Source organism: Azospirillum endophyticum, assembly GCF_016595245.1.
Taxonomy (GTDB): Bacteria; Pseudomonadota; Alphaproteobacteria; order Azospirillales; family Azospirillaceae; genus Azospirillum; species Azospirillum endophyticum.
Genome location: NZ_JAENHM010000057.1, coordinates 57,459 through 114,522, shown reverse-complemented (window position 1 = coordinate 114,522; position 57,064 = coordinate 57,459). Strand labels below are relative to the sequence as shown.

Annotated in this window: 50 protein-coding genes and 1 tRNA gene (2 of these 51 only partly in view); 33 read left to right on the top strand and 18 right to left on the bottom strand. The window is 67.3% G+C overall.

Features of this window, described 5'->3' with window-relative positions; genetic code table 11:
* Together gltB and JHL17_RS18420 are read right to left on the bottom strand one after the other, a co-directional pair.
* Window positions 1-3,954: the 5' portion of a glutamate synthase large subunit gene (gene gltB / locus JHL17_RS18425; RefSeq protein WP_200195227.1), read on the bottom strand. Its footprint begins 609 nt before the window's first position; only the first 3,954 of its 4,563 coding nucleotides appear in the window; the start codon lies at window positions 3,952-3,954; its stop codon lies beyond the left edge, outside the window.
* A gap of 223 nt (window positions 3,955-4,177) precedes the next feature.
* Window positions 4,178-5,626: an NAD(P)-dependent oxidoreductase gene (locus tag JHL17_RS18420; RefSeq protein ID WP_200195225.1), complete on the bottom strand. Its 1,449-nt coding sequence runs from the start codon at window positions 5,624-5,626 to the stop codon at window positions 4,178-4,180.
* A 385-nt stretch (window positions 5,627-6,011) separates the two neighbouring features.
* Here JHL17_RS18420 and JHL17_RS18415 point away from each other — a divergent pair, with 385 nt between their 5' ends.
* Complete coding sequence (locus JHL17_RS18415; RefSeq protein ID WP_200195223.1) at window positions 6,012-6,812, top strand: undecaprenyl-diphosphate phosphatase; 801 nt, start codon at window positions 6,012-6,014, stop codon at window positions 6,810-6,812.
* 97 nt (window positions 6,813-6,909) lie between these two features.
* Here the strand turns inward: JHL17_RS18415 and JHL17_RS18410 are convergent, their stop codons facing one another.
* Together JHL17_RS18410 and JHL17_RS18405 are read right to left on the bottom strand one after the other, a co-directional pair.
* Window positions 6,910-8,097, bottom strand: a complete 1,188-nt coding sequence (locus JHL17_RS18410; protein WP_200195221.1) for an MFS transporter — start codon at window positions 8,095-8,097, stop codon at window positions 6,910-6,912.
* Window positions 8,098-8,302: 205 nt separating this feature from the next.
* Window positions 8,303-9,274 carry a complex I NDUFA9 subunit family protein gene (locus JHL17_RS18405; RefSeq protein ID WP_200195219.1) on the bottom strand — a complete coding sequence of 324 codons (972 nt, stop codon included), beginning with the start codon at window positions 9,272-9,274 and terminating at the stop codon, window positions 8,303-8,305.
* A gap of 290 nt (window positions 9,275-9,564) precedes the next feature.
* Here JHL17_RS18405 and JHL17_RS18400 point away from each other — a divergent pair.
* The 12 genes from JHL17_RS18400 (at window position 9,565) to JHL17_RS18345 (ending at window position 18,358) form a co-directional block, all read left to right on the top strand.
* Window positions 9,565-9,651: transfer RNA gene (locus JHL17_RS18400), tRNA-Leu, on the top strand.
* A gap of 121 nt (window positions 9,652-9,772) precedes the next feature.
* Window positions 9,773-10,399 carry a ribonuclease D gene (locus tag JHL17_RS18395; protein ID WP_200195217.1) on the top strand — a complete coding sequence of 209 codons (627 nt, stop codon included), beginning with the start codon at window positions 9,773-9,775 and terminating at the stop codon, window positions 10,397-10,399.
* Between the two features lie 164 nt (window positions 10,400-10,563).
* Window positions 10,564-11,616: a KpsF/GutQ family sugar-phosphate isomerase gene (locus JHL17_RS18390; RefSeq protein WP_211113463.1), complete on the top strand. Its 1,053-nt coding sequence runs from the start codon at window positions 10,564-10,566 to the stop codon at window positions 11,614-11,616.
* 52 nt (window positions 11,617-11,668) lie between these two features.
* Window positions 11,669-12,454, top strand: a complete 786-nt coding sequence (lptC, locus tag JHL17_RS18385) for an LPS export ABC transporter periplasmic protein LptC (RefSeq protein WP_247893641.1) — start codon at window positions 11,669-11,671, stop codon at window positions 12,452-12,454.
* On the top strand, window positions 12,451-13,338 hold the full coding sequence (locus JHL17_RS18380) for an LptA/OstA family protein (protein ID WP_200195215.1): 888 nt from the start codon (window positions 12,451-12,453) through the stop codon (window positions 13,336-13,338). The genes lptC and JHL17_RS18380 overlap by 4 nt, the downstream gene beginning before the upstream one ends.
* Window positions 13,335-14,126 carry an LPS export ABC transporter ATP-binding protein gene (gene lptB / locus JHL17_RS18375; protein WP_200195213.1) on the top strand — a complete coding sequence of 264 codons (792 nt, stop codon included), beginning with the start codon at window positions 13,335-13,337 and terminating at the stop codon, window positions 14,124-14,126. The genes JHL17_RS18380 and lptB overlap by 4 nt, the downstream gene beginning before the upstream one ends.
* Window positions 14,127-14,159: 33 nt before the next feature.
* Window positions 14,160-15,776 (top strand): RNA polymerase factor sigma-54, encoded by a 1,617-nt coding sequence (gene rpoN, locus JHL17_RS18370; protein WP_200195211.1) that lies wholly within the window; start codon window positions 14,160-14,162, stop codon window positions 15,774-15,776.
* Window positions 15,777-15,928: 152 nt separating this feature from the next.
* Entirely contained in the window at window positions 15,929-16,519 is a 591-nt protein-coding gene (gene hpf / locus JHL17_RS18365; RefSeq protein ID WP_200195209.1) for a ribosome hibernation-promoting factor, HPF/YfiA family, read from the top strand.
* A gap of 35 nt (window positions 16,520-16,554) precedes the next feature.
* Entirely contained in the window at window positions 16,555-17,013 is a 459-nt protein-coding gene (ptsN, locus tag JHL17_RS18360; protein ID WP_200195207.1) for a PTS IIA-like nitrogen regulatory protein PtsN, read from the top strand.
* 144 nt (window positions 17,014-17,157) lie between these two features.
* Complete coding sequence (locus JHL17_RS18355) at window positions 17,158-17,676, top strand: Uma2 family endonuclease (RefSeq protein WP_247893640.1); 519 nt, start codon at window positions 17,158-17,160, stop codon at window positions 17,674-17,676.
* A 12-nt stretch (window positions 17,677-17,688) separates the two neighbouring features.
* A complete protein-coding gene (locus JHL17_RS18350) occupies window positions 17,689-17,943 on the top strand; it encodes a hypothetical protein (RefSeq protein ID WP_200195205.1) in 255 nt (84 codons plus the stop codon).
* Entirely contained in the window at window positions 17,924-18,358 is a 435-nt protein-coding gene (locus JHL17_RS18345; RefSeq protein WP_200195203.1) for a putative toxin-antitoxin system toxin component, PIN family, read from the top strand. The genes JHL17_RS18350 and JHL17_RS18345 overlap by 20 nt, the downstream gene beginning before the upstream one ends.
* A gap of 45 nt (window positions 18,359-18,403) precedes the next feature.
* On the opposite strand, the gene ubiG is transcribed toward JHL17_RS18345, so the two are convergent.
* Window positions 18,404-19,222, bottom strand: coding sequence for a bifunctional 2-polyprenyl-6-hydroxyphenol methylase/3-demethylubiquinol 3-O-methyltransferase UbiG (ubiG, locus tag JHL17_RS18340; protein WP_211113462.1), 819 nt, complete (start codon window positions 19,220-19,222; stop codon window positions 18,404-18,406).
* Between the two features lie 170 nt (window positions 19,223-19,392).
* Between ubiG and JHL17_RS18335 the strand changes: the two genes are divergently transcribed.
* The 3 genes from JHL17_RS18335 to ptsP are packed head-to-tail and all read left to right on the top strand — an operon-like array spanning window position 19,393 to window position 24,101.
* Window positions 19,393-20,628: an aspartate kinase gene (locus JHL17_RS18335; protein WP_200195268.1), complete on the top strand. Its 1,236-nt coding sequence runs from the start codon at window positions 19,393-19,395 to the stop codon at window positions 20,626-20,628.
* Window positions 20,629-20,680: 52 nt separating this feature from the next.
* On the top strand, window positions 20,681-21,778 hold the full coding sequence (locus JHL17_RS18330; RefSeq protein WP_200195201.1) for an NAD(P)H-dependent flavin oxidoreductase: 1,098 nt from the start codon (window positions 20,681-20,683) through the stop codon (window positions 21,776-21,778).
* Between the two features lie 4 nt (window positions 21,779-21,782).
* Window positions 21,783-24,101 carry a phosphoenolpyruvate--protein phosphotransferase gene (ptsP, locus tag JHL17_RS18325; protein ID WP_425599632.1) on the top strand — a complete coding sequence of 773 codons (2,319 nt, stop codon included), beginning with the start codon at window positions 21,783-21,785 and terminating at the stop codon, window positions 24,099-24,101.
* A 118-nt stretch (window positions 24,102-24,219) separates the two neighbouring features.
* Here the strand turns inward: ptsP and JHL17_RS18320 are convergent, their stop codons facing one another.
* From JHL17_RS18320 to JHL17_RS18310, 3 genes are all read right to left on the bottom strand, one after another.
* Window positions 24,220-25,065, bottom strand: coding sequence for an amino acid kinase family protein (locus tag JHL17_RS18320; protein WP_200195199.1), 846 nt, complete (start codon window positions 25,063-25,065; stop codon window positions 24,220-24,222).
* A 12-nt stretch (window positions 25,066-25,077) separates the two neighbouring features.
* Window positions 25,078-25,890 carry an amino acid kinase family protein gene (locus JHL17_RS18315; RefSeq protein ID WP_200195197.1) on the bottom strand — a complete coding sequence of 271 codons (813 nt, stop codon included), beginning with the start codon at window positions 25,888-25,890 and terminating at the stop codon, window positions 25,078-25,080.
* Window positions 25,891-26,117: 227 nt separating this feature from the next.
* Window positions 26,118-26,909, bottom strand: coding sequence for a TOBE domain-containing protein (locus tag JHL17_RS18310; RefSeq protein WP_200195195.1), 792 nt, complete (start codon window positions 26,907-26,909; stop codon window positions 26,118-26,120).
* 216 nt (window positions 26,910-27,125) lie between these two features.
* Between JHL17_RS18310 and JHL17_RS37125 the strand changes: the two genes are divergently transcribed.
* From JHL17_RS37125 to JHL17_RS18280, 7 genes are all read left to right on the top strand, one after another.
* The gene (locus tag JHL17_RS37125) at window positions 27,126-28,391 is read left to right on the top strand and encodes a DUF2325 domain-containing protein (RefSeq protein WP_247893639.1); all 1,266 of its coding nucleotides are present in this window, start codon (window positions 27,126-27,128) and stop codon (window positions 28,389-28,391) included.
* Entirely contained in the window at window positions 28,388-29,227 is an 840-nt protein-coding gene (locus tag JHL17_RS18300; RefSeq protein WP_200195193.1) for a substrate-binding domain-containing protein, read from the top strand. Before JHL17_RS37125 ends, JHL17_RS18300 begins: the two co-directional genes overlap by 4 nt.
* Before the next feature lie 2 nt (window positions 29,228-29,229).
* Complete coding sequence (locus JHL17_RS18295) at window positions 29,230-29,823, top strand: DUF2478 domain-containing protein (protein ID WP_247893638.1); 594 nt, start codon at window positions 29,230-29,232, stop codon at window positions 29,821-29,823.
* An 89-nt stretch (window positions 29,824-29,912) separates the two neighbouring features.
* Window positions 29,913-30,236, top strand: coding sequence for a LysR family transcriptional regulator (locus JHL17_RS37120; RefSeq protein ID WP_247893637.1), 324 nt, complete (start codon window positions 29,913-29,915; stop codon window positions 30,234-30,236).
* Window positions 30,215-30,538: a LysR substrate-binding domain-containing protein gene (locus JHL17_RS37115; protein ID WP_247893636.1), complete on the top strand. Its 324-nt coding sequence runs from the start codon at window positions 30,215-30,217 to the stop codon at window positions 30,536-30,538. Before JHL17_RS37120 ends, JHL17_RS37115 begins: the two co-directional genes overlap by 22 nt.
* Before the next feature lie 213 nt (window positions 30,539-30,751).
* Entirely contained in the window at window positions 30,752-31,423 is a 672-nt protein-coding gene (locus tag JHL17_RS18285; protein WP_345773834.1) for a nitrogen fixation protein NifQ, read from the top strand.
* A 311-nt stretch (window positions 31,424-31,734) separates the two neighbouring features.
* Window positions 31,735-33,750, top strand: coding sequence for a TonB-dependent receptor plug domain-containing protein (locus tag JHL17_RS18280; RefSeq protein WP_200195191.1), 2,016 nt, complete (start codon window positions 31,735-31,737; stop codon window positions 33,748-33,750).
* A 51-nt stretch (window positions 33,751-33,801) separates the two neighbouring features.
* Here JHL17_RS18280 and JHL17_RS18275 read toward each other — a convergent pair whose 3' ends face one another.
* From JHL17_RS18275 to JHL17_RS18260, 4 genes are all read right to left on the bottom strand, one after another.
* Window positions 33,802-35,160 carry an ATP-binding cassette domain-containing protein gene (locus JHL17_RS18275; protein WP_247893635.1) on the bottom strand — a complete coding sequence of 453 codons (1,359 nt, stop codon included), beginning with the start codon at window positions 35,158-35,160 and terminating at the stop codon, window positions 33,802-33,804.
* A 107-nt stretch (window positions 35,161-35,267) separates the two neighbouring features.
* On the bottom strand, window positions 35,268-36,632 hold the full coding sequence (locus JHL17_RS18270) for a di-heme oxidoreductase family protein (RefSeq protein ID WP_200195189.1): 1,365 nt from the start codon (window positions 36,630-36,632) through the stop codon (window positions 35,268-35,270).
* Window positions 36,629-37,948, bottom strand: coding sequence for an ABC transporter substrate-binding protein (locus JHL17_RS18265; RefSeq protein WP_200195187.1), 1,320 nt, complete (start codon window positions 37,946-37,948; stop codon window positions 36,629-36,631). The genes JHL17_RS18270 and JHL17_RS18265 overlap by 4 nt, the downstream gene beginning before the upstream one ends.
* A gap of 199 nt (window positions 37,949-38,147) precedes the next feature.
* Window positions 38,148-38,591, bottom strand: a complete 444-nt coding sequence (locus JHL17_RS18260) for a winged helix-turn-helix transcriptional regulator (protein ID WP_200195185.1) — start codon at window positions 38,589-38,591, stop codon at window positions 38,148-38,150.
* Window positions 38,592-38,693: 102 nt separating this feature from the next.
* On the opposite strand from JHL17_RS18260, the gene JHL17_RS18255 reads away from it, so the two are divergent.
* Window positions 38,694-39,464: an SDR family oxidoreductase gene (locus tag JHL17_RS18255; RefSeq protein ID WP_200195183.1), complete on the top strand. Its 771-nt coding sequence runs from the start codon at window positions 38,694-38,696 to the stop codon at window positions 39,462-39,464.
* Between the two features lie 90 nt (window positions 39,465-39,554).
* Here JHL17_RS18255 and JHL17_RS18250 read toward each other — a convergent pair whose 3' ends face one another.
* Together JHL17_RS18250 and JHL17_RS37890 are read right to left on the bottom strand one after the other, a co-directional pair.
* Window positions 39,555-41,237: a methyl-accepting chemotaxis protein gene (locus tag JHL17_RS18250; protein ID WP_247893634.1), complete on the bottom strand. Its 1,683-nt coding sequence runs from the start codon at window positions 41,235-41,237 to the stop codon at window positions 39,555-39,557.
* 458 nt (window positions 41,238-41,695) lie between these two features.
* The gene (locus tag JHL17_RS37890) at window positions 41,696-42,631 is read right to left on the bottom strand and encodes a helix-turn-helix domain-containing protein (RefSeq protein ID WP_200195181.1); all 936 of its coding nucleotides are present in this window, start codon (window positions 42,629-42,631) and stop codon (window positions 41,696-41,698) included.
* 520 nt (window positions 42,632-43,151) lie between these two features.
* Here JHL17_RS37890 and JHL17_RS18240 point away from each other — a divergent pair.
* From JHL17_RS18240 to JHL17_RS18200, 9 genes are all read left to right on the top strand, one after another.
* Window positions 43,152-44,033: an NmrA family NAD(P)-binding protein gene (locus JHL17_RS18240; RefSeq protein WP_200195178.1), complete on the top strand. Its 882-nt coding sequence runs from the start codon at window positions 43,152-43,154 to the stop codon at window positions 44,031-44,033.
* Window positions 44,034-44,233: 200 nt separating this feature from the next.
* Window positions 44,234-44,950 carry an SDR family oxidoreductase gene (locus JHL17_RS18235; protein WP_200195176.1) on the top strand — a complete coding sequence of 239 codons (717 nt, stop codon included), beginning with the start codon at window positions 44,234-44,236 and terminating at the stop codon, window positions 44,948-44,950.
* 74 nt (window positions 44,951-45,024) lie between these two features.
* Complete coding sequence (locus tag JHL17_RS18230) at window positions 45,025-45,486, top strand: MarR family winged helix-turn-helix transcriptional regulator (protein WP_200195174.1); 462 nt, start codon at window positions 45,025-45,027, stop codon at window positions 45,484-45,486.
* A gap of 434 nt (window positions 45,487-45,920) precedes the next feature.
* Window positions 45,921-46,544, top strand: coding sequence for an HD domain-containing protein (locus tag JHL17_RS18225; protein WP_200195171.1), 624 nt, complete (start codon window positions 45,921-45,923; stop codon window positions 46,542-46,544).
* Between the two features lie 399 nt (window positions 46,545-46,943).
* Entirely contained in the window at window positions 46,944-47,540 is a 597-nt protein-coding gene (locus tag JHL17_RS18220) for a carbonic anhydrase (RefSeq protein WP_200195169.1), read from the top strand.
* A 209-nt stretch (window positions 47,541-47,749) separates the two neighbouring features.
* Complete coding sequence (locus tag JHL17_RS18215; protein ID WP_200195167.1) at window positions 47,750-48,412, top strand: DUF1326 domain-containing protein; 663 nt, start codon at window positions 47,750-47,752, stop codon at window positions 48,410-48,412.
* Complete coding sequence (locus JHL17_RS18210; RefSeq protein WP_200195165.1) at window positions 48,409-49,248, top strand: DUF2182 domain-containing protein; 840 nt, start codon at window positions 48,409-48,411, stop codon at window positions 49,246-49,248. Before JHL17_RS18215 ends, JHL17_RS18210 begins: the two co-directional genes overlap by 4 nt.
* 40 nt (window positions 49,249-49,288) lie before the next feature.
* On the top strand, window positions 49,289-50,332 hold the full coding sequence (locus JHL17_RS18205) for a GlxA family transcriptional regulator (protein WP_345773833.1): 1,044 nt from the start codon (window positions 49,289-49,291) through the stop codon (window positions 50,330-50,332).
* A gap of 243 nt (window positions 50,333-50,575) precedes the next feature.
* Window positions 50,576-51,217 carry an HD domain-containing protein gene (locus tag JHL17_RS18200; protein ID WP_200195163.1) on the top strand — a complete coding sequence of 214 codons (642 nt, stop codon included), beginning with the start codon at window positions 50,576-50,578 and terminating at the stop codon, window positions 51,215-51,217.
* A 241-nt stretch (window positions 51,218-51,458) separates the two neighbouring features.
* On the opposite strand, the gene gyrB is transcribed toward JHL17_RS18200, so the two are convergent.
* The 4 genes from gyrB to JHL17_RS18180 form a co-directional block, all read right to left on the bottom strand.
* Window positions 51,459-53,942: a DNA topoisomerase (ATP-hydrolyzing) subunit B gene (gene gyrB, locus JHL17_RS18195; protein ID WP_200195161.1), complete on the bottom strand. Its 2,484-nt coding sequence runs from the start codon at window positions 53,940-53,942 to the stop codon at window positions 51,459-51,461.
* Window positions 53,943-54,032: 90 nt separating this feature from the next.
* Window positions 54,033-55,217, bottom strand: a complete 1,185-nt coding sequence (gene recF, locus JHL17_RS18190; protein WP_200195256.1) for a DNA replication/repair protein RecF — start codon at window positions 55,215-55,217, stop codon at window positions 54,033-54,035.
* Window positions 55,218-55,281: 64 nt separating this feature from the next.
* A complete protein-coding gene (dnaN, locus tag JHL17_RS18185) occupies window positions 55,282-56,412 on the bottom strand; it encodes a DNA polymerase III subunit beta (RefSeq protein WP_200195159.1) in 1,131 nt (376 codons plus the stop codon).
* A gap of 318 nt (window positions 56,413-56,730) precedes the next feature.
* Window positions 56,731-57,064 carry the final stretch of a hypothetical protein gene (locus tag JHL17_RS18180; RefSeq protein WP_200195158.1) on the bottom strand. The gene runs 1,439 nt beyond the window's last position, so only the last 334 of its 1,773 coding nucleotides appear in the window; the start codon falls outside the window, past its right edge; it ends in the stop codon at window positions 56,731-56,733.

The following is a 57,064-nucleotide window of genomic DNA, read 5'->3' as shown; positions in this document are numbered from 1 at the left end:
GCCCAGCGACTGGCCGGCGGTGCCGCGCAGGCGCACCGTGATGTGGCCGGGCTGCAGCCCGAACATCCCGAACTTCCGCGTCACCATCGACGACAGCCGCGTGCCGATGGCGCGCTGCGTGTTGCGGGCATTGTAGGCGAGCTGCATCTTCTCGCCTTCCTCGAACAGCGGGCGGGCATCGGCGACGATGCGGGCGTCCAGCGTGTCCGGCACCTCGTTGCGGCCCTGCAGCGTGCAGTAGCGCGCGTTCTCGCCGGGATCGACCTGGGCCAGCAGCGGGTTGAGGTCGAGGTCGTCGAGATGGGCGCCGCCGCGGCTGACCTGGTGCAGCAGGTCGGTGCGGCCGATCACCTCGGTCAGCGAGCGGACGCCCAGGCGGGCCAGGATCTCGCGGACCTCCTCCGCCAGGAAGGTGAAGAGGTTGACCACCTTCTCCGGCGTGCCGACGAACTTCTCGCGCAAGGTCTCGTCCTGGACGCAGACGCCGACCGGGCAGGTGTTGGAATGGCACTGCCGAACCATGATGCAGCCCATGGCGATCAGGCTGGCGGTGCCGATGCCGTACTCTTCCGCGCCCAGCATGGCGGCGATGACGATGTCGCGGCCGGTCTTCAGGCCGCCGTCGGTGCGCAGCCGCACGCGGTGGCGCAGCTTGTTCAGCGTCAGGACCTGATGCACCTCCGACAGGCCCATCTCCCAGGGCAGGCCGGCGAACTTGATCGAGGTCTGCGGCGAGGCGCCGGTGCCGCCGGAGTTGCCGGAGATCAGGATGATGTCGGCGTTGGCCTTCGCCACGCCGGCGGCGATGGTGCCGATGCCCGACCGGCTGACCAGCTTCACCGTGACCTTGGCGTCCGGGTTGATCTGCTTCAGGTCATAGATGAGCTGGGCCAGATCCTCGATCGAGTAGATGTCGTGGTGCGGCGGCGGGCTGATCAGGGTCACGCCCGGCGTGGCGTGGCGCAGCCGCGCGATCATCTCCGTCACCTTGAAGCCGGGCAGCTGGCCGCCTTCGCCGGGCTTGGCGCCCTGGGCGACCTTGATCTCCAGCTCGCGGCACTGGTTCAGGTACTCGGCGGTGACGCCGAAGCGGCCCGACGCCACCTGCTTGATGGCGGAGTTCCAGTTGTCGCCGTTCTTGTCGGGACGGAAGCGCGCCGGATCCTCGCCGCCCTCGCCCGAGTCGGACTTGGCGCCGATGCGGTTCATCGCGACGTTCAGCGTGCCGTGCGCCTCGGGCGACAATGCCCCCATCGACATGCCCGGCGTGATGAAGCGCTTGCGGATCGAGGTGATGCTCTCGACCTCGTCGACCGGAACGGCGGCCTTGGTGGTGCGGAACTCCAGCAGGTCGCGCAGCTGCATCGGCGGCCGCTTGTTCACCTGCTCGGAATACTTCTTGAAGGTGGTGTAGCTGTCGTTGGTGACGGCCTGCTGCAGGGTGTGGATGATCCCACCCTCCCAGCCATGGCGGTCGCCCGACTTGCGGAAGCGGTAGAAGCCGCCGACCGGCAGCGGCAGCGCCTCGCCGGCATAGGCGAGCGCATGCTGCTCCAGGACCTTCTTCTGGATGCCGTTCAGGCCGATGCCGGAGATGCGGCTGACCATCGCCGGGAAATGCTCGGCGACCAGGGCGCGGCTGAGGCCGATGGCCTCGAAGTTGCCGCCGCCGCGGTAGCTGCTGATGACCGAGATGCCCATCTTGGACATGATCTTCAGCAGGCCGTCGTCGATGGCCTTCTTGTAGTTCGTCATCGCCTTTTCCAGCGACAGCGAGCCGAGCAGTCCGCGGCGCTGGCGCTCGGCCACCGCCTCCTGCGCCAGATAGGCGTTGACGGTGGTGGCGCCGACGCCGATCAGCACCGCGAAGTAATGGGTGTCCAGGCATTCCGCCGTGCGCAGGTTCAGCGAGGTGAAGGTGCGCAGGTTGGAGCGGATCAGGTGGGTGTGGACCGCGCCGGTCGCCAGGATGGCCGGGATGGCGGCGCGGGCCGGGCCCATCGCCTCGTCGGTCAGGGTGACGTGGTTGGCGCCGCCGCGCACGGCGTCCTCCGCCTCCTGGCGGATGCGGCGCAGCGCGTCGCGCAGCGCGTCGGGGCCGCCGTCGACCGGGAAGGTGGCGTCGATCACCGCCGCGGTGTCGGCCATGTAGTCCCGCATGGCGTGGAATTCGGCGGTGGTCAGCACCGGGCTGTCGAGTTGCAGCAACCGGGTCTGGCTCTCATCCTCGTCGAGGATGTTGCCGAGGTTGCCCAGCCGCGTCTTCAGGCTCATCACCCGGCGCTCGCGAAGCGAGTCGATGGGCGGATTGGTGACCTGGGAGAAGTTCTGGCGGAAGAAGTGGTGCAGGCCGCGGTACTTGTCCGACAGCACGGCGATCGGGCTGTCGTCGCCCATCGAGCCGACGGCTTCCTTGCCGTCCTCCGCCATCGGGTGGAGGATCAGCTCCATGTCTTCCATGGCGAGGCCGAAGGCCATCTGGCGACGGCGCAGCTCCTCCTTCTCCATCTCCGACGGCTCGCCCTTCAGCGCGGCGGTCTTCACCAGCTCGTCCAGATGCGTGGTGTTCTTGACCCACTGGCCCCAGGGCTTCTGGGCGGCCAGATGGTCCTTCAGCTCACGGTCGTTGAACAGCTTGCCGGCCTGGAGATCGACGGCGATCATCTCGCCCGGGCCGAGGCGGCCCTTCTCGACCACCTGGTTCTCCTCGATCTTGACCATGCCGGTCTCGGACCCGCCGATGATCAGACCGTCGGTGGTGATGGTGTAGCGCATCGGGCGCAGGCCGTTGCGGTCCATGCCGCCGACGACCCAGCGGCCGTCGGTCATGGCCAGCGCGGCCGGGCCGTCCCACGGCTCCATGACGGAGTTGCAGTAGGCGATCAGCGCCTTGTGGTTGTCCGGCGTGGTCTGCGAGCTGGTCAGCGCCTGCGGCACCAGCATCATCTTGACCATCGGGGCGGTGCGGCCGGCGCGGACCATCACCTCGAACACGCTGTCGAGCGCGCCCGAGTCGGACAGGCCGACGCCGATCACCGGCTTGAGGTCGCCCATGTTGGCGCCGAACACCGGATGCTCCATCCGGGTCTCATGCGCCTTCATCCAGTTGACGTTGCCCTTCAGCGTGTTGATCTCGCCGTTGTGGGCGAGCATGCGGAAGGGCTGGGCCAGCGGCCAGGTCGGGAAGGTGTTGGTCGAATAGCGCTGGTGGTAGATGGCGAAGGACGACTCGAAACGGTCGTCGGTCAGGTCCGGGTAGAAGGTCGAGAGCTGTTCGGCCAGGAACATGCCCTTGTAGATGATCGAGCGCGCCGACAGCGAGCAGATGTAGAAGTCGTTGATCTGCTCGCCATGCACCGCCTTCTCGATCCGGCGGCGGATGATGTAGAGGTCGAGCTCGAACTGCTCGTCCGACACGCCCTTGCTGTTGCCGATGATGATCTGCTCGATCTCGGGCCGGGTCGCGTTGGCCTTCTCGCCGATGATGTCGACGTTGATCGGCACTTGGCGCCAGCCGTAGATGTAGTAGCCGAAGGCCAGGATCTCGGTCTCGACGATGCAGCGGCAGGCTTCCTGGGCGTCCAGGCTGATGCGCGGCAGGAAGACTTGGCCGACCGCCAGATTGTTCTCCGGCGGCAGGTGGCCGATGATCTTGACGTGGTCCTTGAAGAACTTCTGCGGCACCTGGACATGGATGCCGGCGCCGTCGCCGGTCTTGCCGTCGGCGTCCACCGCACCGCGGTGCCAGACCGCCTTCAGGGCTTCGATGCCTTTTTCGACCACCGAACGGCGGGGCTTGCCGTCGATCGCGGCGATGAAGCCGACGCCGCAGGCGTCGTGCTCGTCGGCCGGATTGTAGGCGTGGGCAGTGGTCAGCGCCGCGGCGTTGGCGCGGAAATCGGCGACGAACTGCTCACCCTGGTTCAACTCGCCCTGGTTAAACTCGGCGGTCATGGAACGACCCTTTCACAGTCTGGACGTTGACCTGGAGGGCCGAAGGGAAGGCCCCCTGGGGTAGACAAGGTCGTGGAGGCGGTGCCCCCACCCTAACCCTCCCCCGCACTCGGCCGGCCGAAGGCCGGTCCGATCGCGGGGGAGGGGACTCCGCCGCCCTTGCACTTGCTCCCTCCCCCGCCCAGCGGGGGAGGGTCGGGGTGGGGGCACGGGTAAAGCGGTCTTACTCGGCCGCGACCGCCAGCTTGGGCGCGCCGACGGTCTGGGCGTAGGCGTCCATCGCCTCGGCGGCGTCGCGGCCGTCGCGGATGGCCCACACCACCAGCGAGGCGCCGCGGACGATGTCGCCGGCGGCGAAGACGCCGTCCAGGCTGGTCATCTTGGTGCGGTGGTCGACCAGCAGCGTGCCCCAGCGGGTGACGGTGAGGTCGGGCGAGCCGAACATGCCCGGCAGATCCTCCGGCTCGAAGCCCAGCGCCTTGATGACGAGATCGGCCGGCTCGGTGAAGTCGGAGCCCTCGATCACCTGCGGGGTCTGGCGGCCGGTGGCGTCGGCCACACCCAGATGGATGCGGACGGCACGGACGCCGGTGACGACGTCGGTGCCGGTGAAGGCCTCAGGCGCCGCCTGCCAGACGAACTCGACGCCCTCCTCCTCGGCATGCGCCACTTCGCGCTGCGAGCCCGGCATGTTCTTGCGGTCGCGGCGGTACAGGCACTTGACCGAGGTGGCGCCCTGGCGGATCGCCGTGCGGACGCAGTCCATCGCGGTGTCGCCGCCGCCGAGCACCACCACCTTCTTGCCGGCGGCGTTCAGCGAGCCGTCCTCATAGGCCTCCATCGAGTCGCCGAGCCCGACCTTGTTGGAGGTGGTCAGGTATTCCAGCGCCGGGACGATGTTCTTCAGCCCCGAACCGGGAGCCTCGATGTCGCGGGCCTTGTAGACGCCGGTGGCGATCAGGATGGTGACGTGGCGCTCGCGCAGCTCGGCCAGGGTGGCGTCGCGGCCGATCTCGAAATTCGCATGGAAGATGACGCCGGCATCGGCCAGACGCTGGACCCGGCGGGCGACGACGTCCTTCTCCAGCTTGAAGCCGGGGATGCCGTAGACCAGCAGGCCGCCCATGCGGTCGTGACGGTCGTAGACATGGACCTCGTAGCCCTTGGCGCGCAGCTCCTCGGCGGCGGCCAGCCCGGCCGGGCCGGCGCCGATCACGCCGGCCGACAGGCCCAGCTCGCGGACCGGCTTGCGCGGCTTGACCCAGCCCTGCTCCCAGGCGGTGTCGTTGATGTACTTCTCGACCGAGCCGATGGTGACGGCGCCGTGGGTCGACTGCTCGATGACGCAGTTGCCCTCGCACAGCCGGTCCTGCGGGCAGATGCGGCCGCAGATTTCCGGGAAGTTGTTGGTGGCCTGGGAGACCTCGTAGGCCTCCTCCAGCCGCCCCTCGGCGGTCAGCTTCAGCCAGTCCGGGATGTTGTTGGAGACCGGGCAATGCACCTGGCAGAAGGGAACGCCGCACTGCGAGCAGCGGTTGGCCTGCTCGCCGGCGCGCTCGTCGCTGAAGCGGGCGTAGATCTCGGCGAAGTCCTGGCGGCGGTCGGCGGCAGACCGCTTGTCGGGCATCGTCTGCGCGGTGTGCACGAAGCCCAACATTTTCTGGTTCGCCATGACGTCTGCTCCTTGCTTCGCGGCCCCGCCCGCTGTCGCGGGGGCATCGCCTTGCTGGGCCTGACCGGGGGCTGCGGCTGTGGCCTACACCGACCGGCTGGGTTGAAATCGAAAATCCGCGAAGTGGCGGACGCTCGTCATATAACGCATGCGCCCACCCCGCGGAAGCACAAAAACACCGATAGGTCCGGTTTGTTGACCTTTTCTTCCGCAAGGCTGAAATGCGTGGGCATGACCATAGGGTGTCACAAAAGCGCGACAGAAAATTAGTCCCGAAATGTGACTATCGCCCGAATAGGGGTACCGACCCCTCGCCATCGCCAGTCCGATCCCCGGCTGCTATAAGCGCTGCAACATCCAACCGTGCCGAAGGCTGTGTGCCGCGATGATGATCGATCAATATCTGGATGCCACACTGATGGGGCTGGTGGAGGGGCTGACCGAGTTCCTGCCCGTCTCCTCGACCGGCCATCTCATCATGCTGGACGAACTGCTGGGTTTCCAGGGACCGCCCGGCAAGGTGTTCGAAGTGGTGATCCAGCTCGGCGCCATTCTGGCGATCTGCGTGGTCTATTTCCAGCGGCTGTGGCGCGTTGCCACAGGGCTGAAGGACGATCCCGGCGCGCGCCGTTTCGTGCGGGCGGTGCTGATCGCCTTCCTGCCGGCGATGGTGCTGGGCGCCGGCCTGCACGGCATCATCAAGACGCTGCTGTTCAACCCCACCGTGGTCAGCATCGCGCTGATCGTCGGCGGCATCGCCATCCTGCTGGTGGAGCGCCTGATCCCGGTCGCCCGCTATCACCAGATCGAGAACTTCTCCGCCCCGCTGGCGCTGAAGATCGGCTTCTGCCAGTGCCTGGCCCTGGTGCCGGGCGTGTCGCGCTCCGGCGCCAGCATCCTGGGCGCCCTGCTGATGGGCGTCGACCGCAAGGCGGCGGCCGAGTTCTCCTTCTTCCTGGCGGTGCCGACCATGGCCGGCGCCACCGTCTACGACCTCTACAAGAACTGGTCGCTGATGAGCCTGGACAGCGGCCTGCTGATCCTGGTCGGCTTCGTCACCGCCTTCATCGCCGCCGCCCTGGTGGTGAAGACGCTGGTCGATTTCGTCGGCCGCTACGGCTTCGCCCCCTTCGGCTGGTACCGCATCGCCATCGGCACCGGCATGCTGGCCTTCCTCTATCTGTAATGGCCGCAGGCCTAGGGCCGCGACTGCGGCCCCGCAGGCCCATGCCTGCGGAGGCAAGCGGCCGGATGGCCGCGCCCGCCGATTGAGGGAAAAAAAGTCAAACCGCCTGCCGCGGCACCGCACGGGTCGCGGCGGCGGCCGTTCCCAGCGCCAGCAGCGCGATCAGCGCGAAGGCGGTGGCGAGGCTGGTGGCCTCGGCGATGAAGCCGACCAGCGGCGGGCCGGCCAGCACGCCGGCATAGCCCATGGTCGACACCGCGGCGACCGCATGGTCGGCATGGCCGCTGTCCACCGCCCCCGCCGTGCTGAACAGCACCGGGACGATGTTCGACAGGCCGATCCCGGTCAGCCCGAAGCCGGCCATTGCCAACAGCGGCGATCCCCCCGCGACGAGGCCGCCCGCCAGCACGAGTCCCAGCCCGGCCGCGGCCAGCAGCCCGCCGCAGCGCATCAGCGTCGCCCCGCCGAAGCGGTGGCGCAGACGGTCGCCGCTGAACCGCCCGGCCGCCATGGCGGCGCAGAACACGCCGAACCCCATGCCGGCGGTCGAGGCCGGCGCCCCCAGGTCGTCGCGCAGGTGGATGGCGCTCCAGTCCAGGATGGCGCCCTCGCCCATGAAGGACAGGGCGGCCAGCAGGCCGAGCAGCAGGGTCTTGCGGTCGGGCAGCACCAGCCCGCCGCCGCCGCCATTGCGGTCGGGCAGGAAGCGGCCCTGCAAGGCCAGGAACAGCACGAGCAGCCCGGCCGACACCAGCCCGGCCTGGGCCGCCGCCGGCATCAGCGGCAGCATCAGCCCGCCCAGCCCCGCCCCGGTCAGTCCGCCGAGGCTCCACATCCCGTGCAGCGACGACATGACCGGCCGGCCCAGCCGCCGCTCCACCAGGGCGGCCTGCGCGTTCATGGCGACGTCCATGGTGCCGCCCGACGCGCCGAACAGCGCCAGCACGATGCACAGCGTCGCCACGTCCGGCACCAGCGCCGGCAGCGGCAGCAGCCCGGCGAACAGCAGGGCGGTCACCCTGGTCACCGGCGCGCTGCCCAGCCGCCCAAGCAGCGGGCCGCTGGCGATCATCGCCGTCAGGGCGCCGGCGGCAAGGCACAGCAGCGCCGCCCCCAATATGGCGGGGCTGAGGTCCAGCCGGTTCTTCAGCAGCGGGATCTGGGTCGCCCACACGCCGAAGACGGTGCCGTTCAGCAAGAAGGCGACGACGGTCGCCCAGCGCGCGGCCGATGCCTGCTCCGCCAGCCGCCCCGACGCTCCCCGGATATCCTCTGCCCCCGTCATCACCGCTCCCGCCATGGTTGAACCGCCCACATGACGGTGGGGGCATGAGAATTCAAGCGCCGATGGGGCAGGCGTGCCATGCCGGGCCAAGCGGGAATTTCGGGCGGGAATTTCGCCGCGGGCCCGGTAAAACGAAAGCCCCGGCGCTCGGGCCGGGGCTTTCGGGTGTCGCGGACCGGAACTGCCCGCCGGGGGCGTCAGCCGATCAGTGGGCGTTGTTGGTCTGGCCGCCGTACTTGCCGCCGACGATGAAGCGCGACAGGTAGGTCGGCAGGATGACCTCGCAGGTCGCCAGCTCGGTGATGCCCAGATCCGTGAAGCCCAGCGCTTTCGGGGAGGCGACGTTGTCCTGCTTCAGCAAGGCCACATGATCGCGGGTCAGCGCCGGGGCCAGCACCGGGACCTTTTCCAGGATGCCGCCCAGCGACTCGGCGAAATTCCAGGGGATGGTCACCAGCGGGCGGTGGCGCTGGATGTCCTTCTGGGTCAGGTCCAGCAATTCCCGGAAGGTGTAGACGCGCGGGCCGCCCAGCTCATAGGTCTTGCCGCGGCTGGAGTCGGTCTCCAGCGCTGCGACGACGGCGGCCGCCAGATCGCCGACATAGACCGGCTGGAAGAGGGTCTTGCCGCCGCCGATCAGCGGCAGGGCCGGGGCTTTCTGCGCCATCGCGGCGAATTTGTTGAAGAAATTGTCCTCCGGCCCGAAGACGATGCTGGGGCGCAGGATCGTCGCCGCCGGGAAGGCGGACAGCACCGCCTGCTCGCCGGCCGCCTTGGAGCGGGCGTAGGCGGATTGCGAGGCGGCGTCGGCGCCGATGGCGGAGACGTGGATCAGCCGGTTGACGCCGTTGGCCGCCGCCAGGCGGGCGATGCGGGCGGCGGCGTCGACATGCACGCCCTGGAAGCTCTGGCTGCCGCGCTCGTACAGCACGCCCAGCAGGTTGATGGCGACGTCGGCCCCCCGCAGCGCGCGGCCGACCGACACGTCGTCGGTGCAGTCGGTGGCGAAGGGGACGATCTGGCCGACGGCGCCGGCGGTCTTCAGGAAGCCGGCCTTGCCCGGGTTGCGGGTGGCGATGCGGATGAGGGCGCCCGACTTGGCGAGGCGCCGGATCAGGTGGCGGCCGATGAAGCCCGAACCGCCGAACACCGTGATAATCTGAGTGCGATAGGACATCGACCGTCTCCCGTGTCGTTGCGCGCCGGAACCGGGGTCTTCGCGCGGCGGGTTTCCCGTTGCCGCGCGCGCCCCCGCGCGTCGTCCGACTGTGTGTCGCCATAGAGGACTGCTGGAACTGCGGGCATGCTTATAGCGAATGGTCCGCCGCCAAGCTAGGGACTGCATCGCCGCGCCCGCCGGCCGCAGGAGAAAACCCGCGATGCGGCAAAAAAATGAAGGGGCCGGAAAAAAGCTGTTGACGCCTCCCGGCCGGATCATTAAACAACCGCCCACACACCGAGCACCGAGCCCAGGTGGCGGAATTGGTAGACGCGCAGGTTTCAGGTACCTGTGGCAGAAATGTCGTGGAAGTTCGAGTCTTCTCCTGGGCACCATTTCTTTCTACCCGGCTGCGCCGCATGCACAGCTCCTTCGATCATGAGGGAGGACGTGCAGAGCGGCGTTCGTCGTTTTTAGGGTCCATGGCCGGGGGCCTGACCACCCCGGGACGCGACCATGCCCATCGACCTTCATGACGGCGACCTCCCCGACGGCCTCGACCTCGCCGCCGGCGCCCGCGACAACTGCGTCGCCATCGACACCGAGACCATGGGGCTGAACCCCCACCGCGACCGCCTCTGCCTGGTGCAGCTGTCGGCCGGCGACGGTGCCGTGCATCTGGTGCAGTTCCGCCCCGGCCGCTACGAGGCGCCGAACCTGAAGCGTCTGCTGGCCGATCCCGGCGTCACCAAGCTGTTCCATTTCGCCCGCTTCGACGTGGCGGTGATGAAGGCCTATCTGGGCGTCGACTGCCGGCCGGTCTATTGCACCAAGGTGGCCTCCAAGCTGGTCCGCACCTTCACCGACCGCCATGGCCTGAAGGATCTGTGCAAGGACCTGCTGGGGGTGGAGATCTCCAAGCAGCAGCAATCCTCCGACTGGGGCGCGCCGGAGCTGACCACCGACCAGATGAAATACGCCGCGTCGGACGTGCTGCATCTCCACGACCTGAAGGCGAAGCTGGACGTCATGCTGGCCCGCGAGGGCCGCATCCATCTGGCCCAGGCCTGCTTCGACTTCCTGCCCGCCCGCGGCGAGCTGGATCTCGGCGGCTGGGAAACCCCGGACATTCTGGCGCACTGACACTGCGCCAATTGACGCGGATAATCCCCTCTCCCCAGGGGAAAGGGAGGCGGTCGGGCGTGGATTTGACCCGGCCCCCGCCGGTGGGCATACTGCACGACGCGCCTGTCGGGAGACATCCCGGCAGGCGCGTGTTTGTGAACGGCCCGTCCCGGGCCATGCGAATGGAAGGCATGACAGCCTTGACCAGTGTTATCAGGTCCAGCCTGACCGACAGCTCCACCGTCGCGAGCGAATCCAGCATGGCTGGGGCGAGCGAGGTGGAGAACCGCGATCTCGCCTGCGCCGCCCGCGTGCTGCGGACCGAGGCCGATGCGCTGGTCGCGCTGGCCGGCAGCCTCGACGGGGCCTTCCTGCGGGCGCTCGACATCCTCCAGGGCATCGAGGGCCGCGTCGTCGTCACCGGCATGGGCAAGTCGGGCCATGTCGCCCGCAAGATCGCCGCGACCATGGCCTCCACCGGCACGCCGGCCCTGTTCGTCCATCCGGGCGAGGCGAGCCACGGCGATCTCGGCATGATCGCCAGGATCGACGCGGTGGTGGCGCTGTCCAATTCCGGCGAGACGCACGAGCTGGCCGACATCGTCGCCTATACCCGCCGCTTCGGCATCCCGCTGATCGGCATGACCCGGCGCGCCGCTTCCTCGCTGGCCGAACAGTCGGACGTGGCGCTGGTCATCCCGCCGGAGCCGGAGGCCTGCCCGCTGGGTCTGGCACCCACCACCTCGACCACCATGATGCTGGCGCTGGGCGACGCGCTGGCGGTGGCGCTGCTGGAGCGGCGCGGCTTCTCCGCCGCCGATTTCCGCGAGTTCCACCCCGGCGGCCAGCTCGGCCGCGCCTTGCTGAAGGTCACCGACATCATGCATGAGGGCGACGATTTGCCCCTGTGCCGTCTTGACTCGCCGCTGTCCGACGTCATCTTCGAGATGACGGCCAAGCGGCTCGGCTGCGTCGGGGTGACCGACGATGCCGGGGCGCTGGTCGGGATCATCACCGACGGCGACCTGCGCCGTCATCTGACGCCGGAGCTTCTGGCGGAACGCGCGGACAGCATCATGTCGCCGCGGCCCAAGACCATCCGCCCCAAGGCGTTGATCGTCGAGGCGCTGCGCGAGATGAACGACAAGAAGATCACCACCCTGTTCGTGATCGAGGCCGACCGGCCGCTGGGCATCGTGCACATCCACGATGTCCTGCGCGCCGGCGCCGCCTGACGCCGTTCCTGTCCATCATGAAAGCCGAGCGCCGAGACGGAGGGACGAAGAGTTGAGCCTGGACGACCTGCGCAGCCCCGATCGCACCGCAGCGGACCGCCCCGCCCCCGCCCCGACTTCCGGAAGGCAGTCGGCCGGCGGTCCATCCGCCCCGGCGGCCGGCGACCTGCTGGCAGGCGATCGTCTCGCATCCGCTCCGCCGGAGCCGCCGGCGGCGCTGCGGGCGCACCGGCGGCGCGACACCCGTCCGGTCAGCCGTGGCTACAGCCGCTTCGTCTCGGCCTTGAAGTTCGTGCTGCCGGCGGCGGCGCTGGCGATCATGGCGCTGCTGGCCGCCTGGCCGTCGCTGAACGGCCCGCCGACCCCGCGCGTCTCCGCCGACGCCGGGCAGAGCGAGATGCTGAAGCCGCGCTATTTCAGCCTGGACGAACACAACCAGCCCTTCTCGCTGGTGGCGTCCAAGGCCGACAAGTCGGCCGACCAGCCCGACATCGTCCTGCTCGACGATCCGCAGGCGGAGATGACCGAGACCACCGGCACCTGGGTGACCATGCGGTCCGACAAGGGCTGGTACAACCAGAACACCGGCATCCTGCTGATGCGCGGAAACGTCCATGTCCTGCGCGACGACGGCAACGAGTTCACCACCAGCGAGGCCGAGGCCGACATCCGCAAGGGCAACGCCTGGGGCGAGAAGGCGGTGACCGGCCAGGGTCCGCAGGGCGAGATCAACGCCATCGGCTTCCGCATGACGGACCGCGGCAAGAACGTCGTCTTCCTCAACCAGTCGAAGGCCGAGGTCCAGGCCGCCGAGCGCCCCGGGAGCAAGAAGCCGTGACGTCCAAACGGTCGCCAGTCCGTACCGTCCTGACCCTGTCGGCCGTCCTGGCCGGCGGGTTTTTCTTTTTCTCCCCGCCGGTTTCCGCTCCGGCCTTCGCCCAAGGGCTGCCGGGCATGGGCGGCAAGCAGCCGGTGGAGATCAACGCCGACCAGGCGATCGAATGGCACCAGGACGTCCGCGCCTATGTCGCGCGCGGCAACGCGTCGGCCAAGCGCAACGACTCCACCGTCTTCGCCGACGTGCTGACCGCCTATTACCGCGAGGTGCCCGGCAAGGGGAACGAGGTGTTCCAGCTGGTGGCCGACGGCAACGTCCGCATCGTCAGCCCGAACCAGCAGGTGTTCGGCGACCACGGCGTCTATGACGTCGACAAGCAGGTCGCCGTCGTCACCGGCAAGGACCTGAAGCTGATCACCACCAAGGACGTGGTCACCGCCCGCGACAGCCTGGAATATTACGAGGCCCAGGACCTGACCGTGGCGCGCGGCGACGCGGTGGCGGTGCGCGGCAAAGACCGGCTGCGCGCCGACGTGCTGATCGGCCGGCTGAAGAAGATGCCGGACGGCACCACCCAGATGGAGCGGATCGACGGGTCCGGCAACATCATCGTCACCACGCCGACCGACGTGGCGCTGTCCGACAAGCTGGTCTATTCGGTGGCCGACAACGTCGCGGTGCTGATCGGCAACGTGAAGATCACCCGCGGCGACAACCAGCTGAACGGCGAAGCCGCCGAGATGAACATGAACACCAAGATCAACCGCGTCATCGCCGGCCGCGACGCCGGCGGCCGGGTCAGCGGCCTGCTGATCCCCGGCGAAAAGACCGATGCCGGCAAGACCGGCGCCAAGGCCGACGCCCCCGCGGGCAAGAAGCCGTGACCGTGCTGACCGCCAACGGGCCCGGCGCCGCCCCTGCCGGCACCCTCTCCGCCGCCGCCGTCCCGACCGAAGGGCTGGTGGCGCAGCATCTCGGCAAGTCGTTCAAGAAGCGGCCGGTGGTGCGCGACGTCTCGATCAGCGTCCAGCGCGGCGAGGCGGTCGGGCTGCTCGGCCCCAACGGCGCCGGCAAGACCACCTGCTTCTACATGATCACCGGCCTGATCGCCGCCGATTCCGGCACGATCACCCTGGACGGCCAGGACATCACCGCGCTGCCGATGTACCGCCGCGCCCGGCTCGGCATCGGCTACCTGCCGCAGGAGGCCTCGATCTTCCGCGGCATGACGGTGGAGAACAACATCCGCTCGGTGCTGGAGGTGGTCGAGAGCGACCGCGACGCGCGCGAGGCGATGCTGGACGAGCTGCTGGCCGAATTTTCGGTCACCCATCTCCGCCGCTCGCCCGCGCTGGCGCTGTCGGGCGGCGAGCGGCGGCGCGTGGAGATCGCCCGCGCGCTGGCCGGCCAGCCGCACTTCATCCTGCTGGACGAGCCGCTGGCCGGCATCGACCCCATCGCGGTGAACGACATCCGCGAACTGGTCGGCCACCTGCGCGACCGCGGCATCGGCGTGCTGATCACCGACCACAACGTGCGTGAAACATTGGACCTCGTCGATCGGGCATACATTTTGCACGATGGTGTGGTACTAATGGAGGGACGGCCGGACGAGATCGTGGCGCACGAGGGCGTGCGCCGGGTCTATCTCGGCGACCGGTTCAGTCTGTAGCCCTCCGTTCCCACTGGTCCCGGTTCCACAGCCATGGCGCTTGCTCAACGTCTCGACCTTCGACAAGCCCAGACCCTGGTGATGACGCCGCAGCTGCAGCAGGCGATCAAGCTGCTGCAGCTGTCGAACATCGAACTGTCGGACTTCGTCGACCGCGAGATCGAGCAGAACCCGCTGCTGGAGCGCGACGGCGGCCCGGCCGACGGCGGCAGCGATCCGGCGGGACCGGCGGACGGCGGCGATGCGCCGGGCGGGCTGGACGGCCCCGGCGGCATGGAGGCCAACGGCCTCAGCGCCGACGGGCTGAACGGCCGCGACGACGGTCCGGCCCTGGGCCCGAGCGACGGGCGCACCCGCGACACGGTGGAGATGACCTCGTCGGACACGATGACGTCCTCGTCGGAGTCGCCGCTCGACACCGATTTCGAGAATGTCTACGGCGACGACCGCTTTTCCGACGGCTCGGACGGCGGCAGCGAGGTCTACGGCTCCTACGGCGAGCGCGGCGGCCGCAGCGGCTTCGAGGACGACGACAGCAACCTCGAAGCGACGCTGACCAGTGAAAAGAACCTGCGCGACCATCTGACCGAACAGCTGAAGATCGACCTGCCCGACCTCGGCGACCAGCTGATCGGGCTGGCGCTGATCGACATGCTGGACGAGGCCGGCTGGCTGGTCGGCTTCGACGCCCAGGCGCTGGCCGAACAGCTCGGCTGCGGCGCGGAGCGGGTGGAGCGGGTGCTGGCCGCCTGCCAGCGTTTCGACCCGCCCGGCATCTTCGCCCGCTCGCTGAAGGAATGCCTCGCCATCCAGCTGCGCGAGAAGAACCGGCTGGATCCGGCGATGGCGGCGCTGCTCGACAATCTGGAGCTTCTGGCCGCGCGCAACCTGCCGGCCATCATGAAGGTCTGCGGCGTCGACGCCGAGGACGTCGCCGACATGGTGGTCGACATCCGCAAGCTGAACCCCAAGCCGGCGCTGGCCTTCGACCACACGCCGGCCCAGCTGGTCACCCCCGATATCCTGATGCGCGCCAATCCCGGCGGCGGCTGGCTGATCGACCTGAACCCGGACACCTTGCCGCGGGTGCTGGTCAACCACCGCTATTTCGCCCGCATCTCCGACAGCGCCCGCAACAAGGCCGACAAGGAATACATCTCCGAACGGTTCCAGTCGGCGAACTGGCTGGTCAAGTCGCTGCACCAGCGCGCCACCACCATCCTGAAGGTGGCGAGCGAGATCATCCGCCAGCAGGACGCCTTCTTCATCCACGGCGTCTCGCACCTGCGGCCGCTGATCCTGCGCGACATCGCCGAGGCCATCGGCATGCACGAGAGTACCGTCAGCCGCGTCACCACCAATAAGTTCATGGCGACGCAGCGCGGCGTCTTCGAGTTGAAGTATTTCTTCACCTCCGCCATCCAGGGGGCCGACGGCCAGGCGTCCCATTCCGCGGAAGCGGTGCGGCACCGCATCAAGACGATGATCGATGCCGAAAAGCCGGAGGATGTCCTGTCGGACGACAAACTGGTGGAGATTCTCCGTGCGGAAGGGATCGACATTGCGCGAAGGACGGTCGCGAAGTATCGTGAAGCGATGAAAATACCGTCATCGGTGCAGCGGCGCCGTGCCAAGATGTCACGCATGTAGGCAGGTCGGGCAGGGGAGGCTCGATTGACAGTCCAGTGACCCTTGCCTATCGTCCCGGCCCGCAAGCGGCGGACCAGCATCTTCGAACCCGGCATCCTAGAACGTCGTCTCTACACCGTCCCCAGCGGACCAATTTTTGGAAACGTTCCACCATGCAACTCACTGTCAAAGGCAAGCAGCTCGATGTGGGCGACGCTCTGCGCACCCATGTGGCCGATAGCCTGAACGCCGTGGTCGGCAAGTACTTCGACAAGCCGATCGAAGCGAACGTGATCCTGACCAAGGACGCGCATCTCTACAAGGCCGACATCCAGGCCCATGTGGGCCGCGGCATCGTCCTGCAGAGTGCCGGCGACGCCACCGAACCCTACCCGGCCTTCGACATCGCCTGCGAAAAGTTGGCCAAGCGCCTGCGCCGCTACAAGCGCCGCCTGCGCGACCATCATGCGGCCGAGAACGGCGCCGCGATGCCGGCCCGCTACCAGATCCTGGAAGCCGAGGCCGAGGAGCAGCATGACGAGGTCGAGACGGCCGCCGACGGCGCCCATCAGCCGATGGTCGTCGCCGAGATGGAGACGAGCATCGCGACCCTGTCGGTCAGCGAGGCGGTGATGCGCCTGGAGCTGGCGCAGGCCCCCGCCCTGATGTTCCACAACGGTGCGCATGGCCGCCTGAACATGGTCTACCGCCGCGCCGATGGGAACATCGGCTGGGTCGACCCGGCGGAGAAGGCCGGCGCCTGACGGCGCCGACCCCGCTTCCCTGGTCAAGACGCGTCATGCTCGACCTCATTTCTCCGCACGCCATCCTCCCGAACCTGAAGGCCGGCAACAAGAAGCAGGCCCTGCAGGAGATGGCGCGCAAAGCGTCCGAGCTGACCGGTCAGCACGAGCGGGCGATCTTCGACGTGCTTCTGGAGCGCGAAAGGCTGGGCACGACCGGCGTGGGCCATGGCATCGCCATCCCGCACGGCAAGCTGTCCAGCCTGGACCGCGTCCACGGCGTCTTCGCCCGCCTGGAGCGGCCCATCGATTTCGACGCCATCGATGAGCAGCCGGTCGATCTGATCTTCCTCCTCCTCGCCCCGGAACAGGCGGGAGCCGACCACCTGAAGGCGCTCGCCCGCGTGTCGCGCCTGCTGCGCGACCAGTCCATGTGCGAAAAGCTGCGCGGAGCCCAGTCCGGCGACGCGATGTACGCGCTTCTGACCCAGCACGAGCCGACCCCGTCCAACTGACGGGCCGCCAGTGTAGCGATCGGTAGGCAGAAGGGGCCGTTGCACGGGCTGTGCGCGGCCCTTTTTCTTTGGCGGGGAACGATGGTTGTGGCGTGGCAACTGCGCTACAATCCATGTATGAATCGCCCGGCCCGCATGCCGAGGATGAGCCTCGAAGATTATCTTGCCCGACGGCCTGCGGACGGGCTGCGCCGCGAGTATGTCGATGGCGAGGTCTTCATCCTGGAAGCTGCCAGCCGTCGCCATGCCACCATTGCCGGAAATCTGTTTGTGGCATTGCAGGACCATGTTCGTGCTCGTGGCGGGCGCCTTCACGCCGGCACCGTGCCCTTGCGGCTGGACATCGCCAATATCTGTTATCTGCCGGACCTGCTGGTCACTTTGGCGCCGGATGACACGGATCCGACCTTTGTCAGGAAGCCTTGCCTCGTCGTGGAGGTGATGTCCGACGCAAGCGAAGCCACCGACCGGCGTGAAAAGCGTCCCAACTGTCTCAGGGCTCCGTCCATATGTGAGTTTGTCCTGGTGAGCGAGAACGAGCGCCATGTGGAAGTTTACCGGCGGGACGGTGTCTGCTGGAGTGCAGACATCGTTCTGGACGGTTCCGTGACGTTCGACGGACTTGGTTTTGAGATCGCGTTGGACGCTCTTTATGAGAGCTGATGGAGAATCGTCATGGGCAAGCAGATCGTGGATATCCTGATTCCAGTCAGTGCGGAGGCGGCGTCCTGGCTACGCGACGATGTGGCACGTCGAAAAGCCGGGGCCATCCTGAGTGCGCTGGTTGGGCAAGGGCGCTTCCGAGGTGGCGGCGGCGACCCGCTTTCAGCCTTGCTTGACGAGATCGGGCGCAAGGCGATGGAGGAGGGGCTGACCGATCAGGACATCGATGCGGAACTGGCTGCCTACAATGCCGAACGTCGTGTTTGATGCCAGTGTGCTGGTCAGCGCTGCACTGAAACCTCTTTCGATACCTGCCGAAGCGCTTCGCGCCGCCCGGATCGCCGATCGCATCGTTCTGTCGGAAGAAACCTTGCAGGAGATTACGGCGGTACTGGCCCGCCCAAAGTTCGAGCGGGTGTTTACGCCGGCCGTACGTGCGGCCTTCATCGCCTTGTTGTGCGATGCGGCTGATTTCCACACTCCGCTTCTATCGGTCAACGATTGCCGGGATGCCAAGGACAACAAGTATCTTGAACTGGCCTTGGCATCGTCGGCTTGGGCGATCGTGTCGAGCGATGATGACCTGCTGACCTTGCATCCTTATCATGATGTCGTAATTCTGACGCCCGCCGCCTATCTGGCGGCACTTGGATCGGATCGCGTAAAATCGGAATCGATTTGAAGCGTGGATCCGATCGTCGATCAAAGGTTACGGCGGGGGTGACGCTCAACCCCGCTCGGCCCAGCCCATGTAGTTCACGTCGAGGTCCCGCGGGTTCAGCCGGAACTCGTCGCTCAGCGGGTTGTACGTGATGCCGGTCAGGTCGCGTACGCCCAGCCCGTACGGGCGTATGGCGGCGTTCAGTTCGGACGGGCGCAGGAACTGGCGCCAGTTGTGGGTGCCGCGCGGCAGCCAGCGCAGGATGTATTCCGCCCCGACGATGGCGAGCGCGAAGGATTTCGGCGTGCGGTTCAGCGTCGCCAGGAACAGCACGCCGCCGGGCGCCAGCAGCTCGGACAGCGACTTCACGAACAGGTCGACGTCGGCGACATGCTCGATCACCTCCATCGCCAGCACCACGTCGAATTTCTCGCCGCTGGCCGCCAGGGCCTCGGCGGTGGTGGCGTGGTAGTCGACGGCCGTGCCGGTCTCGGCGGCATGGACGGCGGCGGTGTGTACGTTCTTCTCCGACGCGTCGACGCCGACCACCGTGGCCCCCATCCGCGCCATCGGTTCGGCCAGCAGCCCGCCGCCGCAGCCGATGTCGACGACGCGCAGCCCCGCCAGCGGGTTCGGTGCCAGCGGGTCGCGGCCCAGCCGCTTGCAGACGCCGTCGCGGATGTAGGCCAGGCGCAGCGGGTTCAGCCGGTGCAGCGGCTTGAACTTGCCGGTCGGGTCCCACCATTCGGCGGCGATGGCGGAGAAGCGGGCGACATCCTCCGGGTCCACCGTTCCGCCGGCCCTGCCGCCGATGGCGGCACCGGCCCTGCCGCCATCGGCGGCGGTTGCGGACGCGTGCGGGAAGGCGGAGAAGGACGCGGTCATGGTGAAAATCCGTAAACTGTGAGGCGGGACGGGTGCGGGCAACTTGCCTCGCTTCCACCGACGGAGTATGGATACGCCGCCCCGCGCCGGCAACGGTGGAGCGGGGGTGCGCTCAGCCGACCCGCATGACTGGAGACATCATGACCGGGCGGCCAGACATGGTGTGGGGTATGGCGCGGATCGTCCTGAAGTTCGGAGGCACGTCGGTCGGCGACATCGACCGGATCAAGAACGTGGCCCGGAAGGTCGAGCAAGAGGTGAAGGCGGGGCATCAGGTCGCCGTCGTCGTGTCGGCGATGTCCGGCGTGACCAACCAGCTCGTCAAATACTGCAACGAGATCGACAAGCTGCACGACGCGCGCGAATACGACGCCGTCGTCGCCAGCGGCGAACAGGTGACCTCCGGCCTCCTGGCCGTCGCCCTGCAGTCGCTCGGCATTCCCGCCCGCTCCTGGGCCGGCTGGCAGATTCCGATCCGCACCGACGACACCCACGGCAAGGCGCGCATCGTCTCGATCGACACCACCGAGATGGAAAAATCCCTGCAGACCGGCGAAGTCGCCGTGGTCGCGGGCTTCCAGGGCGTGTCGGAGCAGGGCCGCATCACCACGCTGGGCCGCGGCGGCTCCGACACCTCGGCGGTGGCGCTGGCGGCGGCGGTGAAGGCCGACCGTTGCGACATCTACACCGACGTCGACGGCGTCTACACCACCGACCCGCGCATCGTCACCAAGGCGCGCAAGCTCGACAAGATCACCTACGAGGAGATGCTGGAGATGGCCTCGCAAGGGGCCAAGGTGCTTCAGACCCGCTCGGTCGAGATGGCGATGAACCACCGCGTGCGCGTGCAGGTGCTGTCGAGCTTCGAAGCCGCTGCGGGCAGTTCGCTTCCCGGAACCCTGGTTGTTGACGAGGACGAGATCGTGGAAAAGGAAGTTGTGAGCGGCATCGCCTATAGCCGCGACGAGGCGAAGATCACCCTGGTCGGCGTCGCCGACCGGCCGGGCGTCGCCGCCGCCATCTTCGGTCCGCTGACCGACAACGCCGTCAACGTCGACATGATCGTCCAGAACGTGTCGGAAGACGGCAAGTCGACCGACATGACCTTCACCGTCGGCAAGGCCGATCTGGCCCGCGCCGTGAAGGTGCTGGAGGACGCGCAGTCCACCCTGAACTACAAGCGCATCGTGTCGGACGCCAACGTGGTCAAGGTGTCGGTCATCGGCGTCGGCATGCGCAGCCATGCCGGCGTCGCCCAGCGCATGTTCAAGGCGCTGGCCGACAAGGGCATCAACATCCAGGTCATCTCGACCTCCGAGATCAAGATTTCGGTCCTGATCGCCGAGGAGTATGCGGAGCTGGCGCTGCGCGCCCTGCACACCGCCTACGGCCTGGACGCCGCCTGAGCGCAGGTGGGTCCCGGATGCCGGGGACCGCAACAGCAGGAGAGGGCCGGCCATGACCGACGCCACATCATACGCGGCGGCAGCATCGGCCCGGCTCGACCGGCTCTGGCAGCGGGGCCGCGACTTCCTCGGCACCCGCACCGCCGTGATGGGCGGCGCCATGAGCTGGGTGTCGGAGCGGCATCTGGTCTCCGCCATCTCCAACGCCGGCGGCTTCGGCGTGCTGGCCTGCGGCTCGATGGCCCCGGACCAGCTGGCGGTGGAGATCGCCGGCACCCGGGCGCTGACCGACAGGCCGTTCGGCGTCAATCTCATCAACATGCACCCGGCGCTGGACCAGCTGATCGACGTCTGCCGCGAGCAGCGCGTCGGCCATGTGGTCGTCGCCGGCGGCCTGCCGTCCGGCGCCACCCTGCGCCGCATCAAGGACGGCGGGGCCAAGGCGATGGCCTTCGCCCCCACGCTGGGGGCGGGCCGGCGGCTGGTGAAGCAGGGTGCCGACGCGCTGGTGATCGAGGGAACCGAGGCCGGCGGCCATATCGGCCCGGTCTCCACCACCGTGCTGGCCCAGGAGATCCTGCCCGACCTGCGCGAGGTGCCGGTGTTCGTCGCCGGCGGCATCGGACGGGGCGAGGCGATCCTCTCCTACCTCGACCTGGGGGCGGCCGGCGTGCAGGTCGGCACCCGCTTCGTCTGCGCCACCGAATGCGTGGCCCATGCCAATTTCAAGCAGGCCTTCATCCGGGCGTCGGCCCGCGATGCCCAGCCCTCGGTGCAGATCGACCCGCGCTTCCCCGTCATCCCGGTGCGGGCGCTGGCGAACGACGCCTCCAAGCGCTTCATGGAGTTCCAGCGCGACGTCATCGTCAGGGTCGATGCCGGCACCATGAGCCGCGACGAAGGCATGCTGGAGATCGAGCATTTCTGGGCCGGCGCCCTGCGCCGCGCGGTCGTCGAGGGCGACGTGGAGACCGGCTCCCTGATGGCCGGGCAGAGCGTCGGGCTGGTCACCCGCGAACAGCCGGTGGCGGACATTCTGGCCGAATTGATCGCCCAGGCCGAATCGGCGCTGGCCCGGCGGTCGATGGATGAGGCATCGTTGGCAGGATTGGGGAGCCTGATGGCCGAGCCGCCCGTGGGAGCGCTGTAGCGACATGACGGACACCCTCGACACGGCAACCGGCGACGGTGGTATGGGCGGGGGGATGCAGCCCCGCTTCGACGGCACCTCGTCGCGCCGGCTGCTCGCCCGGCTGCGCGACATCATGGCCGGGTCGGGGTCGGGGCAGGACCGGCTGGACAAGATCGTCACCCTGATCGCGGCGGAGATGAAGGCGGACGTCTGCTCCTGCTACGTCATGCGCGCCGGCGAGGTGCTGGAGCTGTTCTCCACCGAGGGCCTGAACAAGACCGCCGTCCACAACACCCGCCTGCGCGTCGGCGAGGGCATCGTCGGCTACATCGCCGGCCACGCCCGGCCGGTGGCGCTGGACAATGCGCCCTCCCATCCCAGCTTCGCCTACCGCCCGGAGACCGGCGAGGACCCGTTCCAGTCGCTGGCCGGCGTGCCGATCCTGCGCGGCAGCAAGGTGCGCGGCGTGCTGGTGATCCAGCACAAGGACCGCCGCCGCTATGTCGAGGAGGAGGTGGAAACCCTCCAGACCATCGCCATGGTCGTCGCCGAGCTGGTGGCCCAGAGCGAGCTGGTCAATCCGGTGGAGGTCACCACCACCGGCGACCCCGTGCTGCTGCCGGCCCGCCTGTCGGGCACGGCGATGAGCGCCGGGCTGGCCATGGGCCTCGCCGTGATCCACCGGCCGCAGCTGACCATCCGCCAGATGGTGGCGGAGGATGCCGACGCCGAGCTGGAGCGCTTCAACACCGCGCTGCAGACCATGCACAGCGCCATCGACGACCTGCTGGAGGCGGCCTCGCTGGCCGGCTTGAGCGAACCGCGCGACATCCTGGAGACCTACCGGATGTTCGCCGAGGACCGCGGCTGGCTGTCGCGCATCCGCGAGGCGATCCGCGTCGGCCTGACGGCGGAAGCGGCGGTGCAGCAGGTGCAGAACGACACCCGCGCCCGCATGAGCCATCTGACCGATCCCTACATCCGGGAACGGTTGATGGATTTCGAGGATCTGACCAACAGGTTGCTGCAACATCTGGCCGGCAAGACCAACGGCACCGATGGCGCGACCCTGCCGGACGACATGATCCTGGTCGCCCGCTCGATGGGGCCGGCGGAGTTGCTGGATTACGACCGCACCCGCCTGCGCGGCCTGCTGCTGGAAGAAGGGTCGCCGGCCAGCCATGTCTGCATCGTCGCCCGCGCGCTCAACATCCCGGTGGTGCAGGCGGGCGACGCGCTGAACCGGATCGAGCCGCTCGACCAGCTGATCGTCGACGGCGACCACGGGCAGGTCTTCATCCGCCCGGCCGAAGACATCCAGATGGCCTTCTCCGAGGCGGTGGCGTTGCAGCACCGCAAGGAGCAGATGTATGCGGAGATCCGCAACCTGCCCTCGGTGACGCGCGACGGCGTGCCGATCTCCATCCAGCTGAACTGCGGCCTGCTGATCGACCTGCCGCACCTGACCGCCAGCGGGGCGGAGGGAGTCGGGCTCTACCGCACCGAAATTCCCTTCATGGTCCGCGCCTCCTACCCCGACGTGACGGCGCAGACCACCCTCTATTCCCGCATCATGGACGAGGTCGGCGACAAGCCGGTCGTCTTCCGCACGCTGGATGTCGGCGGCGACAAGATGCTGCCCTATATGACCGGCGGCGAGGAGGAGAACCCGGCGCTGGGCTGGCGCGCCGTGCGCATCGGGCTCGACCACCCGTCGCTGCTGCGCCAGCAGCTGCGGGCCTTGCTGCTGGCCGCCGCCGGCCGGCCGTTGTCGGTGATGTTCCCGATGATCGCCGAGGTCGCCGAGTTCGACGGCGCGCGCCGCCTGCTGGAACTGGAGCTGAAGCGGCTGGAGGCCCAAGGGCTGGCGCCGCCCAGCGGCCTGCGCGTCGGCACCATGCTGGAAGTGCCGTCGCTGTTGTGGCAACTTCCGGCGCTGCTGCCCAAGCTGGACTTCCTGTCGGTCGGGTCCAACGACCTGATGCAGTATCTGTTCGCCGCCGACCGCGGCAACCCGCGCACCTCGACCCGCTACGACCCGCTGTCGCCGTCGATGCTGTGCGTGATGCGCCGGCTGGTCGACGAATGCGCCCGGCACAAGGTGTCGCTCAGCATCTGCGGCGAGATGGCCGGTCGGCCGCTCGACGCCATGGCGCTGATCGGCGTCGGCTTCCGCACCCTGTCGATGTCGCCGCCGTCGGTCGGCCCGGTGAAGACCATGCTGCGCTCGCTCGACGTCGCCGCCCTGCGGCAATACATGAGCGGGCTCTACACCGGCGCCGACCACAGCCTGCGCGACAAGCTGAAGACCTTCGGCAGGGATCACGGCGTGATCATCTGAGGGTCTTTGCCCCCCGGTTTCAAAAGAAGCCTCAAAAGAGAAAGGGCGGAGCCGTCATGGCCCCGCCCTTTCCCCTTGATTTTTCCTCTTGTCGGCTCCGTCAGCCGATCATCGCCCGTCAGGCCGGCTGGGCGCCGGTGCGGATGCCGGTGTGGACAATGGTCCCAACATGCTCGCCGCGCAGCGCGGCGGTCAACCGGCCGGGCACAAGCCCGTTCACGATCTGCACATGCTCGAGGTGGCGCGCGTTCGCCATGATCTCCGGCAGCGACCGGTCCACCGGCAGGGTGCCTGCGAAGCGTGCGAGATCGGCGGCGCTTACCTCGCGCAGCAGCTCCGCGGTCTCCCCGTCGGGACCGTTCGGGTCGGTGGTGCAGATGCCGTCCACGTCCTCCACGATGGTCAGTCCGGCGGCACCGAGCGCGTCGGCCAGCAGGAAGGCGCCGGCATCGGCCCGGTGCGGCGGGATGCGCGATCCCGGGAACTCGTGGTGGTGATAGGGCGGAAAGGCGCTGCCGACGACCGCCCGCGCCGCCGCCAGATGGATGGCGAGCTGGTTCGCGATGGTCGGATGCTCGACGTAGGAGACGCCGTCCGGCGCCAGCAGCGAGGCGAGGATGTGGCCGTTCTGCCCGGCCTCGCTCGCGGCGAGCGGCGCCAGCGACCCGACCGGCAGGCCGAGGTCGAGCCCGACGCCGTAGAGATGGCGGGCGCGGATGCCGGCGCCGGTCAGGATGAGCAGGCGGTGTTCGGGCAGCAGCTCGCGGATTTCCTTCACGACCGGAAGGATGGCGTCGGCACCGCGGTCCATGATGGAGCGGCCGCCGATCTTGACGACCTGCAGCCAGGGCAGCAGCCGGATCGGCCGCACCCCGGCGACGGGACGGGTCAGCTCGCTGTCGAGGAGGGTCTGGCGCGCGAGCGGGGAGACCACATGCTTGATGCTGGTGGTGGTATCGGACATGGCGGTGGCCCTTCAGCGCGCGGTGATGATGGTGCCGACAGGCTCGCCGGCGAGCGCACGGGTGAGATTGCCGGGAACGAGCCCGTTCACGATCTGCACCTGACGGACATGGCGCGCCTGCTGCAGCAGGTCGAGCACCGGGAATTCGAGGATCGAATCCTGCAGCCCCTTCGCCTTCATCTCGTCGACCGAGATCTTGGGGATGAAGGTGGCGTCCTTCGACGTCTTCGGGTTCGCGGTGTAGAGGCCGTCCTCGTCCTTCACATAGATCATCGCCTTGCAGCCGAACTGCTCGGCGACCAGGAAGCAGCCGGCGTCGGTGCGGTAGGGCGGGATCACGCTCTCGGCGGCCGGGCGGATCCACAGCTTGTAGGGCGGCATGCCGCTGAAGACCACGCCGTTCACTTCGGCCAGATAGAGCGGAACCGTCGACAGGCCGGCGCCGTCGACCGCCGAGATGCCGTGCTTCGCCAGGAGCTGACCCAGCATCGCGGCGTTCTGGTCGGCCACCGAGGCGCCGAGCTGCGCCAGCACGCCGGCCGGCAGGTTGAGGCCGGCGGCGATCGAATAGAGGTGGCGGGCGCGGGTGCCGGCGCCGGTGCCGATCAGCAGCTTGTGGGCCTTGCGGGCGGCGACGATCTCGTCCACCAGCGGATAGACGGCCGCGCGGCCACGGTCGATGACGCTCTGTCCGCCGATCTTGAGCACCGTGGCATCCGGCAGGATGCGGAAGTCCGCCGCCGTCTCCGCCGCCGCTTCGAGCTGCGCGTCGGTCAGGGATCGCTGCATGAGGAGCGCTTCGAGCGCCGCCGTCGTTTCGGTCATCGGGAAGCTTCCCTTTCGTCAATCCGTGTCGGCGCCTTGCCCGCCGCCGCCGACCATCGTGACGGGATAGGCTCGATACGCGCCAGGAACCGGCGGAAAGTTGCGCTCCTTCTCCCCGATCCGTCAATGGAGAAACGGGAAATATCTTTACATTTCATAGCGTTATAAAGTCGTGGCTCATAACGTGCCCATCTGTTGGGCCGTGCTGCCGGCGGCCTTGGAAACGGTCAGTTCGTGGCGAGGATGACGTGGGAGGCGTCGATGAGGGCACAGGCCGGGTCGCCGGCCGCGAAGCCGAGATCCTTCGCCGCCGCCAGCGTGACGATGGCGACCAGCGTCTTGCCGTCGCCGATGTCGAGCGTCACCTCGCTGTTGACCGCACCGTCCTCGCGGTGGGCGACGATGCCTTCGATCCGGTTGCGCGCCGAGGTGCGGCGTGCCTCGTCCGCCGGGGCGAGGATGACGAAGGACGACTTGATCAGCGCGGTCGCTTCGCGCCCCGGGAACAGTCCGAGTTCGCGCACGCTGTCGCGGGTGATGACGGCGGTCAGCGCCACCTGGTCCGACAAGGCGAGCGTCACTTCGGCGTTCACCGCCCCGTCGGTGATGGCGGTGACCGTTCCGCCAAGTGCGTTGCGTGCGCTGGTCCGCATGAAAAGCCCCCACATCAAGGTCGCCGCGGACAGGCCGCTCCCGTCCGGTTCCGGCTGCATCGCGGTCAGCACCCGCGCCATCTCGCCCTCCAGATGGTGGAAGACCGTCACCACCCGCGCCCCCTCCGGCGTCAGGACGGCGCCGCCGCCTTTGCGCCCGCCGGCCCTGCCATCGACCAGGGGGCGGCCGAACAGGTTGTTCATCGCGTCGACGGCGTCCCAGGCCGCCTTGTAGGTGATGCCGACCGCCCGCGCCGCAGCGGAGATGCTGCCCTCCCGCGCCACCGCCTCCAGCAGCCGGATGCGGTCCGCGCCGACCGGCGACGCGTTGGCCGCGGCGAAGGATAGCTGGGCGCGAATCGGCATGGCCGACCTCGTGGATATGGTTATATAGTTATACTATATAACCATAGATTTACTGGGCTTATCACGGACTTTTTTCCGGTGAGGGAACGGCGGCTGTCGCCGGTCGCGACGGGAATGGGCAGCCCGGCCTCTGCCTGCAAGGACATGCCACAGGAGGATTGCCCGACCCTTGCCGAGCCTGATACGCTATATCCGTTTGAATATAGAGGTGCGGGCATGCCGATGGTCCATCTCCCGGTTCTTCGCAGGTCCGCCGCCGGCGCGGTCGGCGCGCTGCTTCATGACGAATGGGCCGCCGCCTTTCCCGATCCGCCCGGGCTTCCGGCCGGCACGCGGCGCGCCCGCATCTGGGACATCGCGCCGAACCTGCATTGCTCCGTCATCGGCACCTGCCTGAGCACCGGCGAACTGCGCCAGTTCTTCGTCAAGCTGGGTGAGGCCGACGCCCGCACCGCAACCGATCACACCCTGCATGGTCGTGGCGTCCAGTTGGCCGGGCAACGCGGCACGGCCGGCAAGCTGCTGCACAAGACGCTGGACCGGCGCCATGACACGGCGGTCCGCCGCTTCGCCAAGGCCGGCACGGCCGAGGAGGTCCGCCGGCTCTGGCTCCAGTCCTTCGAGCAGGGCGACATCCCCGGTGCCTATTGGGCCGTGCTGACCCACCCCGCCACCGACATCGTCCTGGCGCAGGAGGTGTTCGGCGAGGTCCATATGCTGTCGCACATGGTCGGTTCCTCGAACCGGCTCGACATCGCGCGGCTGCGCCGGACCGAACAGGCCCTGGCCGAGCGTGACGACACCATTTCCCGCCAGCAGGCGCGGCTGAAGAGAGCGGCGGAGGAGCGGGCCGGGGTGTTGCTCCGGCTGGAGGCCTTGGAGGTCCTGGCCGCCCGGACAAGAAACGAACCGGCCGCAGTGCCGGTCACAGCCGATACTGCCGACGTTTTGCGGCGCAAGCTGAACGACGAGAAGGCGCATGCAGCGGCCCTTGCCGCGCGGCTGGCGGAAACCGAGGAGTCCTTGCGGGCCGCGGCCAGGAGCATCGCCGCTCTGCAAGCACGGGAAAGGGCGCTCCAGGCCGAATTGGCCGCCTTCGAAGCGGCGTTGGCCGAGGAGGGCGCGTGCGGGCGGGGATGCGGCGAGGATGCCGGCCCAGGCCATCTCGCCGGCCGGCGCCTGCTCTATGTCGGCGGACGGCCCGGCCTGATCGGCGCCCTGCGGACGCTGACCGAGCGGCGGGGCGGCACGATGCTCGCCCACGATGGCGGGGTCGAGGACAACGCGGCCCTGCTGCCCGGTCTGATCAGCCAGGCCGACATCGCCTTCTTTCCGGTGGACTGCGTCAGCCATGCCGCCGCCGGACGCATCAAGACGCTGTGCCGTCAGGCCGGCAAACCCTTCGTCCCGCTGCGCAGCGCCAGCATCGCCAGCTTCATCGCGGCCATCGCCGCCCCACCGATCGAGGTCGAGGATCCATGAGTCCGCTCCGCCGCCTTGCCACCCTGACGCTGCTGGCAGCCACTGCCGCCGCCATGTCGGCCGCCCCTGTGTCCACGGCCCGTGCCGAGGACCTCGTTCTCTATGGGGCGGGCAGCCTGCGCGCCGCGATGACCGCCATCGCCGCCGACTATGCCAAGGCGACCGGCAACAGCGTGCGCACCGCCTTCGGACCGTCCGGCCTGATGCGCGACCGGATCGAGGCGGGCGAGGCGGTCGATCTCTTCACCTCGGCCGACATGGGGCATGCGCTGACCCTGCGCAAGGACGGGCGGGCCGCCGCCGCGGTGATGTTCACCCGCAACCGGCTGTGCGCCTTCGCCAAACCCGACGCCAGGCTGGAGCCGGCCTCCTTCGCCGAACGGCTGCTCGACCCGTCGGTCCGGATCGGCACCTCGACGCCCAAGGCCGACCCCGGCGGCGACTACACCTGGGAGATGTTCCAGCGGATCGGGCAGCACCATCCCGGCGCCTTCGCCACGCTCGACGCCAAGGCGAAGAAGATCGTCGGCGGCAGCACCGCGGCCGACCCGTCCGATCCCGACCCCATCGCCTCGGCCTTCGCGCGCGGCGACATCACCGTCATGATCGCCTATTGCAGCGGCGCCGAGCAGCGGCGCCAGGCCACGCCCGACCTCCAGGTGGTGCCGGTTCCGCCACCCTACGCCACCGGTCCCGAATATGGCCTGGCGATCACCAGCCTTCAGAAGCCGGCCGCCGTCGGGCTGATGCTGGCGATCCTGTCGCCGGAAGGGCAGGCGACGCTGGCGCGCTTCGGTTTCGACCCGGTCGGCCTGCCGTCGGACGGGGAGCGCTGACCATGCCCCGCCCCCTCCACGGACACCCGTCCCTCGCCGGCATGCCCCCGGTCCGGCCCCCGTTCGACGACCGCTCCGACGTCGCGGCGGTCGTCTATGGCGGCACGGACGATCCCGACAGGCTGCTCTCCGGGTTCCTGCTCGACCTGCAGACTGAGGGCTTCGACGCGGTGGGGATCGTGCAGGTCCGCCGGGAGGCACCGTTGGAAGGACGGGCGGCGCACGGCTTCCGCCTGCTTTCCGGCCAGGGCACTCCCTCTCCCGATGAGGATCCCGGCGGCGAGGCGCTGGCCGACATCGGACGGCGGCTGGCCGCTCTGGTCGAAGGGCGACCCGACATCGTCGTGCTGAACCGCTTCGGCTGGCAGGAACTCAACGGCTCCGGCCTGCTCGACGTCCTGCACCTCGCGATGCTGCGCGAGGTGCCGGCGGTCATCGCGGTGCCCGAGGCATTGATCCCCCACTGGCTCGATCTTGCCAACGGGCTGACCGTCAGGCTGCCTTGCGACCGTGCCGCGCTGGACCGCTGGTGGGTGTCGCTGTGGCGGGCACCGCCGGGCGGACGTCCCCCGACGGCGTGCGAGCGCGACAAGTAACCGCGATCCCCGCCACGCCATCATCGTCAGACAGAAGGGGCCGGCTCCCACGCGCCGGGCGGCGCGTCCGGACCGATGGGGACACGCGCATGCTGGTTCGTCACCTGTCCTATCTCGTCACGCTCGCCCGCGAAAAGCACTTCGCGCGGGCCGCGGACGCCTGCAACGTCGCGCAGCCGACGCTCTCGGCCGCCATCCGCAAGCTGGAAGAGGATCTCCAGGTGCCGCTGGTGGTGCGTGGCCACCGTTTCCTCGGCCTGACGCCGGAAGGTGAAACGGTGCTGGCCTGGGGGCGGCAAATCCTCACCGATTACGAAAGCCTGCGCGCCGATCTGTCGGGGTTGCGTCAGGGGCTGACCGGCACGTTGGGGCTGGGGGGGTGCCGACGGCAATGCCGGCGGTGTCCTATCTGACCGCCCGCTTCGCCGCTGCCCACCCGGCCGCCACCGTCGAGATCCGGTCGATGACCTCGCGCGCCATCCAGCAAGGCTTGGACGCCTTCGAGCTGGATGGCGGCCTGACCTATCTCGACAACGAGCCGCTGGACAATGTCCGCCGCATGTCGCTGTACCGCGAGCGCTACGCCTTCGCCACCCACCGCACCAACCGGCATGACCCCGCACATCTCCGGCACCTCGCTGTCGGCGCAGACCCGCTACGCTGCCGGCACCCGCGGGATCCTGGAATGCTGGTTCGAAGGCCGGTCGATCCGTGACGAGTATCTGATCGTCGACGGCGGCAGGTTGGCCGGGGTCGGTGCCCACTCCTACAGCGCCGGCAACGCCACCGGCGGCTCGGAGGAGGCCGCGCGGTTCAAGGCGACGGGTCCCGCCTGACCGACGCGGATGACCCGCCCCGAGAGCCTCCCCTTGGCACGAGCGGGCATCTGCCGCTAGATACGGATGAGCGCGATCACTGAGAGGCGGACGTGACGGACTCGGCGGCTTACCATCGCCTGATGGCGTGCTCGGTATCCGGCGGCCTTGCCGATACGCAGGATCTCGGGCGCATGCTGCTGCGCCGCTGCAGCGACGCTTCGGCACCCTACCCGTGCGCGTTGGGGCTGCCCCCGGACAGGCTGGGCGCCCTGGTCGGGACCGTCTTCCCGGAGGCCGCCGCCGGCTGGACGCCGGGGCGCTGCTTCTCCCGGCACGTCCATCGTCTGGCCGACGCGGACGCGGAGCATCACCACGCCTGCCTCGTCTCCATCGACTTGGCCGCGCCGGAGATCCTGCGGCCGGAGATCCTGCGGTTGAAGCGCGAAGAGGAGGACTTCCTCGGCCTGCTGCTGCGCAACCGCAGTACGGACCAGCCGATTGCCGCGGCCTTCGCCGTCATCATCGCGCGGGCCTGTTTGGAGAACGACCATCTCTGGCGCTCCCTCGGACTGGCGGGGCGCAACTCCCTGGCGGACCTGCTCCGGCGCCATTTCCATCCGCTGGCGTCCGCCAACACCCGCAAGCTGCGCTGGAAACGCTTCTTCTACGAGCGGCTCCACGCCGAAGGCCGGCCCACCGACCGGCCAACCGTCTGCGATGCCTGCGCCCATTATTCCGACTGCTATGGCGACATCATCCCGACGAGGCCGCACGGGCCATGATGACCGGAAATGCCGGTGCGGTCCGATAACCCGCTGGGGCCTTGTGATGGAAAATCGGTCCGGCAGCTTGGGGCAGCGCTGAAAGCGCACCCGGAATCGCTGCACGCCCTGGCGAGGTGACGCATCACCCTGCTCCGAGACAGGGAGCCTTTTGACAGGGCGGCCACAGTCGATATATCCGTACAGATACATCGACGGCGGATAGCAGGTGGGGCTGGCAGGGGGCCTGCTGCGCCGGCGAGACGGAAACGGCTTTTCTTGGGGGCGAGATGCGTAATTCCCATTTGTATATCACGTTCACGATTGGGGTGTTGACCGGTGGTGGGGCGTTCGCCGCCGATGCCGCCAGCGATCCGGCCGTCAATGCCGGGGCCGGCGTCTTCACGCTCGGCCAGATCAACGTGTCGGCCCAGGCGGCCGGGCAGCCTGTCGGCGGTTCCAGCCTGTCGGCGGACGAGATGCAGACCTTCAACAAGCAGTCGCTCGATCAGGCGATGGACATCATTCCCGGCGTCACGTCGTCGGCGACCGGCGGGCAGCGCAACGAACGGCTGGTCTACATCCGCGGCTTCGACCGCTACCAGATTCCGGTGATGATGGATGGCGTGCGCATCTATCTTCCCGCCGACAACCGGCTCGATTTCGGCCGCCTGCTGACCCCCGATTTGTCGGAAATCCAGGTGTCGAAGGGCTACGCCTCGGTGCTGGACGGACCGGGCGCCATGGGCGGCGCCATCAACCTCGTCACCCGCAAGCCGACCCGCGCCTTCGAAGCGGAACTGCGCCAGGGACTGTCCTTCGACAACCGGGCGGCCCTGGGCGGCTACACCACCTACGGCATGGCCGGCACCCGGCAGGAGCGCTTCTACCTGCAAGCCAGCGGCACCAGGACCGAGACCACCCACAGCCGCCTGCCGGAGAGCTTCAAGCCGGTGGCGTCGGAGAATGGCGGCAACCGCGACCAGTCGCAGACCGCCGATTGGTCGGTCAACCTGAAGGCCGGCTTCACGCCCAACGACACCGATGAATACTCGATCAATGTCCAGAAGCAGTCGGGCAGGAAGGGCGCTCCGCTGAACGTGAACGACAGCGTCGCCAACCAGCGCTACTGGAGCTGGCCCTACTGGGATTTGCAGAGCGTCTATTGGCTGTCGAACACCAAGCTCGGCAGCGCGTCCTACGCAAAGACCAAGCTCTACTACAACACCTTCCAGAACGGGCTTTACGCCTTCGACGATGCCGGCCTGACGCGGCAGGCGACGTCACGCTCCTTCCGCAGTTACTATGATGACAAGGCCTATGGCGGCAGCGCCGAACTGGGCACCGACCTGATCCCGATGAACACGCTGAAGGGCGCCCTGCATTTCCGCCGCGACGACCACAAGGAATGGCAGCGCCTCTACCCCGGCAATTTCCTGGAGCCCAAGCAGCGGGACCTGGAGGACACCTGGTCGGTCGCGCTGGAGAACAGCTTCCATGCCACGGAGGCGCTGGACATCGTGATCGGCGCCAGCCACGACTGGCGCCGCCTGCATGAGGCGCAGGACTGGAACGGCACCGCCACCGGCTCGATGATCGACTACAGGCGCGCCGACAGCGACGCCACCAATGCCCAGGGTGCCGTGGTCTACCGCTTTTCCAAGACCGGCGAGGCGCATGCCAGCATCTCCGCCCGCAGCCGCTTCCCCAGCATCTTCGAGCGCTTCAGCACCCGCTTCAACGGCACCGCCTCCAATCCCGACCTGAAGCCGGAAAAGGCGATCAACTACGAGATCGGCGCCTCGGAGCGCTTCGGGTCCACCCGTGTCGAGGGCGCCGTCTTCCTCAGCCGCCTGCGCGACGTGATCGCCAACGCGCCGATCGTCATCAACGGCCAGGCGACGACGCAGAGCCGCAACATGGCCTCCGGCCTCTACCGCGGTTTCGAGGTCGCCGTCACCACCAGACTGACCCCGACGCTGGAGGTCGGCGGCAATTACACGCTGACCATCCGGACGCTGTCCGACCCCAACATCCCGAACTTGAGGGCGGTCGGCACGCCGAACCACAAGGTCTTCCTGCATGCCGACTGGCGGCCGACCGAACAGCTCGGCATCGTCCCGAGCGTCGAGGCGGCGAGCGGCCGCTACAGCCAGAGCACCGCGGGCACCGTGTTCCTCGGCAACGGTGGGTATGCCCTGGCCAATCTCCAGGCCAGCTACGACCTGACCGCCAACGCACAGCTGTCGGCCGGGGTACGCAACCTGTTCGACGCCAACTATTCGCTGGCCGACGGCTTCCCGGAGCCGGGCCGGACGATGTTCGTCACCGCACGCTACAGCTTCTGATCCTGGCCGGGCGCTTGAACCGAACCGGTCAAGCGCCCGATGGCGGCCGCCTCACGCCACGGCGTGCAGGCGGCCATTCTCCAGGCGCAGGCTGCGGTCGGCCCAGCCGGGAACCGGCAGCGATCCGTGGCTCGCCAGCAGGACGGCGGAGCCGTCACGGCGGGCGGCGGTGGCCAGCACCGCCAGGGCATGGGCGGCGCGCTGCGGGTCCAGCCCGCTCAGCGGTTCGTCGAGCAGGAACAGGCGGGGGCGTCCCGCCACCAGCCCGGCCAGGGCGACGAGCTGGCGCTCCCCGACGCTCAGGCTCTGCGGAGAGCGCTCCGCCAGCGACGTCAGGCCGAATTGCGCGATCACCCGGTCGACCCGCTCGGCCCGGTCGGGTGGGCACAGGCCGGCACGGGTGAGGGCGAAGCCGATCTCCGTCCGCACCGTCTCGGCGAAGAAATGGCGCGGTGGGTCCTGGGGCAGGAAGCCGACGCGGCCCGGCAGGTCGCGCGGGCTGGGATTGCGCAGGTCGGCGATGGTGACGGTGCCGTCCTCCATCGGTTCCGCTCCGATCAGACAGCGCAGCAACCTGCTCTTTCCCGCGCCGTTGACGCCGCTGAGATGGAACCGCCGCCCCGCCGGCAGCGTCATCGCCAGCCGGTCGAACAGCGGCGTGCCGTCGCCGCGCGGAACCCGCAGCCCCTCGGCACACAGAACCGGCGCCGCCGGCAGCGCCCAGTTGCCCGGCTCCGCGCTCATGCTGTCCTCATCCGGAACGGCAGGCGCCGTACCGGTATCCGGAGCCGGCATGCATAGATGGACCGCGGGCAGGCCGGTCATCCGCTCGGGCCGATGCTCGCTGATCAGCAGGATCCGCCCCATGGCGAGGCGCCGGCGGATGACGGAGCGCAGCATCTGCACGCCGTCGGAATCCAGCAGCGCGAAGGGCTCGTCGAGCAGCAGCACCGCCGGATCGGCCGCCAGGGCGGCGGCGATGGCCAGGCGATGGCGTTCGCCCATCGACAAGGTCTCGATCCTGCGGCCGACGGCACCCTCCAGCCCGACCTCGCGCAAGGCGTCGGCGACCCGGACCGGGCTTTCCGCAGCCGACCGGGAACGGAAGCGGTGGCTGGCGACACTGGCCGCTTCCACCGCCGCCTCGACGGGACCGGAGCGCAGCGGAACGTCGGGAATCTGCGGTACGAAGGCGACCGGACAGGCCGCCTCCCTCGGCACCGCAATGCCGCCATCGACCGCCATCACCTGTCCGTCATGCCCCGGCAGACCGGCGAGCGCCCGCAACACGCTGGTCTTGCCGGTGCCGGTCGGTCCGGTGATCAGCCCGCATTGCCCAGCCGTCAGATGGATGCGGCCGAGTCGCAGCCACGGCGCTCCGTTGCCCAGTATGACGATGGGTGGCTTCATCGGTCGCTCTCCACGCTTTCAAGCCCGGACGGCGGATACGCTATATCCAAAAGGATACAGAGGTGTTGTGCATTGCACAAGCAAGCCAAACCGTGTGGGACCTGCCGTTACAGGGAGTCGAGGAAGGCCAGCAGTGCCTCGCGGTTCAGCGAGGGCATGCGACGGACCGCCTCGCGCGCCGGCTCGGCCTCGCCGCTGTGCCAGAGAATGGCCTCCAGCAAGCTGTGGGCGCGGCCGTCATGCAGATAGGTCGGGCGGTCGGTGACCGCCGCCGTCAGGCCGAGTCCCCAGAGCGGCGGTGTCCGCCACTGCCCGCCGGTCGCCTGGAAGTCGGGAAGCCCGTCGGCCAGCCCCTCGCCCATGTCATGCAGCAGCAGGTCGGTGTAGGGGTGGATGGTTCGGCCGGCCAGTTCCGGCAGGGCCGGCGACGGGCCGGTGCGCAGGGCCGGCGCGTGGCAGGCGGCGCAGCCGATGGCGGCGAACAGTTCTTCTCCTACCCGCACCAGGGGATCGTCGGTGTTGCGCCGTGCCGGCACCGCGAGGGCGCGGGTGTAGAGCGTCACCAGATCGAGCTGTTCGTCGCTCAACTCCGGCCCAGCCTCTCCCGCGTCCTCACCCGCCGCCGCCCGGCAGGCGGTCTGCACCGCCGTGCAGCCATGCTGCGGAAACAATGGCGAGGTCAGGCCGAGGTCGCCGTCGAAGGCCCCGGCATTCTGCTGGCGCAGGCTCGGCTGGTTGGCCTTCAACCCGAAGCGGCCGATTGCGAAGGCGCCGCGCGCCGCATCCCACACCAGATTGACCCGCCCGCGCACCCCGTCGCCGTCGCGGTCGTCCGGATCGGCGAGCGCCAGCAGATCGGCCTCCGGCACCGCCTCCAGCAGGCCGAGCCCGACGAGCGGCGGCGCCATCCGCACCGAGGTCATCACCTCCGGCCCCAGCGGCCCGTAGCCGAGATTGCCCAGCCGCAGGTCCGGCCGCCGCAGGGCGACCGGCGTGCCGTCGGCCAGACGGTCGATGCGCTCCGACCAGACCAGCGTCGCCCGGCCCTCGCCCGGCACGCCGGGGATGCCGTCGGGGTTGAACTGGTCGCCATAGACCGGATGCGGTCGCGGCGCTGCGCCCGCCCCGCCGCCGGGCACCGACAGCCGGACCAGGGTGGAGCGCATGCTGTCGCTCTCCCCCTCCGGCGGTTCTCCCCGGCCGTTCTTGGCATGGCAGGCGACGCAGGATTGCCGGTTGAACAGCGGGCCGAGCCCGTCGAGGTCGGGCCGCACCTCCGACGGTCCGACGGTCCACACCTGCTGGAACAGCGAACGGCCGGCATGGAAGGCGGCACGGTGAACCGGGTCGAGAGCCGGCAGCGGCCTGGAGAAGGCGTCGCGTCCCTGGACCGGCGCCGTCACCGCCTCATCGGCCCGCAAAGGCATTGCGGCAACCGACAGGGCGGCGGCGAGAAGGACAATCCGTCTCATGGCGTCGGCAGAGCCCGATGGGCGAGATCCAGCGCCTCGGCCTGGGCGGCGTCGATGCGGGCCGACCAGTCTTTCCGCATGGCCGCCTGCTCCTCCGGGTTGCGATTGGAACGGCGGTCCTGGACGCTCGGAGCGAGACGGTCGGCGTCGGCACCGGCGACCGGAACGAAGCCGGCCAGCGTGCGCGCCCTGCTCACCAGGGCGGCGCGCTCCGGGTCGGGCTTGGCGGCCAGGGCGGCTTCGGCGGCGTGGACGGCGCCCCACAGGGTCTTCAACCGGTCCTGCCGCTCGGCGATCAGGGTGTCGAACAGCGCCGCGATCAGGCCGTGGCGGTTCAGCCCCTTCTCCATGTCGTACGCGTAGGCTTCGGCCCCGATCCTCTGAAAGGGATTGACGGTGCCGGCCGGCGCCTGGGTGTAGACGTCGGGACGCACCGGATAGCGGCGGATGTCGGGATGGAACAGCAGCGCCTGGCCCGGCGCCGACAGGACGAAATCGACGAAGGCGCGCGCCGCGTCCGGATGCGGCGCGGCCCTGGTGATCGCCACCTGGGCCGGCAGGAAGGCGGTGCGGGGCGGATAGACCAGCGCCACCGGATGGCCGTTGGCGATGGCGCTGCGGGCGAAGAAATCCACCGTCACGGCGACGTCGGCCTCGCCGTTCACCACGCTTTCGCTGACCTGCCCGCCGCTGCCGACCAGCGTCGCGTCGGCCGCCGCCTCGCCGAGCAGCGCCCAGCCCGCTTCCCAGCCCTCCGCCTGCAGCAGGATGTCGTAGAGCGCTCCGGAGAAGCCGACCTGTCCGGCGATGGGCAGGGCCAGCCGCCCCTTCCAGCGCGTCGCCGCCAGATCGCGCCATGTCGCCGGTTGCGTCAACTTGTCGCGCTCCAGCGCCGCCGGGTTGACGATCAGCCCATAGCCGGCGACCTCGAACGCCTCGAAGAAGCCCTGGCGGTCGGAGACCATCTGCCCGTCGACCACGCCGGGCAGGACGGCACGGTCCACCGCCAGCGGGCGGAAGGCTCCGGCGTCGCGCATCCGCGGAAAGCTCCCGAGCGAGGGCGTCCAATAGACGTCGACGCCGCCCTGGTCGGGCTTGGCCAGTTCCGCCGCGGCGTCGCGCGACGGCTTCCAGACGATCTGCAGGTCGGTGCCGGGATTGGCGCGTTCGAACGCCTGTTCGTAGCGCTGGACCAAGTCGTCCGGGTAGCTGGTCATCACCACGACCCGCTCCTCCAGCGCCCAGGCCGTTCCGGAACCAAGCATCAGGGCGGAGCCGAGCAGCGGGACGGCGATCCGGCGGAAGAGCGGGCGCATGGTGGGTGGCCTCTCCTTGGCTATATTCCATGAGATACAGCGATAACCCTATACGGACCGGCTCCTCCAGGCAACGGCAGCGATGGCTTGGCGGACGCGACTCGGCGGAAGCGGCGCATGCCCGGGGCATCGCCACGCCATCCTCAGCCCAAGAAGGCCGATCGTCTCCAGCGGCTCGTTGCCGCGGAGGCCTGGGAAATCAGTCGCTCGCCATCAGGCGGGATGTCGCCGCCTCGCGCTCGGCGAAGGATGCCCGTGCCCGCTGGATCTCGGCGTGGTGCGTCTCCGCCCAGATCCACACGCCGCAGAACGCCGCTCCCAAACTCTCACCGAGCGGCGTCAGCGTATAATCCACATGGGGCGGGATGACCGGGTGCACCGTCCGCCGCACCAGCCCGTCCTTCTCCATCTGGCGCAGGGTCTGGGTCAGCATCTTCTGGCTGATCCGGCCCACCGCCTTGCCGAGCTGCGTGAAGCGCAAGGTGCCATGGTCGTGCAGGGCTTCGAGGATCAGCATGGTCCATTTGTCGGCCACCTTGCCGATGACGTCGTGGACCAGGGCCTCGATGGCCGGATCGACCGTCTCGGGAACCGGCTCCCTGCGCCGTGCCTCGATCTGCGGGTCGGGCGACGCCTTGCGCATCCTACACTCTCCATTTGGTGCGTATAAATCTTTTCGGTGCCTACTTCTGGCTGGAGAGTGTGGGCGATACCTTTCGAGCGGACAACGGAGAAAGTCATTCTCATGAAGACCCAAGGTAACACCATCCTGATCACCGGCGGCGGCTCAGGCATCGGCAAGGCTCTGGCCCACCGTTTTCATGATCTCGGCAACAATGTGATCGTCGCCGGCCGTCGAACCGATGCGCTGCTGGAGGCGATCTCCGGCCGTCCGAACATGCATGCCATGGCTTTTGATGCCGACAGCGCCGCGGGTGTCGCCGACTTCGCGCGACGGGTGACGGCGGAGCATCCGGCTCTCAACGTGCTGATCAACAATGCCGGGATCATGCGCTTCGAGGCGTTGGACCGGCGCCGTGACCTTGGCGACGCGGAGGCGACGGTCGCCACCAACCTGCTCGGCCCCATCCGGTTGACCGACGCCCTGGTCGAACATCTGGGCCGCCAGCCCGATGCCGCCCTGGTCAACGTCACCTCCGGCCTGGCCTTCGTGCCGCTCGTGTCGGCCCCGACCTACTCGGCGACCAAGGCGGCCCTGCACAGCTACACGGTTGCCCTGCGCGAAGCGCTCAAGGGCAGGGTCGAGGTCATCGAGCTGGTGCCGCCGGCGGTCCAGACCGACCTCACCCCCGGGCAGGCCACCCGTCCGGGCTATCTGCCGCTGGCCGACTTCATCGACGACGTGATGGCGCTGTTCCAGCAGCAGCCGACGCCGCGCGAGATCCTGGTGCAGCGCGTCGCCTTCCAGCGCCAGGCCGAGGCGGAGCACCGCTTCGACGAGGCGGTGACGACGCTCAACGAAATGGCCCGCAAGGCGCGCGAGGCGCAGCAGTAGGACTGCGGACGGGCTCCGGACGGGGTTCAGCGACGGGGAGGGTCCCGTGGAGCCGCCCCGGCCCGGGCGACGGCATCGTCGATGCCGGTCTCAGGCCGCCTTGATCGCGCTGAGGAAGGTCTCGACCTCCCGCCGCAGGGTTTCGGACTGTCTGGCCAGCTCTCCGGCGGCGCTCAGCACCTGGGTGGAGGCCGCTCCGGTTTCCTGGGCGGTCTCGGTGACCTGGATGATGTTGCCGGACACCTCCTGCGTGCCCGCCGCCGCCTGATGGACGCTGCGGGAAATCTCCGCCGTGGCGGCGCCCTGCTCTTCGATGGCGGCGGCGATGCCGGTGGAGATGTCGTTCACCTGGTTGATCGTCCCGCTGATCCCGTCGATCGCCTGGACGGCCCCCTTCGTGGCCTCCTGGATCGCGGCGATCTGGCTGGAGATGTCCTCCGTCGCCTTGCCGGTCTGGGTCGCCAGGCTCTTCACCTCGCTGGCGACGACGGCGAAGCCCTTTCCCGCCTCGCCGGCGCGGGCCGCCTCGATGGTGGCGTTGAGCGCCAGCAGGTTGGTCTGGCTGGCGATGTCGGTGATCAGCTTCACCACGTCGCCGATCCGCTGCGCCGCGTCGGCCAGCCCGCGCACCGTGCCGGTCGTGCGGGCCGCCTCGTCGACCGCCTGCCCGGCGATGCGGGTGGAGCGCGCCACCTGGTCGCCGATCTCGCGGATCGACGCCGCCATTTCCTCGGCCGCGGTGGCGACCGTCTGCACGTTGGCGCTCGTCTGCTCCGCCGCCGCCGCCACCACGCTGGCTTGGCTGTTGGTCTGCCGGGCCATCGCCGCCATGCCCTGTGCCGTGGCGTCCAGTTCCGAGGCGGCCGAAGACACCGTGCGCAGCGCGGCCGCCGCGCTGTCTTCGAAGCCGCGGATCAGGCGGTCGATGGTCTCGGCCCGCCTCTGCTTGGCGGCCTGTTCGGCGGCCTGTTCGCGCGACAGCCGGTCGGCCTGGATCAGGCCGTCCTTGAAGACCTGCAGCGCCTTGGCCATGCCGCCGATCTCGTCGCCGCGCTCCTGGCCGGTGACGGGCTGGTCGAGCTTGCCTCCTGCCAGGGTCCGCATCGCCTCCGTCAAATGCCGGATCGGTTCGGACACGGTGCGGCGGGTCAGGACGATGCCCAGACCGAAGCAGCCGGCGAGGCCGGCCGCCGCGATGATCAGCGTCCACAGCCGGGCGGCATGGAAGGTCTCGGTCGCCTCGGCGGAGCTCCGCTCCATCGTCATGTTGGTCTTGCCGATGAGTGAGCGGAGCTTGTCCAGAACCACCTGGAACTTGGGATTGAAGCGCTCCTCCATGAAGCGGTTCGCCCGCGCGTTGTCGTTGGTCAGCGCTATCCGTTCCGCCTCCTGGCCGAGACCCATCAGCGCCTCGAAATCCTCCGTCTCGCGCCGCATCTCGTCGGCCAGGGCCGGCTGTGCCTTTGCCGTCAGGGCGATCCGTTCCTTGAAATTGGCCGCCTGCTTGTCGATGGCGTCCATGAGGCGATGCATCTTGGCCACATCCTCCTCGACGATCATCATGTAGACGAGCCGGCCGATTTCATTGAGCGAGGAGGTCGTGCGGGCCATCAAGGTCGCTGCGGTGGCGTCTTGGTCGAGAAGGCTCGTGTAGCGCCGGTCCAGCCGGTCCAACTGGAGCAGGCCGTTGGCAGTCAGGCCGATCGCGAGGGCTGCCATGAGCAGCAGGGTCGCCAGTACCTTGTAAACCATCTTGAGATTTTGGAACGCCATCTCCCATCTCCTCTGGCGGGGACACGCCGGTCCCGTAGAATGTATCGATTGAAGAGGAGCCTAGACCTGGAAAGCTAAAAATGAAGCATGAAAAGTGTGTAACTGCGGTGGCAACTTGAAACGATTTCTAACATGTGGAATAAAAATTCCAAAAAACGCGCTATTTGTTTCCGAAATTCGAAGTATAAGAAGCGGAAAAATTATTGTGCTGCGCGGAATTTTCTACCAACGCGATATGGTTATTTTTAGATTTTTTGTTAATCAGATATTCTTTCTTATGTATTCGTGAAAGTGACGTGACGTGCTCCGAAGTTGAGAAATTGTAATAAACACACATTAATTATTTGGAAAAGTTCTGTATCATCGTTGATGGCGGGAACTGGAGGTATGATGTGCAGTTTAAAGGACAGAAAATGGTACCTGACCCAGCATCCTGACGGAGGCGGTTTGGCACCCTGTCAAACTTCAAGATCTTCTGATTTGAAGAGTGCCCGACCAGACTGTCGGCGGCGCCATTGGGCAGGGCTGGTGCTTTCCTGTTTGAGAAAATGACGCCCAAGATGACTTTGGTCGACAAATCCACACATCACGGAAATCTGTGCCAAGCTCTCCGTCGTGTGAGCCATCAAAGATTTTGCACGTTCGATCCTTCTTCTCGTTATCCATTGGTGCGGAGTCATGCCCGTTGACGTTCGGAATGCGCGTGCGAAGTAGCTCGTTGATAACCCGCACTCTTGACTAAGCATCGCGATTGATGGGTCATTGACGAGGTTGGCCTCGATATAGTCGCAAGCACGACGAATCTGCCAGGGGGCCAAACCGCCCATTCCCGCGCAGCCACATTTTCGAACTCCGCCATAGGTGTGAACAACGTGATCATGGAATGCGAGAGCAATGTATTCCACGAAGGCTGTCGTCACCTGAGTGGATTTAAGGATCGCCAGCAATATGGTGAGAGCCAAATTATAAAGTACCAAATCATCCTGCCCAAGGAATTTGGCGCTGAGGCCACCGACTCGAGGCAAACCCTTTTCATAACCCATGTGATCTATTGCCGTTTGCGGAATATGGAAACGAACGCTGTTATAGGCCGTCTCAAGGCTAATTTCATTTTTTGATGACAAATCGAACAAATATGCCTTTCCCGGATCCTGAATGACGGACTGTCGTCTTCCGTCGATGGATACGACCGGATAGCGCGTGCTTATCAAGGGAATATTGAAGACGAAGGCCTCTTGCCGGGGAGATGGCGTGGATAGACCAAACTGCACGTCCTGGCTTTTGAAATGCGAGAAGGCGATTTCCGACCCGCCGGCAACGCGTGCAGCGATGGTCGGAGGCGGCGGAATCTTGAAGCTTTCGCCGATGGCAGAGGCAATCCGGTCGGCAAGCACGAGAGCCTCCCTTCGATCGGCCGCCTCACGATCTCCCAAGAGAGTCCCTGACAAGGATCTCTCACAGGCTAGGGGGCAACATGAGGCGTAAGAAGTCCCTGTAAACCGCTGGATTGTACCAGCGAGGACCACTCCTTACCATACCCCCGTCCGGTCACGGATCTATGATCCGCTCATGGTGAACGCGTTCTCCGGCAAGCGGAAGGCTTGCTGAGCGGGACCGAATACATGGCCGGCGACAGTTCTCGCTGGTGGGCATAGCGGCCTGCACGAGCGCTTTTGCCAGCAGGGGGGAACCGGACTGGGCCAAGCTGCCCTTGCTGCGCGCTTGGTACGAGAGAGTTGCCGTCCGCCCCGGTGCCTTTCGCGGGATGGCGGTTTTTTGGCCGCATCCGGGTCGCAAGGCCGGAGGCGCAGCCCAGGGCATCGGGGCAACACGGCATCGTCCCTTGACGATAAGAGCATATGCTCTTATCTTCGAATACAGAGCATATGCTCTTATCCTGAGAGGATCGAAGCGATGAGCGAAGCGGACATTCTTGTGAGCGGCGCGACCGGACGGACGGGCGGCAGCGCCATCGATGAATTGCTCAAGATGGGCAAGCGGGTCAGAGCCTACGTGCGCTCCGACGACGGGCGGGCGGCCAGCTTGCGCCAGCGTGGCGTCGATATCGCCGTCGGGGATTTCACCGACATCGACGACATCCGCGCCGCCATGGAAGGCATCGGTTCTGCCTATTTCCTTCATCCGATCGCGCCGGGAATCATAAGTGGCGCCGCCTATTTCGCCCAAGCCGCCAAGGAGGCCGGCGTCACGGCGATCGTCAACATGTCGCAGATTTCCGCGCGCCGGGAGTCTGCCAGCCATGCCGCGCAGGATCACTGGGTTTCCGAGCGGGTCTTCGATTGGTCCGGCGTGGCGACGACACATCTGCGCCCGACCTTTTTCGCCGACTGGCTCGTCTATCCCCATTTCGCCAAGGAGATCTGGGCGAAGAAAAAGATCGAATTCCCCTTCGGGAACGGACGGCACGCCCCGATCAGCACCGACGACCAGGGACGTGTCATCGCCCATCTTCTGGCCAATCCGAAAGGACACGAGGGCAAGGTCTACACCCTCCACGGCCCGGTCGAAATGGATCACACCGAGATTGCCGCCGCCATGAGCGAGGTCCTCGGCGAGAGGATCGAGTACGCGCCGACGTCGATCACGGAATTCAAACAGAAGATGGAGGACTTTTACAAATTTCCCCCGTTCCTGACACAGCATCTGGTTGAGGTCGCCCAGAACTATCGTGACGGCATCTTCTCCGGCACCAATGATGCCGTCGAGAAGATAACGGGGACTCCGGCGCTCTCCGTCCAACAATTCATCGCCCGGAATCGAGCCGCTTTTGCCTGACCACCGGTCCGAACGGACAGAGAGTCGGACAACGGCCATCTCCCCCATCCGTTCCTGGGTGACTCCCGGTCCTTCCCTGATCCTCTGCGGGAAACGCAATCAAGGCCGTCACCGCGGAAGCTTTCCCCTTGAATCGGGCAAATGGGCCGGCGGCTGACGCGAACGGCCCCCCGTCTGAACCTCAAAAAAGGAGACTCGCGATGGATGTCGCGAACGCCACCGTCTTCATCACCGGCGCCAACCGCGGCCTGGGCCTGGCCTTTGCGCGGGAAGCCCGCCGTCGGGGAGCGACGAAGATCTATGCGGGCATGCGCAACACCGGCGGTTTCGACGAACCGGGCCTTGTCCCCGTCCGGATCGACGTCACCGATCCGGCAACGATCGCCGCGGCTGCTGAAATAGCCGCCGATACGACCTTGCTCATCAACAATGCGGGGATCGCCGCACTGATCGACGGGCCGTTGGCGGTGGACGTCGAGGAGCAGTCGAAACACATGTTCGACACCAATTACCACGGCGTGATCCGCGTCACCCGGGCCTTCGAACCGGTTTTGGCGGCCAAGCCATCCGCCGCCATCGTCAATGTGCTCTCCGACATCGTATGGCTGCCCCGTCCCTATCTGACCCCCTACGCCGCATCGAAGGCAGCCGTGTGGAGTTACACCAACCAGCTTCGCTTCCACCTGCGTGACAGCGGCATTCACGTCCTTGGCCTGCACGTCGGATTCATGGACACCGATCTGACCAATGGCATCGACGTGCCAAAAGCCGGTCCCGAGGACGTGGCGCGCCAAACCTATGACGCCCTCGGGGCCGGCAAGAGCGAGATCATGGCGGACACGGGGACGATCCTGCTGAAAAGCACGCTGGCGGATGAAGTCCCCGGCTATATTGCACCGCCTCCCGGGCTTTTCTGACCGCCATGGGCGGCGACCCGCGCACTCCGCCGATACCGGAGGCGCGCGGATGGCGAGGATCGAAAGGACGAGACATGCAGCCGGTCACCAAATCCCTCGGAGTCGATCAATGCAACTGCTTTACCATGAGGAAGGCAGCCCGGCAGGTCTCTCGCTTTTACGACGCGCATCTCGAGCCGACGGGCCTGCGCATCACCCAGTTCCTGACCCTGGCAGCCTTGGCCGAGGTGGAATGCGCCGCGATCAATGCGCTCGCCGAGCGGCTGGATATCGAGCGAACCGCAATGGGCAAGATGGTGGGCTTCCTCGAACAGGATGGGCTGGTGACCATCGAAAAGTCATCCAGCGATGGACGGACCCGCCTGATCAGGCTTACGGAAGCGGGACACCAATTGCACGACCGGGCCGCTCCACTTTGGCGGGAGGCACAGCGGAAGTTCGAAGAGCTGAATGGTGCGGAACAAGTCGGCGCAATCCGTAAGGGTCTGGCGGAACTCAGAACCGACGGTATCGTGGATGGCGCCCCCCACGGATGACGGACTGAACCACCCCACGCTTCCCATCGACCGCGAGGGGACCCGGTCGGCAAGTACGGGAAACCTCGCTCGATCCGTCCCCTCTCGATTTTCACGATTCCGCGCCAAGAGGCTTTCACAAGCCCAGCTAACATAAGGCTTGGTAAAATTTCCAGCCGCAAACGGTCGAATCATCCCAACCAGGGTCGTTGCCAACCATACCCCATCCAGCCGCGGCTCTATGATCCGGTTGATACGACGATCTGTCGGCTGCGCAGCCCTCGCACACGTCTCTGGATAAGACCCGCCAGGTTTTCAGGCCGCAGGATCATGGACTCGGCCCTCGTCATGAACTTGGCCGGATAAGAGGGCTGATCGTCATTTCCTGCGATTGGCAGGCGCCGCATAGCCTCGGTGAGAACAGATCGGATGGACATCTCTTGTGAGGCATTCTGATGATTGCAGACATCAAGGCTCCAGACTCCAGCATCGTCCGCCAAGCGGAAGAACTGGCACGCTCAGTATCCAATGACACGCTGTTCAACCACGTCATGCGCTGCTACTGGTTTGGCGAACTCTTCGCGCAGCAGGAAGGCAGGAAGGTCGACAGCGAACTGATGTTCCTGTCCGCCGTGCTTCACGATCTTGGTCTTACCGACCATGCTTGCGGCCCGCACCGCTTCGAGATTGAAGGCGCGGGGGCGGCTCGAACCTTCCTCGTGGACCGGGGCGTGTCGGAGGATCGTGCTCAGAGTGTTTGGGACAACATCGCGCTGCACACCTGGGACCTGAACCAATTCAGGGGCGATACCAGCCGCCTGATGCAGCTCGGCCTCGCCTACGATGTCTCCGGGGTGCAGGGTGCACGGCTCGACCCCGCCGATGTCGCCGAAGTGCTCCGGCGTTATCCGAGACTGAATTTCAAATTCGCCTTCAACGAAATGCTCAACCACGAAGTCGATTGCAAGCAGCCATACCCGCATTGGTTCCACATCTGCTCCCGCATTGCGCATAACAGATCGCCGCTGACCATCGTGGATGCGCCGGTTGTCTTGGACTGGGCGCCCTTCGACGAATAGGGGCGCTTCCGGCTTTCCGCATGGCATGCGCACCACCTGTGCAAAGACCACCGACCCTGATCCTTTGGCGTTCGTTTGCGGGTGATTCCCCGGCACCACGATCCGTCCGTCTCGGGGAGCTGTTCGGCTCACGCGACAGGCGTGTCGGCAGCCGATAGCCCCGGCGTTCGAGCGCTTGAGCCCCTCCGTCGTGCGGTGCGGATTTGACCGCCCGCGCGGGCGTCGCACCGTGCCGGTCACGTCCCGAGCGGCCCCCCTCGCGACGTCAGGCAAAGAGACTATGGCAGAAATCGAGGGGCCGATGTCATTTGGGACAACCTTCGATCGTCCTATGTTTGGGGCCGATCACGGCTCTCTTACGCTTCAGTGGGTAAGTTACCGACCAGAGGAGTGGCAGAAATGACCAAATACAGCGAATTCGAATTCAGGACCCAGCAGTGGTTCGATCCTGCCTGGTTCGAACGATCCAACTTCCAGGGATTTGGTCACTTTATCCCGATGAAGACGATCGTGGTTCACTGTTTCGACCCTCGGGCATCGGAAATCCCGAAGGCTGTCGCTGATTATTTCGAGGATGAAGTCTATCCCGGAGAGAACATTCTCAACGAAGACGGATATCGGGTCGGCCACACGCGAACGCTGTTCGCCGTGTCGAACGCCGGCGGACGGGCGCTTTCGGCCCTGCAGTCGGTCACTACCATGGACTATCTGTTCCAGGTGCAGAAAGTCGTCGTGGTTCATCATTCCTTCTGCGGCGCGACCGCCTTCGCGCCCGACACGCTCATCGGCGACTTCCACGATCACCATCATGCCGATATCGCGGCGATGTTCGATCACGACAGCCTCGCGATCACGCATTTCGAGGAGTCGATCAGGCATGACGTGGCACTGCTTCGCGCCAGCCCGGCGGTTCCAAAGAACATCAAGCTCTACGGCTTTTTCTACGAGATCAATTCCGGGAAATTGACCGAGGTGGTAAAGGACATTCCTGCATAGGGCACAGGCATGCGTGCGCTCATGCGTTGCGGCGCACGGTGCCCCGTTTCAGGCGCCGGCCGGCCGAAGCTTCCCCCTGTCCACACGGACCCGGACTGCATCGGGGAACGATGATCTCCGGCACGACCGGCGCTCGGCATAGGAAGCAGGGACAACAGTCGAAAGGGCGCAGGCGCCCGCCTCGGCGCGAAAACCATGGGAGGACGTCGATGAGCGACAGAGTGGACCCGATCCCCGAATGGCACGTCAAGGGCGACTGGTTCGATGTGTGCACCTGCAATTCTCCCTGCCCTTGCACCTTCGCCCAGGCCCCGACCGGGAATCATTGCGAAGTGCTCTGGGCTTACCGGATCACCGAGGGCCGTTACGGCGATACGCCGCTTGCCGGCCTGAACGTCGTCCTGTTGTCCGGGTTCGACGGCAATCTCTGGGCCGACACCAAGATCGATTGCGGCTTCTTCTTCGACGCCGCGGCCGATGAACGCCAGCGGGAGGCACTGGTGAAGATCTTTACCGGGCAAGCCGGCAGTTGGATGTCGCAGTTCGTGCCGGCCCATGTGAAAGGGGTGACCGGCATTGAGTTCGCCGACATCAAGGTCGAGGTCGGCGACAAGCTCGAACGCTGGAGCGTCACGGTCGACGACCGGGTCGAGGCCGGTGGCGCCCCCATGAGCGGCCCGACCTCCGATCCGACGAAACTCCTCCAGAGTTTCAACCCGCCCGGCAGCGAAGTCGGTCCCACCGAAGCCCCGGTGACCTGGGGCAAGGGACAGGGCGGTCGCTGGGCGGCGTTCGGCTTCGAGGCAAACATCCCGGCCGGCCAAGCCAGCAAGCACATCCCGTTCGACTGGCATGGACCTGACCGACCATGAGGGGCACCTTGGCTGTTTCCCGGGCCGTTTCCCGATCGGCGGTCGCCGCGCTCGGGCGTGGCTCGCCGACCTCCGGCTGGACGATGATCGTGGTGGCCCTCGGCGCTACCGCCTGGTTGGCCATGCTGGTCCTGATGGGCGGGATGGACCAGGGGCCGGGAACACCGTTGCATGAACTGCCGGTGTTTCTCGCCGGTTGGATCGTCATGCTGACCGCGATGATGCTGCCATCCGAACTCACCTATGTCGGAGCATTCGGTCTGCTGCTCAAAGGGCGCGGCAGGCCCGCCGTCGAACGTCGGCGCAGGGTGCGGTCATTCATCGCCGGTTACTTCTTTGCCTGGGTTGGCTACGGGCTGGTGGCTTATCTCCTGGACTCGGCCGTTCGCGCGCTCAACCTGGAGATGACGGCATGGTACCGCGATGGGCCGTATCTGGCTGGCGCAGTCCTGATCGGTGCGGGGCTCTATCAGGTTTCCCCCTTGAAGCACGCCTGCCTGAAAGGCTGCCGCTCGCCCCTTTCCTTTTTCGCGCGCCATTGGCGGGAGGGCGACGCCGGGGCGGTCGGGATGGGGTTCCGGCATGGGCTGGTCTGTGTCGGTTGCTGCTGGGCGCTGATGGCGGTGATGTTCGCCGTCGGAGCCATGAGCCTGACCTGGATGGCACTGCTGACAGTGTTCATGTTTGCCGAAAAGATCCTTCTGCACGGCCGGAAGCTGACGCCCCTGATCGCCGGTTTTCTCTGGGTCATGGGGATCTGGATCGCCCTCTCCCCCACGACGGCGCCCCTTCTCAAGGACCCCCTGATATTCGGCAGCATCTGCAAAGGATTCTGACCAAGCAATGACATGGGGGAGCGGAGCCGGCGAGCGAAGGGTGAAGTGGACGCTGCAGCGTTTTCTGGACACAGAACGAGGAGCCATGCAGGAAACCGCCGGAACCGATGGGCCAAGACCCCGCAAAGTCGTCATCGTCGCGTATGACGGCGCCAAGCTGCTGGATATATCCGGCCCTCTGCAGGCCTTCAGCGAAGCATCGTTCGAGGGCGGCGGCCCGGCCTATCAGGTCATTCTGGCGTCGGCATCCGGAGGCCCCGTGGTTACGGACACGGGTGTCAAACTGGAGACCGCTCGCCTGGATGGGACGGTGGCCGATGCGGTCGACACGCTGCTCGTGGCAGGCGGGGACCTTCTCATGGCGCCGGACATGACGGCGTCGGTCCGTGCCGGGCTGGCGGATTATCTCGATCGTCCCCGCCGGTTGGGCTCGATCTGCACCGGGGCATTCATCCTGGCCCAGCTCGGGGTGCTGGACCATCGGGACGCGACGACCCATTGGGCCGCCTGCGCCTCGTTCGAACGGCGGTATCCGGCCGTACATCTCAAGCCGGACGCGATTTTCGTCACCTCCGGCCACATCTGGACGTCGGCCGGGGTCTCCGCCGGCATCGATATGGCTCTGGCGATGATCGAGGACGATCTGGGCCATCTGGCCGCCCTCACGGTCGCCCGCGCCATGGTCCTGTTTCTCAAGCGCCCAGGTGGTCAGTCACAATTCAGCATCGAGCTTCGCCGGCAGATGCGCGACGCACGCGGTCGCTTCGACGACCTTCACGACTGGATCCGCACCAACCTCGACGCGGACCTCTCCGTCCCGACGCTTGCCGAGGTGGCCCGAATGAGTCCACGCAACTTCGCCCGCGTCTATCTTCGCGAGACCGGCGAAAGCCCCGCGCGAGCCGTGGAGAAGCTCCGCATCGAAGCGGCCAGGCGACTCTTGGAATCGGCGTATGATCCCATCCAGGTTGTCGCCCGCCGAACGGGATTTGGCGATGACGAGCGCATGCGCCGTGCCTTCGTAAAGGCGTATGGCGTGTCCCCTCAGGACTATCGCAATCGATTCGGGCGCCTGTCGGCGTGAGTTGAAGTCGATCGGAAGCTCTCCCGGACGCGAGCCCCTGGTTCTGTCGGGAGGGAGGCCGGCTGCGCTGCCGCGCCATGCACCCTTCAGCGAATGGCCTCAGCCGGAATCGGCGTGAACTCGAATAAAGGAAAAATCCAGAGTCAGAAATCGAGGGACGTTTGTCATTGCTGCCAAGGGATCGAAAATCCACCTTTCCGGCAGGAAACGGTTAAGCCCGCACCAGATCTTTGAGGACGTCCCATGAACACTCCGATCAGCATTGGTGGCATCGTTGCGCCGGACTCAGGACTCGCCCGCAAAGCCGCCGCGCTTGTAGAGCAGGCGCACAGCACGACGTTCGTCAATCACCTCCACCGAACGTGGTGGTTCGCGGAATTCCTCGGCAGGAAGCGCGCGCTGAAATATGATCGCGAGCTGGTTTACCTCGCGTCGTTGCTCCATGATCTGGGCCTTTCGCATGACTACGCTGCGGACAAGCGCTTCGAAGTCGATGGGGCCGACGCGGCAAGCAGGTTCCTGTATGACCATGATTATCCGGAGGGAAAAATCGACTTGGTCTGGGATGCGATCGCGCTGCATTCGGCCGCCGACATCGCCGATCGTCGGGAGCCCGAAGTGGCGCTGGTCCATTTCGGTGCCCATGTGGATGTCATGGGCCTTCGACTGGACGAGATTTCCCCACAGTTGATCGACGATACGCTCGCACTCTACCCGCGTCTCGGCTTCAAGAAGGCGTTCACCGAGGCACTCGCCGAGGTCGCGAGGAAAAAGCCGCACACCGCCATCGGCACAGGGCTGGCCGATATCGGCCGGCGCCTGGTTCCTGGCCTTGAAATCCCGAATGTGTGCGACCTTCTGCTCGGGGCGCCATTCGAAAGCTGACGCCAGTGAATTGGGTCGTGTCGCCAAGGGGGTCTGTCCCCCATCAGCGACTTGGAGCGCGGCCGCTCCAGTCCACCCGCAACACAAACAGAAAGGGCGGAGCCTTTATGGCCCCGCCCTCTTTGCTCGCTCTCCGGTTCCGGAGATGGCTCCCGCCGTCTCTGACGATAGTGCGGTTAAAAGTGTCTCAAACTCAGGATTCGGTTTCTCATCCTTTGCTTAACCGACCACACCGCCGGCATCACACGTCCAGGTTCGACACCTTCAACGCGTTGTCCTGGATGAACTCGCGGCGCGGTTCGACGACGTCGCCCATCAGGGTGGAGAAGACCTCCTCCGCCTGATCGGCGTGGCTGACGCGGACCTGCAGCAGCGAGCGCTTGGTCGGGTCCAGCGTGGTTTCCCACAGCTGGTCCGGATTCATCTCGCCCAGGCCCTTGTAGCGCTGGATGGTGACGCCGCGGCGGCCCAACTCCATCACCGTGTCGAACAGGGCGACGGGGCCGGTCAGGGCGCGGCTTTCCTTCTGCTTCTCGAAGGCTTGGCCGGCGGTGCCGAACACCCGCTTCAGGTCGGCGGCCAAGCCGTCCAGGCGGCGAGCCTCGCCGCTCTTCAGCAAGTCGGTGTCGAACAGGTGGCGGTGGGTGACGCCGCGCCGGGCGCGGATCACGGCATAGCCACCCTGGGGCAGGGCTTCGCCGCGCCAGCCGCCGTCGGCGTCCAGCGCGTTCATCCGCTCCGCCACCGCCTTGGCCGCAGCCTCCGCCGCCGCCTTGTCGTCGGCCAGCGTGGCGGACAGGGTGCCGGCCACCGCCGCCTGCTCCACCACCATGGCGTTGCCGACCTTGCGCGACAGCGTGTCGATCGCCGGCCGCGCGGTGCGGGCCTGCTCGACCAGACCGGCCAGCTGCTCGCCGATCAGCAGCGTGCCGTCCGACAGCCGGACCGACAGGTCGCCCAGCGCCGCCTCGACCAGATATTCTTCCAGCGCCCGGTCGTCCTTCAGGTACCGCTCCTTGGCGTTGCCGCGCTTGATGCGGTAGAGCGGCGGCTGGGCGATGTAGAGATAGCCACGCTCGATCAGGTCGGGCATCTGCCGGAAGAAGAAGGTCAGCAGCAGGGTGCGGATGTGGCTGCCGTCCACGTCCGCGTCGGTCATGATGATGATCTTGTGGTAGCGCGCCTTGTCGGCGTTGAACTCGTCGCTGATGCCGGTGCCCAGCGCCGCGATCAGCGTGCCGATCTCCGCCGAGCCGAGCATCTTGTCGAGCCGCGCCCGCTCCACGTTCAGGATCTTGCCGCGTAGCGGCAGGATGGCCTGGGATTGGCGCGAGCGGCCCTGCTTGGCCGAGCCGCCGGCCGAATCGCCCTCGACGATGAACAGCTCCGACAGCGCCGGGTCGCGCTCCTGGCAGTCGGCCAGCTTGCCCGGCAGCGATGACATGCTGAGCGAACTCTTGCGCGTGATGTCGCGCGCCTTGCGGGCGGCCTCGCGGGCGGCGGCGGCTTCCACCACCTTCTGGATGACGCGGCGGGCGTCGGCCGGATGTTCCTCGAAATACTGGGCCAGCGCCTCGCCCACCACCGCCTCGACGACGGGGCGGACTTCCGACGAGACCAGCTTGTCCTTGGTCTGGCTGGAGAATTTCGGATCCGGGACCTTCACCGACAGGACGCAGGTCAGGCCTTCACGGGCGTCGTCGCCCGACAGGCTGACCTTCTCCTTCTTGGCGATGCCGGATTCGGTCGCGTAGTTGTTGATCGCGCGGGTCAGCGCGGCGCGGAAGCCGGCGAGGTGGGTGCCGCCGTCCTTCTGCGGGATGTTGTTGGTGAAGCACAGCGTCGTCTCGTGGTAGCTGTCGTTCCACTGCAGCGCGCATTCCACCGTCACCACGCCGCCATGCTCGGTCGGCCGCTCGTTCTTCAGCGTGATCGCCGGCTTGTGCAGCGCCGTCTTGGAGCGGTCGAGCCAGCTGACGAAGGCTTCCAGGCCGCCTTCGTAATGCAGGTCCTGCACCTTCGGCTCCACCCCGCGCGCGTCGGTCAGCAACAGGCGGACGCCGGAGTTGAGGAAGGCCAGCTCGCGCAGCCGGTGTTCCAGCGTGGCGAAATCGAACTCGATGTTGGTGAAGGTCTCGGTCGAGGGCATGAAGGTGACTTCGGTGCCCGACAGCGGCTTGCCCTTCTCCGGCACCATCGGCGCCTCGCCGACATCGGCCAGCGGCGCCTCGGCGTTGCCATGGCGGAAGCGCATGGTCCAGGTGCGGCCGGCGCGCCAGATGCGCAGGTCCAGCGTCTCGGACAGGGCGTTCACCACCGAGACGCCGACGCCGTGCAGGCCGCCGGAGACCTTGTAGCTGTTCTGGTTGAACTTGCCGCCGGCATGGAGCTGGGTCATCACGACCTCGGCCGCCGAGACGCCTTCCTCCGAATGGATGTCGGTCGGGATGCCGCGGCCGTTGTCGCGCACCGTGACCGATCCGTCGGCGTTCAGCACGACCTCGACCTTGTCGCAATAGCCGGCCAGCGCCTCGTCGATGGCGTTGTCGACCACCTCGTACACCATGTGGTGCAGGCCGGAGCCGTCATCGGTGTCGCCGATGTACATGCCGGGGCGTTTGCGCACGGCATCGAGCCCGCGCAGTACGGTGATCGATTCCGCCCCATAGTCCGCCTGCTGGGGCTCCGACTGCGGGAGGTCGTTCTTCAGTGCTTCCTGTGCCATGCGTCGACTATAACAGATTCGGTTGCGGATTCGGCGGTTTCGCGTGCGTCAGCATGCTTTTTTTCCGGGCCTCGGCCTGGATTTTCCTCCCTATCCGGGGCGGATATGGGCGTCTTCGATGCGGAACCGCTGGGCATCCTGTCCAAGCGGGTCGAAAACCCCCTCGTCGGTGCCGGTCATCCAGGCCTGGGCGCCCAATGCGAGGATTTCGCCGAACAGCGCGGCGCGCCGCTCGGGGTCGAGATGGGCCGCCACCTCGTCCAGCAGCAGGATCGGCGCCGCCCCGCGTTCGGCCGCCAGCAGCCGGGCATTGGCCAGCACGATGGCGATCAGCAGGGCCTTCTGCTCGCCGGTGGAGCAGAGTGCCGCCGGCATGTCCTTGGGCGCATGGCGGACGGCGAGGTCGCTCTTGTGCGGTCCCACCGTGGCGCCGCCGCCGTCTGAATCGGCGCGGCGTCCAGCGCGCAAGCACTCGCGCAGCGCATCCTCCGCCGCCAGCGCCGGCCCCTCGTCGAGCCAACGTTCCACTGTGCCGGCGACGGCGAGGTCGGCGCCGGGGAAGGGACCGACCGAACGGGCGCAGGCGGCGCGCAGCCGCTGCACCACCTCGCGCCGCGCGGCGGCGACGGCGATGCCGGTGGTCGCCATCTGGTCCTCCAGCGCGCCGAGCCAGCCCTCGTCGAAACGGCCGTCGCGCAGCAGGCGGGCGCGTTCGCGCAGGGCATGCTCGTAGCGCGACAGCCGGCCGGCATGGGCGGGATCGAAGCCGAAGACCAGCCGGTCGAGGAAACGCCGCCGTCCGCTCGACCCTTCGAGGAACAGGCGGTCCATCTGCGGGGTCAGCCAGACCATGGCGACATGGTCGGCCAGCGCGGTCTGGCCCTTGGCGGGATGGCCGTCGATGCGGACCAGCCGGCGGTCGCGGTCGGATGTCCGGTTGCCGTCATGAGGCTCGCGGCCGGTACCGATCTCCACCGGACCCAGCGGGGTGTCGAGCGTCGCCGCCACCGCCCAGCCGGCGCCGGGAGCCGAGCCCAGCCGTTCCACCTCGGCCAGCCGGGCGCCGCGGATGCCGCGGCCGGGGGCGAGGAAGCTGACGGCTTCCAGCAGATTGGTCTTGCCGGCGCCATTCGGGCCGATCAGGGCGACCGGACGGCGGTCGGGCTCCAGCCGCGCGGAGTCGTAGCCGCGGAAGCGCGTCAGCGTCATCCGCCGCACGGCAAGGGCCGGAGCCAAAACCGGCGTTGCGGCGGACACCGGGGTGCCGCCGCTCATCGAAACTGCCGTGTGCTGCAACTGGTCCGTTCCGCCCGGGGCGGGGAGGATCCCCGCAGCCCCATCACACACGCATCGGCATCAGGACATAGAGCGCGGTGGAGTCGGCGACGTCGCGGATGATGGTCGGCGACGCGGCGTCGGCCAGCGTGAACTGGGCGCCCTCGCCCTCGATCTGCTGCGTGATGTCCAGCAGATAGCGAGAGTTGAAGCCGATTTCCAGCGGAGACTCGGCGTAATTGACCTCCAGCTCCTCGGTGGCGCTGCCGGATTCGGGGCTGGTGGCGGACAGGGTCAGGGCGCCGCGGACCAGCGACAGCTTCACCGCCCGGCTCTTCTCGGTGGAGATGGTGGCGACGCGGTCGACGGCGGCGGCGAACAGCTTGGCGTCGACCTCCATCACCTTGTCGTTGCCGACCGGGATCACCCGCTCATAATCGGGGAAGGTGCCGTCGATCAGTTTGGAGGTGACGACGACGCTGTCGAAGCCGAAGCGGATCTTGTTGTCGGATACCGACAGCTCGATGCGGTCGGCCGCCTCGTCCACCAGTTTGCGGATCTCGGTGACGGTCTTGCGCGGGATGATGACGCCGGGGATGGCCTCGGCCCCGTCCGGCAGCGGCATCTCGACGCGGGCAAGCCGGTGTCCGTCGGTGGCGACGGCGCGCAGCACCGGCGTCTCCAGGCTGCCCATCTTGCTCTTGGCGGCGTGGAGATAGATGCCGTTCAGGTAATAGCGCGTCTCCTCGGTGGAGATCGCGAAGCGGGTGCGGTCGATCAGCCCGCGCAGGTCGGCGGCGGCGACCGAGAAATTGTGCTTCAGGTCGCCGCTGGACAGCTGCGGGAAATCCTCGACCGGAAGGCAGGACAGCTTGAACTGCGACCGGCCGGCACGCAGCGTCAGGACGGTGCCGTCGCCGGCGATGTCCAGCTCCACCTGGCTGCCGTCGGGCAGCTTGCGGACGATGTCGAACAGGGTGTGGGCCGGCGCCGTGGTGCCGCCGGGGCGCCCGACCGTCGCCGGCACCGTCTCCACGATCTCCAGGTCCATGTCGGTGGCGGCCAGCGACAATTCGCCGTCGCCGGCGCGCAGCAGGACGTTGGAGAGGATCGGAATGGTGTTCCGCCGCTCGACCACACTCTGCACGTGACCCAGGGAACGGAGAAGGGCGGCGCGTTCGATGGTGATGTTCATGCTGGCGTCGTCTCGGCGGGGCTGAGTTTGCGAAGCCCGCCGGGAGGCCGGCCGTCGTCCGGCCGTCCCGCCCCGAGCGGGCGCGCATCATACCACATCGATGGTTGCACCGAACCAAATTGTTGCGGCTAAGGCCTTCGGCCGAGGGGGGAGTTCCTGCGCGACGCCCCCACCCCAACCCTCCCCCGCTGGGCGGGGGAGGGAGTTGGATTTTCGTCGGCGTTCGGCGGCAGTCCCTCCCCCGCCCAGCTCTCGCACAAAGCTTTGCTTTGTGCTGACGCGGCAGGCGGACCGTAGGTCCGCTGAGAGCGGGGGAGGTTAGGTGGGGGGTAACGCCTCCGTGAAATCACGCGCCGCCCGCCGTCTCGCCTCGTGCAGCCGCAGGATTTCGACGAAATCGGCGCTCTGCCAGTTGCGCGACCGGCTCAGCTCGCTGCGCACGCTGGCGACGAAGGCGTCGATCACCGCCCATTCATCCCGGGTGATCTCCGCCGCCGCGTCGAGATAGCTGTGCACCACCCGGTGCAGGCCCTGGCTGACCGGGCTGATCCAGCCGTCCACCGGCTCGTCCATCGCCGCCATCAGCCGGCGGATGCGCAGCAGGTGGGCCATGCGCTGGGCCGGCTTCTCCTGCGGCTCGGCCTTCATCGCC

Bases quoted from the DNA above. Each gene is read 5' to 3' on its own strand.
- JHL17_RS18420 (WP_200195225.1), bottom strand. From the start codon at position 5,626: ATGGCGAACCAGAAAATGTTGGGCTTCGTGCACACCGCGCAGACGATG.
- JHL17_RS18415 (WP_200195223.1), top strand. From the start codon at position 6,012: ATGATGATCGATCAATATCTGGATGCCACACTGATGGGGCTGGTGGAG.
- JHL17_RS18410 (WP_200195221.1), bottom strand. From the start codon at position 8,097: ATGACGGGGGCAGAGGATATCCGGGGAGCGTCGGGGCGGCTGGCGGAG.
- JHL17_RS18405 (WP_200195219.1), bottom strand. From the start codon at position 9,274: ATGTCCTATCGCACTCAGATTATCACGGTGTTCGGCGGTTCGGGCTTC.
- JHL17_RS18395 (WP_200195217.1), top strand. From the start codon at position 9,773: ATGCCCATCGACCTTCATGACGGCGACCTCCCCGACGGCCTCGACCTC.
- JHL17_RS18390 (WP_211113463.1), top strand. From the start codon at position 10,564: ATGGAAGGCATGACAGCCTTGACCAGTGTTATCAGGTCCAGCCTGACC.
- rpoN (WP_200195211.1), top strand. From the start codon at position 14,160: ATGGCGCTTGCTCAACGTCTCGACCTTCGACAAGCCCAGACCCTGGTG.
- hpf (WP_200195209.1), top strand. From the start codon at position 15,929: ATGCAACTCACTGTCAAAGGCAAGCAGCTCGATGTGGGCGACGCTCTG.
- ptsN (WP_200195207.1), top strand. From the start codon at position 16,555: ATGCTCGACCTCATTTCTCCGCACGCCATCCTCCCGAACCTGAAGGCC.
- JHL17_RS18355 (WP_247893640.1), top strand. From the start codon at position 17,158: ATGAGCCTCGAAGATTATCTTGCCCGACGGCCTGCGGACGGGCTGCGC.
- JHL17_RS18350 (WP_200195205.1), top strand. From the start codon at position 17,689: ATGGGCAAGCAGATCGTGGATATCCTGATTCCAGTCAGTGCGGAGGCG.
- JHL17_RS18345 (WP_200195203.1), top strand. From the start codon at position 17,924: ATGCCGAACGTCGTGTTTGATGCCAGTGTGCTGGTCAGCGCTGCACTG.
- ubiG (WP_211113462.1), bottom strand. From the start codon at position 19,222: ATGACCGCGTCCTTCTCCGCCTTCCCGCACGCGTCCGCAACCGCCGCC.
- JHL17_RS18335 (WP_200195268.1), top strand. From the start codon at position 19,393: ATGGCGCGGATCGTCCTGAAGTTCGGAGGCACGTCGGTCGGCGACATC.
- JHL17_RS18330 (WP_200195201.1), top strand. From the start codon at position 20,681: ATGACCGACGCCACATCATACGCGGCGGCAGCATCGGCCCGGCTCGAC.
- ptsP (WP_425599632.1), top strand. From the start codon at position 21,783: ATGACGGACACCCTCGACACGGCAACCGGCGACGGTGGTATGGGCGGG.
- JHL17_RS18320 (WP_200195199.1), bottom strand. From the start codon at position 25,065: ATGTCCGATACCACCACCAGCATCAAGCATGTGGTCTCCCCGCTCGCG.
- JHL17_RS18315 (WP_200195197.1), bottom strand. From the start codon at position 25,890: ATGACCGAAACGACGGCGGCGCTCGAAGCGCTCCTCATGCAGCGATCC.
- JHL17_RS18310 (WP_200195195.1), bottom strand. From the start codon at position 26,909: ATGCCGATTCGCGCCCAGCTATCCTTCGCCGCGGCCAACGCGTCGCCG.
- JHL17_RS37125 (WP_247893639.1), top strand. From the start codon at position 27,126: ATGCCGATGGTCCATCTCCCGGTTCTTCGCAGGTCCGCCGCCGGCGCG.
- JHL17_RS18300 (WP_200195193.1), top strand. From the start codon at position 28,388: ATGAGTCCGCTCCGCCGCCTTGCCACCCTGACGCTGCTGGCAGCCACT.
- JHL17_RS18295 (WP_247893638.1), top strand. From the start codon at position 29,230: ATGCCCCGCCCCCTCCACGGACACCCGTCCCTCGCCGGCATGCCCCCG.
- JHL17_RS37120 (WP_247893637.1), top strand. From the start codon at position 29,913: ATGCTGGTTCGTCACCTGTCCTATCTCGTCACGCTCGCCCGCGAAAAG.
- JHL17_RS37115 (WP_247893636.1), top strand. From the start codon at position 30,215: ATGCCGGCGGTGTCCTATCTGACCGCCCGCTTCGCCGCTGCCCACCCG.
- JHL17_RS18275 (WP_247893635.1), bottom strand. From the start codon at position 35,160: ATGAAGCCACCCATCGTCATACTGGGCAACGGAGCGCCGTGGCTGCGA.
- JHL17_RS18270 (WP_200195189.1), bottom strand. From the start codon at position 36,632: ATGAGACGGATTGTCCTTCTCGCCGCCGCCCTGTCGGTTGCCGCAATG.
- JHL17_RS18265 (WP_200195187.1), bottom strand. From the start codon at position 37,948: ATGCGCCCGCTCTTCCGCCGGATCGCCGTCCCGCTGCTCGGCTCCGCC.
- JHL17_RS18260 (WP_200195185.1), bottom strand. From the start codon at position 38,591: ATGCGCAAGGCGTCGCCCGACCCGCAGATCGAGGCACGGCGCAGGGAG.
- JHL17_RS18255 (WP_200195183.1), top strand. From the start codon at position 38,694: ATGAAGACCCAAGGTAACACCATCCTGATCACCGGCGGCGGCTCAGGC.
- JHL17_RS18250 (WP_247893634.1), bottom strand. From the start codon at position 41,237: ATGGCGTTCCAAAATCTCAAGATGGTTTACAAGGTACTGGCGACCCTG.
- JHL17_RS18240 (WP_200195178.1), top strand. From the start codon at position 43,152: ATGAGCGAAGCGGACATTCTTGTGAGCGGCGCGACCGGACGGACGGGC.
- JHL17_RS18235 (WP_200195176.1), top strand. From the start codon at position 44,234: ATGGATGTCGCGAACGCCACCGTCTTCATCACCGGCGCCAACCGCGGC.
- JHL17_RS18230 (WP_200195174.1), top strand. From the start codon at position 45,025: ATGCAGCCGGTCACCAAATCCCTCGGAGTCGATCAATGCAACTGCTTT.
- JHL17_RS18225 (WP_200195171.1), top strand. From the start codon at position 45,921: ATGATTGCAGACATCAAGGCTCCAGACTCCAGCATCGTCCGCCAAGCG.
- JHL17_RS18220 (WP_200195169.1), top strand. From the start codon at position 46,944: ATGACCAAATACAGCGAATTCGAATTCAGGACCCAGCAGTGGTTCGAT.
- JHL17_RS18215 (WP_200195167.1), top strand. From the start codon at position 47,750: ATGAGCGACAGAGTGGACCCGATCCCCGAATGGCACGTCAAGGGCGAC.
- JHL17_RS18210 (WP_200195165.1), top strand. From the start codon at position 48,409: ATGAGGGGCACCTTGGCTGTTTCCCGGGCCGTTTCCCGATCGGCGGTC.
- JHL17_RS18200 (WP_200195163.1), top strand. From the start codon at position 50,576: ATGAACACTCCGATCAGCATTGGTGGCATCGTTGCGCCGGACTCAGGA.
- gyrB (WP_200195161.1), bottom strand. From the start codon at position 53,942: ATGGCACAGGAAGCACTGAAGAACGACCTCCCGCAGTCGGAGCCCCAG.
- recF (WP_200195256.1), bottom strand. From the start codon at position 55,217: ATGAGCGGCGGCACCCCGGTGTCCGCCGCAACGCCGGTTTTGGCTCCG.
- dnaN (WP_200195159.1), bottom strand. From the start codon at position 56,412: ATGAACATCACCATCGAACGCGCCGCCCTTCTCCGTTCCCTGGGTCAC.